We start from the raw sequence: 57671 nt of genomic DNA, 5'->3' as shown, positions 1-57671 counted from the left end.
TTGCCGCCGCGCATGCTTTCCGCGTAGTTGACCATCTGGGTCGAGAGCGTGCGTGCCATCTCGAGTTCCATCTGCTGTTTTTCCGTCCATTCGGGCTGCGGCTGTTCGAGCAGTTTCGCGAGAAAGATCTGGAACGACGTATCGGATGAGTTGGGCAGCGCATCCATGAAGAGCCTCATACTTTGCGTGGATCGTTCGGCCGTGTCCGGTGCCGGGCCGCGATCCGGGTTCATGTCCGCGCCGTGCGTCGGCGCGATTGTCATCCGTCGGGAATGCAGATTCCGTACCAGCCCGGCGATCCGAGTGTTGAGCAATGTTGACGCGGCATGCGGCAGCGGCCATTGCGCCCCGCCGATACTGGCTTGCACGGAAAATCGAGAAGGGTGTCGATTCGCCGGGTGCGACCGCGTGCGGCAGCGCGACCGGGGCCGGGCGAATGAAATGCTTCAGCGATGTAACGTAACGCCGGGCTGAAACCGGCCGCGTGTTTCGGCCAACGCGTCGGCGCAATGCCGGGCCCGTGTGTGCCGGTGCCGCTCACGGCGCGTCGCCCAAGTCGGGGCGGTCTCGCGCGGCGAGCCGCGGCCTCATCCGCGTCGCGATGAACGCTCACCAAGCATGCGCCGGATGTTTCATATCCGAGACGTCTCGTGCGCGGCACACCGGATGCGTGCGCAACCGGTGTAACGCACGCCGCCCAACTGGCCCAGCGAATAACCGGAGAACTGTCCATGGGCAGCCGCGCGGTGTTTGCGAACAATCACCACATCATCTCCGCGAGGTTCGACATGAGCGTCCACGCCTTCTTCTCGGCCAATCTGCTGCTGGCCTACACGGCCTATTTCGTCGGGACGGCCAGCCCCGGCCCGAGCAATCTCGCGATCATGTCGGTCGCCGCGAACCACGGCCGCAAGGCAGCGCTCATATTCGCGCTCGGCGTCATCTCGGGCTCGATGTTCTGGGCGACGGTGGCCGCGCTGGGCGTGTCGGCCGCGCTGCTCGCGTGGTCGAAGCTGCTGGTCGCGATCAAGCTGTTCGGCGGCGTGTACCTGCTGTGGCTCGCATTCAAGTCGGGCCGCACCGCGTGGTCGGCCAAGGCGGCCGCCACGCCGAACGCGACCGCCGATCGGAAGCTGTCGCGCTTCTATGCGCGCGGCGCGATGCTGCATCTGACGAATCCGAAAGCCATCCTGGTGTGGGTGTCGATCGTCGCGCTGTCGTCGAACGGCGCGGGCGCGTCGCATGGCGCGGTGGTGCCGGGTTGCATCGCGATCGGATGCCTGGTGTTCGGCGGCTATGCGCTGGTGTTCTCGACGGACGGCGCGCGCCGGCTGTACGTGCGCGGCCGCCGCGCGATGGAAGCATGCCTCGCGGTGGTGTTCGGTGTGGCGGGGATCCGGTTGCTGACGTCGAACACGTGAACGCGCAACGCGCCCGCGTGCAGTGGGACGAACGGTCCGCCGCGCGACCACGCGGCGGACCGCTTCCGCGCTTCAGAAAATGAAGCCCGTGTTGATGAACTTCGAGTAGTGATCCGACACGATCGAATCGAGCAACTGCTTGCTGCCGTCGGTCTGCTTCGCCGCGACCATCGAGCGGATCGAGAACGCGCGCAGCGCGTCGGTCACCGACAGCGTGCCCTCGGCCGAATCCTTGCGCCCCGCGAACGGGAACACGTCCGGCCCGCGCTGGCACTGGCAGTTGATGTTCACGCGGCACACCTGGTTCACGAGCGGATCGACGAGCGCGCCGATCTGCGCCGGATCGGAACCGAAGATGCTGACCTGCTGGCCGTGCTCCGACGTCGTCACGTAGTCGAGCGCGGTTTCCACGTCGTCGAACGGCGCGACCGGGATGATCGGCCCGAACTGTTCCTCGCGATACAGCTTCATCCCCTCGGTGACCGGATACACGACGGCCGGGTAGAACAGCGTCTTGCTGAATTCGCCGCCCGAATGGTTGACGACCTGCGCGCCCCTGGCCTTCGCGTCGTCGATTGCGTCGGTCATGTACGCGGTGCGGTGCATGCCCGGCAGCGGCGTGATGCTGACGCCTTTCTCCCACGGCATGCCGATCTTCAGCTGTTCGAGCGCGGCGGTGAAGCGCTTCAGGAATTCGTCGACGATCGAGCGGTGCACGAGCAGCATCTTCAGCGCGGTGCAGCGCTGGCCATTGAACGACAGCGCGCCGAGCAGGCACTCTTTCACGGTCAGGTCGAGATCGGCGTCGGGCAGCACGATCGCCGCGTTCTTCGCATCGAGGCCGAGAATCGCACGCAGCCGGTGCGACTTCGGATGCTGCTTCTTCAGATGATCGGCGACCTTGCTCGAGCCGATCAGCGCGAGCACGTTGATCTTGCCCGACGCGAGCATGTGCGGCACGACCACCGCGCCCGGCGCATAGATCGTGTTGATCACGCCTTTCGGGAACGCATCGCGGAACGCGTCGAGCAGCGGCTCGAACAGCAGCGTGCCGTACTGCGGCGGCTTGAACACCACGGTGTTGCCCATCAGCAGCGCGGGAATCAGCGTCGCGAACGTTTCGTTCAACGGATAGTTATACGGGCCCATGCACAGCACGACGCCGAGCGGCGTGCGGCGGATCTGGCCGATCGTGCCTTCCGCGATCACGAAGCGCGAGTTCGCGTTGTCGAGCTCCTTCAGCGCGTCGATGGTCTGCGTCATGTACGTGACGGTGCGGTCGAACTCCTTCTGCGAATCGGCGAGGCTCTTGCCGATCTCCCACATGATCAGGTTCACGACGAGCTCGCGCTGCGCGACCATCCGCTTGATGAAGTCCTGCATGCACGCGATGCGCTGCTCGACCTTCATCGTCGGCCATTCGCCGCGGCCGGAATCGTACGCGCGCACCGCGGCGTCGAGCGCCGCATCGCTTTCCGTCTCGCCCATCACCGGATAGCTGCCGATCTCCATCTGCGCGACGCTGCCGTCCGGCTGGCGCACGCACACGGGTGACAGCACGGTCTTGGTCGCGCCGTCCCACGGGCGCAACTCGCCGTCGACCAGCGACACGCGCTGGTGGATCGGCGCGGCGAGCCGGAATTCGGCGGGAATGTCTTGATAGGCGGGAAACAGCTGCTGCAGGGAGGCGGAATCGGGCATGACGGTCTCGTTTGACGGGGTGTCCGGGAAGGACGGGCGATGCGGAATCCTGAGCTGAACGATCCTCGATCCTGAATCGGCATGATGACGCGCGCACGACGCGGCGTCACGCGACGGCATGGCCGAAACGCGGAATGGAACCAGTTCCATTTAAAAGGAACGCCGAACCGAATGCAAGATTTGCCGAATGCTGCCGCGCGTTGCGTAAGGTTTTTGTATGACTGTGTCGGAATCCTGGATATAAGCGGTTTGCTGCATGCGCAAACGTTTCACTTTGGCCGGATTGCGCGGATAATGGCCGAGCGCGGTGAAGTAGAAAAATGCCCCGGAACCTGAGAGATCACACGCAGTGAAGAAAGAGAGAAGGTCCGCCGCGCCGCCGATGCGAGGTCGGCTGCCCGGAGCGCCGGGTCGGGGTTGCCCGGCCCGGCGCGCACCGGACCTTCCGCGAGCAGCGATTCCCGTTTCCGCCATCGCGTCGTTCGCGATCCTCTGTCGTCTTTCCGATGTATCCCCGCAGCAGGCCTTCGATCCACGCGGCCATTTCGCGCCGCGCTCGCCCATATCCTTTCGTTTCAATTACGCCATCTGCGCATTTGCGCGATAAATCGAAGGCAATTTGTCAGGAATCCCCAGTGTCAGCCGGATGTACGTTGCACGAAGGCGACATGTTAAAAATTAACTAATAACGCGAATCATTCTCGTTTAATATTTCGCTCCGTTACGAGCCGTGACGCGTCGTAACGGCGTTTTCCTGACGGGCCTGCCGGCCCGCGCGACGGAGCGATTTCCCGTGCGCCGTCCGTTGTGCGCGCAATGGTGTCCGCACGTCGAATCGCCGGTTCGCGCGGCGGCCGGCGCGTTTGCGCTCACCGTTTTTCCTTCTGTCTTCACTTCCACGATGAAACTCAACAAGAGCGCGTGCCACGCACTTCTGATCGCCTCGACGCTGGCCGGTACACGCGCCGCCTGCGCGCAGGCAAGCGACACCGCGGCGACCCTGCCCGCGATTTCCGTCAACGCGTCCGCCGAGCACGCGTCGTACGACGGCGGTCATTCGCGCGCGGCGACCAAGACCGACATGTCGCTGATGGACGTGCCGCAGACCGTGAACGTCGTGCCGCACGCCGTGATCGAGGATCAGAACGCGACGTCGCTGCAGGATGCGCTGCGCAACGTGCCGGGCGTCGGTTTCTCGGTTGGCGACGGCCAGCGCGACCAGATCACGATCCGCGGCTTCAACAGCATCACGGACCAGTACGTCGACGGCATTCGCGACGATGCGCTTTACTATCGCGACCTGTCGAACGTCGATCGCGTGGAGGTACTGAAGGGGCCGGCCGCCGTGCTGTACGGGCGCGGTTCTGCGGGCGGCATCGTGAATCGCGTGCTGAAGCGGCCGCAGGCGAACCCGGTAAACGAGGTGGGCGTGACGCTCGGCACGCGCGGCGAGCGGCGCGGCGAATTCGATCTGGGCTGGAACGCGAACGACGCCGCACGCTTTCGCGTCACCGGCGCGGCCGAGAACTCGAACAGCTTCCGCGACCAGTTTCAGCTCAACCGGCAGGCGATCGCGCCGTCGGCGCAGTTCAAGCTCGACCGCGACACGGTGCTGAACGTCGAATTCGACTATCTGCACGATCGCCGCACGTCGGACCAGGGCCTGCCCGCTTACCTGGGCCGGCCGGTCGATGTGCCGATCAACACGTATTACGGTTCGGCCGACGGCGTGAACAGTTCGTACAACGACGTTTCGGCGAAAAGCGCGACGGTGTCGCTCGATCACCGCTTCAACGATTCGCTGTCGTTTCATGGCGCGATTCGCGCGTACGACTTCTCGCTCGAGCGGAAGAACTACGTGACCTACGAGCCGATCAAAACCGCCGCGCACCCGGTCGTCACGCTCGACCAGTCGACACGCCAGCGCACCGATCACGGCATCGACGGGCTGTTCGAACTGACGCAGAAGACGTCGCTGTTCGGCATGCGGCACGAGCTGCTGTACGGGCTCGAGCTGTCGCAGCAGCAGAAATTCGATACGGTCTACAGCGTGTCGAAGGTCGCGACCTACGATCTCTTCAACCCGCAGCCGGTCGTGCTGCCCGGCGTGCCGATCGGCGCGCGCGCGAAGACGAACGCGTCCACCGTCGTCGGGCTCGCGGGCGTGTATGCGCAGGACCTGATCTCGCTCACCGAACACTGGAAGGTGCTCGCGGGCCTGCGCTTCGACTACCTGAACCAGATTCGTCACGACTACACGTCGTCGAACGTCAATCTCGACCGCACCGATCATGCGTGGAGCCCGCGCGTCGGCCTGATCTACGAACCGCTCGACTGGCTGACGCTGTACGGTTCGTTCAGCCAGTCGTTCTCGCCGCTGGCCGACACGCTGATCAGTTCCGGCGCGTTCTCGAACGGCGGCGCGCTCGCGCCGCAGAAGACGACCGCATATGAAATCGGCTCGCGCTTCGACATCGGCGGCAAGGCGACGGCCAGCGTCGCGTTGTTCGACATGCGGCAGACGAACCAGCAGATCGGCGACCCCGCGAATCCCGGCTATGCGTTGCCGATCGGCACGCAGCACGTGCGCGGCGCGGAACTCGGCTTCACCGGCCAGATCGCGCCGAAATGGTCGGTGTATGCGGGTTACGCGTACCTGAACGGCACGGTCGACGGCTCGCCGCAATCGACGGCGGCCGGCCTCACGCTATCGAGCAATACGCCCGGGCTGATGCCGCGGCACAGTGCCAGCCTGTGGCTCAAGCGCGAGCTGCCGTACGGTTTCTATGCGGCAGCCGGGATGCAGTTCCAGTCGGCCCGCTACACGTCGGCCAGCGATCTGGTCACGCTGCCGTCGTTCACGGTGTTCAATCTCGGCGCCGGTTATCGCAGCAAGAAGGTCGACGTGACGCTCACGCTCGACAATCTGTTCAATCGCCGGTACTTCATTGCCGCGCACGGCAATGCCGATCTGTACAACATGCCCGGCGACCCGCGCACGCTGACCGCCACGGTGAAATGGCACATGTAAGCCCTTCACCCGCGCCGGCGGCCGCGATCGCGCGGCCGCTCGGTCACTCGACGTCCTCGTCGTCGTCCAGGTCGTCGCCGTGCGCATCGGGGGCCGGCGCCGCATACGCGCTCGCCTGCTCAAGCAGCCAGCCGCGAAACAGCTCCAGCGGCTTGCTGTGGCTCAGCTCCGTCGGATACACGAGGTAGTACGCGGAATCGCCGACCGTTGCCGCGTCGCACGGCACGACGAGGCCGAGCTGCTGCAGCTGCTCCTCGACGAAGAACTTCGGCACCAGCGCGATGCCGAGCCCGGCCGCGGCCGCGCTGATCAGCATCGTGTGCAGTTCGTAGCGCACACCCTGCATCGTGCGGATGTCCTCGACGCCGTGCGTCTCGAACCATTGCGCCCACGCGCCGGGACGCGTGGTCGAGTGCAGCAGCGGATACGCGAGCAGATCCTCCACGCGTTCGACCGGCCCGTCGAGCAGCGCGGGCGAGCAGATCGGCACGACTTCCTCGCCGAACAGGTAATCGGACGACGTGCCGGGCCAGGTCGGCTTGCCGTAATGGATCGCGGCCTCGAAGTGCGTGTCCTCGAACGAGAACAGGTCGGTGCGGCTGCCCATGTTCACGCGCACGTCCGGCGTGCGGTCATAGAAGCTCTTGATGCGCGGGATCAGCCAGTGCGACGCGAAGGTCGGCAGCACCGCGAGCTCCAGATAGCCGCCGCCGCTGCCGTGCGCGATGATCGACAGCGTGTCGCGATCGAGCGCCTCCAGCGCGCGCCGCACCTGCGTGCCGTACAGCTTGCCGGCGCGCGTCAGCACGACGCGCTGCTTCACGCGCGCGAACAGCCGCACGCCGAGGCTCGCCTCGAGCGTCGCGATCTGCCGCGATACCGCGCTTTCGGTCAGGAACAGCTCCTTGGCCGCGTGCGTGAAGCTCTCGTGGCGCGCCGCGGCTTCGAAAGCCACGAGCGCACCCATGTTGGGGATCTTGAATTTGCGCATGATGCTCGTTTCGTCTGACGAACGGACCCGCCCGCGGCGGAGCGGCGGACGGGTGCGGAGATGGCCGATGATTCCAAAAACTCATTACATCTCAATTTAATCTCGCTTTACGCGCCGCTGCAACCCTTTGAATAATGCTTCCCACGCAAGGCCAGGCGCCCGCTGGGCGGCCGGCATGCGAATGGCCGGCACGCTTGCCGGCGGTCCCCTGAACACGAGAATCCTGATGCGCAATCCGAATATCGAGAGCCTGCTGACGAAGCTGCTGGGACAGGCGAAGACCGACGCCCTGTTCGCGACCCTGAACATGCCGGCCATTCTCGACGAATGGGAACCCGACGTCGTCACGCGCGCGGAAATCGCGCAGGCGATGAACATGGCGCTGTTCGAAGGGTTGCTCGAGCGTTCGGCCAACGGCCGCGCGTACACCGCCGACGCGATCGAAAACGGCGGCTCGGTCTACTTCGACCACGGCGCGCTGCGCACGGTGCGCTGGCCGCACACGGGCGCGCTGCCGCCGGGCGAAGCCGCGTTCACGCGCATCCTGCGTCCGCTCGGCTTTCGCCTGAACGGCCGCTATCCGCTCGACAAGCTGGGCATGACCGGCCGCGCGTATGCGCATGAAGACGCGCCGGACGAGATCGCGCAGTTCTTCGTCAGCGAACTGCACCCGGAGCGTTTCTCGAAGGAATTCCAGCAGGCGGTGACGAACGTCGTGAGCTCGTCGCGCGATCCGCTGTCGCCGGCGGCCGTCGCGCTGCTGTGGGAGATCGAGCGCGAAGGCTGGCTGCCGCTCGAGGCCGCGCATGCGCTGTTGCCGGAGATCGTCGGTGCATTCGCGCGTCAGCACGACGTGCCGAACGAACTCGATTACGAGACGCTGCTGCTCGAATCGGCCGAAATGGCGTGGATCGCGACCGAAGGCAACGCGTTCAATCATGCGACCGACCGCGTGGCCGACGTGTTCAAGCTGTCCGACGACGAGAAGGCGAAGGGCCGGCCGATGAAGCCGGAGGTCGAACGCTCGCGTTCGGGCCGCGTGTTCCAGACCGCCTATCGCGCGGATATCGTCGAACGCGAATTCCGCACGCGCGACGGCGGCATCGTGAAACGCAACGTGCCGGGCTCGTTCTACGAATTCATCACGCGCCGTCGCACGTTCGACCAGGCGACGCGCCGCTGGGTGACGGACCTGCGTTTCGACGCGGGCAACGCGCAGGGCATCTTCAAGATGACGGCGAACGCGGGGAAGTAAGCGCGACGCGGGCAGACAAACGGGCCGGCGGCTGATGACAGCCGCCGGCCCGTTTGCGCTGGATGGGCGCCGCGCTCGTCAGAACAGGTGCGTGACCAGATAGAACAGCACCAGCACGCCGAGCGGGACGCCCAGCAGCCATGCGATCAGATACTTGCCCATGTCGTGTTCCTCCACGTGGCCGCGATGCGGGACGCATCGCGGCGGGGTGAGACGACCGGCGCGTCAAAGCTCGCGATCGAATTCCCTCAACTGCTTCTCGGCCTCGTCACGCGCGATGCCGTAACGCTCCTGGATCCGGCCGACCAGATAGTCGCGATTGCCTTCCGCGACGGTCAGATCGTCGTCGGTCAGCTTGCCCCACTTGGCCTTCAGCTTGCCGGTCAATTGCTTCCATTGACCCTTGATCTTGTCTTCGTTCATGGTGTGCTCCTGGAGTAAGGGGAAAAAAGGGCGGCGCTCGGCCGCGGGATATCTCAGGCCTTCGGCTTCAGCCCGGATGCGTCGACGTGCTTCACGCCCTTCACGGAGCGCGTCACGGCGACGGCCTTCTTCACGGCGGTCTTCGACGGCAGCACGCCCGTCAGCGTGACGGCGCCGTCCACCGTCTTCACGCTGATGTCGGTGCTCTTCACGCCCTTGGTGGTCGCGAGTTCGGTCTTCACCTTGGTCGTGATCCACGTGTCGGTCACCGGCTGGTCGGAATTCGACGTCATCGTGGTGTCGGTGGACGACGATGCCTGGGTCTGCGCCTGTGCGTTCGTGAGCGGTGCGGCGGCGAGCAGGAAGGCCGCGCTCGCGGCGAGTAGCGTCGAAAGGTGCGAGGTCTTGTTCATTGATGTTCTCCTTCGATTGGCGTGGTGGATGGATGAATCGACGGATGCGGAGCGCGTCGCGCGCTACCGCGCGATCGGCGTGTCGTAGCCCGGCTCGCGCGGCGGCATGTCGGGGCGCGGCACGTCGGGCGGCAGCGGTACCGGCGGATCGGTGCCTGGCGACGGTTCGGGCGGATTGTCCGGGGCCGGCTCCGGTCGCGTCGGATCGGGTGTCTGATGCAGTTTCATCAGGTGATCCTCCTCTGCGGTATGAAAAGGCGGCGCGCGAGCGCCGATGCAGTACCAGCGTACCGGCGCGAATGCACGCGGACATCGCGCAAATTCACTGGATCGGCTAGTGCGTTTGCACGGGAACGCAAGCACGGGCGGGAACGGAAAATGCGCGATGATGCGCGCGATGCGGCTCGGCCGGCACGCGGGGCGCGGCGCGCGCGCTCGGCGGGATGACGCACGCAGAAGGGCGGCGTGCGAATGTACTATTGCGCATGGTGCATCCGCGCCTGTCGATTGCATCGGCCGCACGCGATCATCGCGTGCACGCGCCAGCCGGCGCAGGTCGCCGCGTATCGGCGCGGAGGCGGCCGGCCGGACAACGATGTCGACCAAGTGGACCACCGATCAATGGACGAACGAGTCAACGAACAGGCGCTCAAGTCGCATACCGACCGGCGCCAGCTGCACCAGATCATCGCGGGGCTCACCGAGGGCGTGATCCTCATCGAACCCGACCAGCGCATCGTGTGGGCGAACGAAGCCGCCCTCGCGATGCACGGCGTCACCGAGCTTGCCGAACTCGGCGCGGACGTCACCGAGTATCGCGAGCGTTTCAGGCTGCGCTACCGGAACAACCACCCGGTGCGCGACGGCCACTATCCGATGGATCGCGTGATTGCCGGCGAGGAGTTCAGCGACGTGACGGTCGAAGTCGAATCGGCCGCCGACGAGAACGTGAGCTGGGTTCACCGGATCCGCAGCCTCGTGCTGACGAACGCGGCCGGCGAGCCCGACTGCCTCGCGCTCGTGCTGCACGATGCGACCGAATGGGCGAGCGCGGAGGACCGCTTCGAGCGCACGTTCAATGCGAACCCGGCGCCGGCCGTGATCTGCCGGCTCGACGACCTGCGCTACGTGAAGGTCAATCAAGGCTTCCTCGAGATGACGGGCCATGCGCGCGACGACGTGCTCGGCCGCTCCGTGTACGAAGTCGACGTGCTCGAGCAGGCCGAGCGGCGCGAGCTTGCGATCGAACGGCTGGCCGAGGGCGCGACGATCCCGCAGATGGAGGCCGTGCTCAAGCGCGCGGACGGCGGCACGAAGGCGGTGGTGGTCGCCGGGCAGCCGATCGACATGAACGGCGAGGCGTGCATGCTGTTCACGTTCATGGATCTCGAGCCGCGCAAGCAGGCCGAACTCGCGCTGCGGCAGAGCGAGGAGCGTTTCGCGAAGGCGTTCCGGATGACGCCGGTCGCGACCGCGATCGTCACGGTCGATCGCTTCGAGCTGCTCGACGTGAACGATGCGTTCGTCGCGATGGCCGGCCATGCGCGCGACGATCTGCTCGGCAGGTCCGCGGACGAGATCGGGCTATGGGCCGAACGCGGCGCCCGGCAGCACATCGACAGCGAGCTCGCGCGCGACGGCAACGTGCGCAACGCGGACGTGCAGATCCGCACGCGCGACGGCGACGTGCGCGATTGCGTGATGTCGGCCGAACCGGTCGCGATTCACGGCCAGGATTGCCTGCTGATCGCGCTGCTCGACATCAGCGATCGCAAGCGCACCGAGATGGAACTGGTTTATGCGATCGAGACGGCGATGCAGGACGCATCGTGGTTCAGCCGCACGCTGATCGAGAAACTGGCGAACGTGCGGCGCGCGAATGCGCCGGACGCGGGCGCGCAGCTGTCGGATCTCACCGCGCGCGAGCGCGACGTGTTCGACCTGCTGTGTCACGGCCTCGCCGACAAGGAGATTGCCGCTCGCCTCGGGCTCGCGCCGAACACGGTGCGCAATCACGTCGCGACGATCTACGCGAAGCTCGACGTGCATAGTCGCGGCGAGGCGATCGTGTGGGCGCGCGAACGCGGGATCGTCGGCGCGCCTGATGCGAACGGTGCGCGCGGCGATAAAGGTGCCGATAAAGGCGGCGCCAACGGCACGGACTGACGCCCGGCATCCGGCCATCGGTGCGAATGCACCATGCGGGCTGGTGCATCCGCATCTGCCGCGTGCGCCGCGCGGCTGCGATCCTGTCCACTCGGCGGGGCGGCGCGGGCCGCCGCGCCGCCGGCTCTCCCCAACTCATCGCAGGAGACGACCATGGACAGGAATCGCATCGAAGGCAAGCTCAAACAAGTGAGAGGTTCGGTCAAGGAAGCGCTCGGCAAGGTGACGGGCGATCGCGAGACGGAAGCGGAAGGCGTGGCGGAACAACAGGCCGGCAAGGTCCAGGAGAAGGCCGGCGAGGCGGCCGACGCGGTGCGCGAGCACACCGGCACCGACCGGCATTGACCGGCGCCCCGGCGCGACCGACCTGAGCGCGCGATATGCCGGGCGTTGCCGCTGCCCGATATGGCGATGATTCTCCATCGGCATGACCGGCGCGACCGCGGCCAACGCGCGAGGCGCGCGTCCCGCCGGTGTTTCCTCTTCCCGGCCCGCCATCGCGCGGGCCGCGTGCCGGCCCCAGCGCCGGCACTTGATGACAATTCCTCACAACATAGTTCCGATATTTCGTTTGCTGCACGCGTATTGGCTATCCACAATCGGTTCACCTCTTTCGCGCTGACAGGTTCCCCGGAGACGGAACCGCGGTGATCGACGGGCAAGCGATGCGCGTTCGGCAATGCCCCCGTCGACAGAAAACATCACCGGCACGCAGGAGGTCGCCGGCGCGCGATGGTCGCGCGTCGCATCCCGACCCATAGAAGAAGGATTGGCCGATGATGTTCCGCATTCGTTCGCTTTCCGGCATTGCACTGACCGCCGCGATCCTCGCGTTCCAGACGGGCGCGGCTCACGCGCAGGAAACGGTCGTCAAGGTTGGCGTGGCCGTGCCGCTGACCGGCGGCGGCGCCGCATACGGCAAGGACATCGAGAACGGCGTGCGCATGGCCGTCGACGAGGCGAACGCCGCGCACACGACGATCGGCGGCAAGCCGGTGAAGTTCGTCGTCGCGTCGCAAGACGACCAGAGCGATCCGCGCATCGGCGTGCAGGCTGCGCAGCAGCTGACCGACGCGCAGGTGGCCGTCGTGATCGGCCACTTCAATTCCGGCACGACGTTGCCCGCATCGAAGATCTACGCGAAGGCCGGCATTCCGATGATCACGCCGTCGGCGACCAATCCCGACATCACGCGCGCCGGCCTCGGCACCGTGTATCGCGTGATCGCGACCGACGCGCAAAACGCCGGCAATGCCGGTGCGTATGCGGCGAGCGTGACCAAGGCGAAGCGCATCGCGATCATCGACGATCGCACCGCGTTCGGCCAGGGCGAAGCCGACGAATTCGAGAAAGCCGCGAAGGCGAACGGCGGCACGATCGTCGCGCGCGAATTCACGAACGACAAGGCCGTCGACTTCAGCGCGCAGCTCACCAAGATCAAGAGCACGAATGCCGACCTCGTGTTCTTCGGCGGCCTCGACGCGCAATCGGCGATGCTGGTCAAGCGCATGCGCCAGCTCGGCATTCGTGCGCAGTTCCTGGCCGGCGGCGGCGTGATGAACGCGAACTTCATCAAGCTCGCCGGCAACGCGGCCGAAGGCGCGGCCGTGTGGGAATACGGGCAGCCGCTCGCGCGTCTCGCGAAGGGCAAGCAGTTCGAAACGAAATTCAGGCAGAAATACGGCGTCGACATGCTCGCGTATGCGCCGTTCGCGTACGACGCGACGTGGATCGCGATCAACGCGATGCAGAAGGCGAACTCGACGAAGCCGGCCGATTTCAACGGCGCGCTGAAGGGCACGCGCTATGACGGCATCACCGGCACGATCGCGTTCACGAACACGGGCGACCTGAAGAACCCGAGCTCGACGCTGTATGAAGTGAAGAACGCCGCGTGGCAGCCCGTCACCACGCAAACGGCGGACTGAATACCCGAACGCGCGCGGACTTTCGCGGCGATGCAGGACGTGCTGAAATAGCCGAAGCGACCCGATGCGGTCGCGGCGCACGTCGGGCGCTTCGCCGGATGGTTCGCACGCACGGCGCCGCGCGCGACGCGGCACGAACAACCTTCGGGCGCGGCCGGCCGGTCGCGCCTTTCACGTGCAACTGGAGTCAGTCGTGAGTTCTCAAGTCGTCATCGTCGGCGGTGGTGTGATCGGCAGCTCGATCGCCTATTTCCTGCGTGCTACCGATCCGACGGTGTCCGTGACCGTCATCGAACGCGATCCCACCTATGCGAAATCGTCATCGGCGCTGTCGGCCGCGTCGATTCGTCAGCAGTTCTCGACGCCGCTGTCGATCGAGATGTCGCTGTTCGGGATCGATTTCCTGCGCACGATCGGCGAGCGGCTCGAGGTCGACGGCACGCGGCCGTCGATCGATCTGCATGAAGGCGGTTACCTGTTCCTCGCGACGCCGGCGGGCGATGCGACGCTGCGCGAGAACCATGCGTTGCAGACGAAGCTCGGCGCCGATATCCGGCTGATGGACCGCGACGCGCTGCGCGCGAAGTTTCCGTGGCTGAACGTCGACGATCTCGTGTCGGGCGCCTACGGCGTGAGCGGCGAAGGCTGGTTCGACGGATACGGGCTCGTGCAGGCCCTGCGCAAGAAGGCGCAGGCGCTGGGCGCCCGGTATGTGCCGGCCGATGTGACCGGCGTCGTTCGCGACGGCCGCAAGGTCACGCACGTGGTGACCCACGATGGCGAGCGCTACGCATGCGACACGCTCGTCAACGCGGCCGGTGCGTGGACGCGCACGCTGTCGTCGATGATGGGCATCGACATTCCGGTGTATGCGCGACGTCGCAGCATCTTCAACGTGTCGTCGCCGGCGAAGCTCACCGATTGCCCGCTGCTGATCGATCCGACGGGTGTGTATTTCCGGCCGGAAGGGCGCACGTACATCTGCGGGACGTCGCCGAGCCCGGATCGCGATCCCGACGACCTGCCGCTCGACGAAGTCGATCACGACCTGTTCGACGAGGTGATCTGGCCGACGCTCGCGAATCGCGTGCCGGAATTCGAAGCGCTGCGTGTGGAGAACTGCTGGTCGGGGTACTACGAGTACAACGTGTTCGATCACAACGCGATCATCGGGTATCACCCCGAGCTCGACAACGTCGTGTTCGCGAACGGGTACAGCGGGCACGGGCTGCAGCAGGGGCCCGCGACGGGGCGTGGCGTCAGTGAACTGATCCTGGGCGGGCGATATGAATCGCTCGACCTGTCGTCGCTCGGCTGGGAGCGTGTGCTCGAAAACCGGCCGATCGTCGAAAAGAACGTCGTGTAGCGCGGCGTGACCGCCCGGTGTGCGATGGGCGGGATTCTCCTTGTGTCTCAATCTGATTGGCCCGGCTTTGCCGGGCTTTTTTTCGGAACGCGGAGGCGATGCGGGATACGCCGTTCTCGCGCGCGCCGCTCACGCCAGCAGGCACGCGATCAGTTCGTGGGTCGTGCGTACCTCGTATTTCCTCAACAGGCTCGCGCGATGAATGTCGACCGTGCGCGGGCTGATGCTCAGTTCCTTGCCGATTTCCTTGCTGGTGAGCCCGTGGACCAGGAATGCCGCGACGTCGCGTTCGCGATCGGTCAGGGTGCTGGTGACGTCGGGATGCTTTGCGTTCTCCGACATGTCGGTGAAGGTCCAGATGGCCAGCTCGAACGGCCGCTTCGGGTTGTAGCCGAAGCCGCACACGGTGACCCAGAAATGGCTGCCGTCGACGCGGCGCATGATGCGGTCGTCGCTGAACCCCGCATGTTTCGCGAGCAGCGGCGCGAGGCGGCGGCCGGTCGTCGCGAAGTCCTTCTGCTGCGGATACAGCTTCGCGAACGACTGGTCGATGATGTCGTCGCGGGTTGCCCGGAACAGTTGCAACGCCTTCTCGTTGCAGTCGACCATGATGCGTTCTCGCGCGACGATGGCCGCGACGGGCAGGTGCCTGAAGAGATCTTCGTAGTCGAGGCGCGGCGTCGTGTCGGTCATGGTCGGCATCTTGTCGACGGTCCGAACCGTGTTCGGACAAGGCTATCGGGCGGGTTCGCTCCCGTCGGATTGTAGCGCTTGCGCGGGCCGAGGCCCGACATGAAAGACACAGCAGTCGTGCCCTTCGCCCGCGCACCGGACTTCCGCGGAATGCGCGCGCGGGCCCTTGATCGCAGTGTCGGCGGCGGTGTCGTTGACCCAGTCCATCGCGCCGGCGAACCAGCCCGCGAACATGTAGCAGAGCTTGCCGTGCTTGCCGGGCTGCGCCAGCACGAACGACGAATGGTGCAGATGGATGCACGCGTGCGCCGTCGCCGGATCGGCTTCGGCGATGCTGAACATGCCCCAGCCGCGCTGCGACAGCCGCTTCAGATAATGCTCGAACACGGCCATGCCTTCGATGCCGTGCAGCTTCGCTTCCTTGTCGCACCAGTGGTAGGCCGACTTGTAGCCGGCCTTGTAGAGGATCTCGGCGTATGCCTCGACGCCGAGTGCTTCCTCGACGGCGACGTGATTGTTCGTGAAGAAGTGGCGCGGCACGTACAGCATCGGCAGCGCGTCGGTGGTCCAGACGCCGGTGTCCGGATCGACGTCGATGGGCAATTGAGGTTGCATGGCGGATGCGGATGCGTCGTGCGATTCAAGCATTCCAGACTTCGCCGAACACGCGCAGCCAGTTCTCGCCCATTACTTTCCGGATGCGCGATTCGCTCCAGCCGGCGCGTTGCATCGCGGCCGTCAGGTTCGGAAATTCGCCGATCGTACGGATTCCTTCCGGATTGACGACCTTGCCGAAGTCCGTCAGACGACGATAGCGGCCCTTGTCGTGCGTGATCCAGTCGAAGAACTCGGTGCTGTAGCCCTGGGTGAAGTCCGTGCCGATCCCGACCTTGTCTTCGCCGATCACGTCGATCACGTATTCAATCGCTTCCAGATAATCGTCGATGGTTGCATCGGCACCGCGTCGCAGGAACGGCATGAACATCGTGACGCCCACGAAGCCGTTCGCTTCCGCGATCTCGCGCAGTTGATCGTCCGTCTTGTTGCGCGGATGCGCTTTCAACGCGGCCGGGCAGCAGTGCGAGTAGGTGACCGGCCGCTTCGAACAGGCGATCGCGTCGGACGACGTCTTCGCGCCCACGTGCGAGAGATCCACCATGATGCCGACCCGGTTCATCTCCTGGATCACTTCGCGGCCGTATCCGGACAGCCCGCCGTCCGGTTCGTAGGAGCCCGTGCCGACGAGATTCTGCGTGTTGTAGCAGAGCTGCACCACGTTCACGCCGAGTTCCTTGAACACCTCGATGTAGCCGAGATTGTCCTCGAACGCATGCGCGTTCTGGAAGCCGAGAATGATGCCCGTCTTGTTCTCCCGCTTCGCGCGCAGGATGTCGTCCGTCGTGCGCACGAGCATGAGGATTTCGCCGTGCTCGCGGATCTGCTGCTTCATCTCCACGATGTTGTCGATCGTCTTCTGGAAGTCTTCCCACACGGAGACCGTGCAGTTGACGGCCGTGACGCCGCCCTTGCGCATGTCTTCGAACACCGAACGCTCGAACCGGGAAATGTTCAGGCCATCGATGATGATGCTGGAGTCGTGAAGGCGGGTCATGGTGTTTGCCTGTGCGTCGAGCGCTTGCGGACGGGGAGCGGCCGCGCGCGCTCAAACGGCGCGTTCGACGCCGCGCTTGGCGGCGCGAGCGGCGCTCGCGGTCGCCGGGCCGGCTTCCTCGAGTGCCGTCTTCGACGTCTCCGGCAGGGCCAGGCCGCCGATCATCGCGAAGATCGACACGGCGATCAGGTAGTACGCCGGCGACAGGTTGGTGCCGGTCGCGGCGATCAGCCACGTGGCGACGAGCGGCGCGGTACCGCCGAAGATCGTGTACGCGAGGTTGTACGTGATCGCCGATGCCGTGTAGCGCGTCTTCGTCGCGAAGACTTCCGACATCAGCGGTGCCGTCACCACGCCCGAGAACACCGCGCCGATCGCCAGCAGCGCGACGCCGATCAGCGATTGCGACAGCACGCCCGAGCCGCCGAGCGAGAACGCCGGATAGACCGACACGATGATGAAGATGCCGGTGGTGGCGATTGTCGCGCGCCGGCCGACGAGGTCGGAGAAGAAGCCGGCGACCGGGCACAGCGCCGCGGCGAAGAAGAGTGCGAGCACCGTCACGAGAAGCGACGTGCCGCGCGACAGGTGCCCGGCCACTTGAAGGTAGGTCGCGAAATACGTCGTGAACGTGTAGAACGACAGCGCCGTCACGGACACGAACGCGCCGAGCTTCAGGATGTTCCACGACTGCGAATGCAGCGTTTCCATCAGCGGCGCATGCGCGATGTCGTGCTTGCCTTCGAGCGCCTGGAACGCGGGCGTTTCGTTCAGGTTGACACGCAGGTAGACGCCGATGAGGCCGACCGGTGCGGCGATCAGGAACGGCACGCGCCAGCCCCAGTCGACCATTGCCTGCGACGACAGCGACGATTCGAGCAGGTAGGCAACGACCGCCGCGCACGCGAACGACGAAAATGTCGATACCGGCACGAAGCTGCCGAAGAACGCGCGGCGGCGGCGCGGCGCGTGCTCCATCACGTACGCGCACGCGCCGGCGTATTCGCCGCCGGCCGAGAATCCCTGCACGCAGCGAATGATCGTGAGCAGCAACGGTGCCCAGTAGCCGATGCTCGCGTAGGTCGGCAGCAGACCGATCAACGTCGTCGAGCCGGCCATCATCAGGATCGTCAGCGCCAGGGTGCGCTTGCGTCCGATCCGGTCGCCGATCACGCCGAAAACGAGCCCGCCGAGCGGGCGGAATGCGAAGGCGACCGCGAAGACGGCGAATGTCTTCAGGAGCCCGATCGTCGGATCGCCGCTGGGGAAGAATTCGCGCGTCAGGATGGTGGCGAGAAAGCCGTATGCGGCGAAATCGAACCATTCGACGAAATTGCCGATCGATGCTGCGGCGATCACGCGTCGCAGCGTGCCGGTATCGACGTCCTGGGTGGTCATGGTCGTGTCCTCTTCGTGTGGGCGCTTGGATTCGCGTCGCAAACCATGGTAGGGATGCCAATTACCTAGGTCCATACGTGTCAATTACCTAGGTAATCGGGGGAGTGGACCTGGCTTTGCCGGCTTTTGGAGGAGGGAGCGGGCTGATCCGTCATCTCCTCCTCCCCATAAGGTGCCGGGAGTTGGCCGACGGTCCGTCTCCGGATCCGGCTTCAGTTCCATCCGCTCGCGCTCAACGAACCGTTGCCTCGACACAAGCGTCTGCGGCAACTTTCCGGCGCCCGGTTGCCGGAAGGGCGGCTAGCGGGCGTGCTGCCCGTATCCTGAATACGGCGATACTGCGTACCAGGTAAAGCGTGATGAAACTGACTGTTACCGCGAGCCATTTCGATGCAATATTGCCGAGCAGTCCCGCGGCCAAATGCACGATGCCCGCGGTCAACAGCGAGCCGAACCCGCAACTCGCCGCGAACAACAGCGCTTCGCGGACCCGCTCGCGGCCAGCCGTAGTCGAGCGGAACACGAAGCGACGCGAAAGCACGTAATTCACGCCGCCGCCAGCCAGGTATGCGGCCGATGCCGATATCCCGGCGTCGATCTGCGTGGCCGAGGTGAGCGCGAGGAACAGCGCCCAGTCGACGATCAGCGACACGGCGCTCACGATGAAATAGCCGGAAAACATCATGTCCGCCCCCACTGAACGGTGCGGGCGGGGACCGCGCGCAACCCCGATGCGCCGGCTTGCGGTTCGCTGCCGCTCTCGTGATACTCCGCGTCTTCGTTGACTGCCCAGACGTCACGAAGCTTATGCCCTGCGACGATGTTCTCGACGGTCAGCATTGCGGTCATCATCGCGTGATCCTGATTGTTGTACTTGTGCATTCCATTGCGACCCACGAGATGTAGGTTCGGATAGTGCTCGGCCAAGTCCGAACGGATCTCGTCGACGATGTCGCGATATTTGTCGTCGTACACGGGGTACGCCTTCGGTTGACGAACGACGCGTGAGCCGCGAATCTGGTCGCGCGTCGCCAGGCCGATCTTCTCGAGTTCACCGATCGCTAGTTCGGTGATGTCGGCATCGCTGCTTTCCCACATCGAATCGCCATCAAAGCAAAAGTATTCGAGCCCGAGACAGCCGCCTGTCGCCGCGTCGGGTACCATTTCGGGCGACCACGATGCGAAGTTCTGGATTCGCCCGACCTTGACGGACGGATCGTGGATGTAGATCCAGTTGTCCGTGAAGGTAGCGGGCCGGTCGAGTATCACTGCGACCGTGATGAAGTCTCGATACTGCAGCCTCGCCGCGGCGGCCGCGGATGACGGACGGGGCGAAATTGCGCGAAGTGTTTCGCGCAGCGGTGCGGTGCACACCACATCACGAGCGCTGATGCGATTCATCCGTCCGTCTTGGCCGATGGTTTCGACGAGCCAGCGCCGCGTGCGACTGTCATATTGCATTGCGCTGGCCGCTTGCCCCATCATCAGCTGTCCGCCCTGGTCCTGGAATTTGCGGGCGGCAGCTTCCCACAACATGCCGGGGCCGCGGCGCGGGTAATGGAAGGACTCGATCAGTGTCTTGACGTTGGACTTGCCCGTGTGGATGCCAAGCGAGCGCTTCACTGCGCTCACGATGGCAGTGGACAGGCTCAAGCCCTTGATGCGCTGAGCGGCCCAATCGGCCGAAATCTCGTCGCACGACATGCCCCAGACCTTCTCGGTGTACGTCTTGAAGAAGATCGAAAAAAGTCGCTCTCCGAATTGATTGGCGACCCATTGATGAAAGGACTTCGGGTCTGGACAGGGCCTGACGCGGGCTGAGAGGTACGAAAGCACGCAGCGAGTGCTTTCGACGATGCCGAGATTCAGCAAGGCCTCGATCCCATCAAGAGGGTATCGGTAGAACTTATTTCGGTAGAAGATGCGCGAGCTGCGCGGTCGCTCGATGAAGTCGTCCGGGAGCAGTTCGTGCCACAGTGCGACAACATCCGCGGACTTGGAGAAGAATCGGTGTCCTCCGATGTCGAAGCAGTGGCCGTCGAACTGTTCGGTGCGACTGATGCCGCCGACATATCGTGGATCTTTCTCCACGACTGCTACCGACAGGTCGGTCTGCCTTGTCAGCAAATACGCAGCGGTGAGGCCGCCGGGCCCGGCACCGATGATGAGTACGTCAACCGATTGATCCATGTTGTCACCCCGAGTTTCAAGTCGCTGGTTCATTGACTGTCGTATCGGCCGCTCCAGCAGACGGCAAACTGCCATGTCGAATCGATGATCCGGATGTCCCCTTCAGACGTCGCGCACTTGCGTGTTGCGAGGCGGGGAAGCGTCGCCTCGGACGGAGGGGCGTGCGAGTATCGCGTTCGTGCTGCCGTGTGGTGGCATGCGTGCGGACGATGTGCCCTGAGTTGCGACAGTCGTCCTGATGCTTCGGCAGTCGTACAGCCAGACGGTGTTTTCGGGTTCGGGCGACCAGGCGTCGCCGGTTGCCAATTCGGGGTAGTGCCGATGCGACACGACGAAATCCAACACCGGGTCTGCACAGATATGCTGGATACCCACTCTGTCGAGTGGCACGTATTCGTACCGGGACACGAATACGGTCGACTTCCTGTTTGCGTCGAACCTGCCGGGCGGTCGTGCGGCATGCGGGTCTTGTTTGATCAGTTCGACCCGTCGCACCGCCTCGAAAGTAGTCTGGCGATGGAAGATGAGGCCGGCGGCTTGCGTCGACGAGTAATAGCTCGACGTCTTCATCATCAGCCATGGATAGACGACTTCGTCGGCCGGGCCGTCCCAATAGACGATGTTGCCGCGCGCGACCGTACCCTTGAACGGGGCGAAGTCAGCGCGGTCGGCATCCGCTTCCATAATTCTGGCTGCTTCCGACCGCTGGTCGATGTTGACGATTCCGTATGCTGCAAACGCGGCCAATATCACCGGCAGGCCGACGGCTGCGATTCGCTTGCGCGACAGATTGAGCATCGCAAGCACCGCGACCAGTGAGACGGCCAAGTGCGTGTGAATCAGCGTTTCGAGCCACGGGATGTCGAACATCACGCTGCCAGTTGGATACGCGACGCGACCGACTTGATACGCGCACTGGTAAATGACCCAGATTGGCGCGGCGGCAAGGGTTGTCCCAATCCACATATGGCGAAGCGTCGGGGCAAGGTCGGCAAGCCGCGCGCCGGGGGCGGCGGGCGCCTGCCGACGGGCTGTCGCGTGGAGTGTCGCGGCAACTGCGAGCGCAATGAATCCTCCGCCGACGTCGAGCAGCAGCCAGCAAATCACAAGCAGCCAGATCAGGGTCGGCCGTGCGTAACGTTCGCGTCGCACGAGCAAAATGGCTGCTGGCCATTGCATCAACGTCAGTAGCCACAGCGTCCGCCAGGGCTGTATCTGTATCCAGAGCGCGTCCTGCCCGGCCAAGTCCGCGATTGTGGTCAGTGCGATACCGGCGACGCCGGTCAGTGTGAGATTCGACCACAGCGAACGGTGATCCTGCGCTGGGTGCGCACATAGTGCCGCGGGGAGTGCGATCGCCCAACAGACCTTGCTCCATTCTGTAAGTGACCACAAGGTCGGGAACAGGAATGGCACGTTGTATCGCACGATCGACCGCCATTCCGGATCGAACGGATACAGGTGGAGCACCTTGAACGGCGGCATCTCGACGATGGCGAAAATCAAGAGCGCAGGCGGCAATAGCCGCCACCACTTCGCGCTTGGCATCCGGCCGAGCACGACGAAGACGAGCGAAGCACCGCCGATCAGCGGGTGAATGGCGGTTGCGACGACCGTCAGCGCAATGGCAACGCGATGACGGCCTCCGAGCATCGACCCGATCGCCCACAGGCCGAGGGCTTCGGCCGGAAGGCGGGCGGTGAGAAATCCTTCGTCATACGAGAAGACTAGGCCAGCGCCGTAATCAGACGGCATGCAGGCGACGAAGAACAATGCGAGCCAGTGCCACGGAGCGGGCAGCAGTTTCTTCGTCAGGCGCCACATGCCGGTCCACCAGAGTGTCTGGATCGTGATCAAACACGCCAGATTGCTGGTGCGGAGTCCGAAAGCCGAGATCAGCTTCGCGAAGATCCGACCGTAAATCGTCCAGTGATCCTGAGAGCCGAATTCAAAGAACAGGTCGTGCGAAAAATGCTCCGGATGTGCGTTGTAGAGTGCCTGTGCGGTGTACAGGATCGCGTCGTGGCGAATGCCTGTGTAAGGATGCGCTATCAGGAACAGAACGGCCAACGTAAGTGCGAATGCGATGACCGAACAAGTGCTTTTCTCAGTCCGATTCATGATCGAATGGAAGACTTTTATCGACGATATTTCGTGAGCCGGCAGACCATGAGGTCCCGGCTTCGCGGGCGGCGGTGTGGTGCACGCCTGACGGCCAGAGGGCCTTCAGGCGAGATGCCGGGGGCAACTCAGGGCGCGCGTTTCGCCGTGCTGTCCGTCGTATGCAGGAGGCAGACGGGCATGCCTGTGAAGTGACAGGCGGTATCGAGCGCTCGTGCGTGTGCTGGTTGTTTCCGAGCGGGCGCGGCTGCGTGCCGGAATGTGCGGCGGAGCGGCCACGGTGCCATCGTTACCGCGCAGCTGTTCATCCCCGACGACGCCGCGATCGAAATCGTAGTGCTAGTTTTCATTGCATCCCCCGATGCGTCCTGCACCGAAAATGCGCCTTACCGGTGTGCCGGACACGTACTTTGTCGAAATATTTGATTGGGCGGCCGGGACGGCTGGTCCGGCGCCTTTGACGTAAACGCACGGAGCGTGCCACGTCTTCCAGGCCGCGCGTTTGGGGCTGATGAGGCAACCTCGATGGAAGCGGGGATACTGATCATCGCGGGAAATGTGTCGATCTTGAAACGATCGGAATCGCCTGATTGTGTCGACCGTCTGCGCGCTGTGCTACTGACTGCCGGACGCAGGAGCGGGATGATCGATTTCAGCCCGGAAGCAGTGGCAGGCGAATGGATCACGGAACCGTTGCTGCGCAAGGGGCGCATGCGCGCCGGACGACTCGCAGAGCGTCGACGGCACTGCACATGACCGGAACCGGCAGTCTTGTCGTGCCGCTTGCGCATCGGGAGCGACAGTGCCAGCCGGAACGCGCATCAGGTTGCAGATTTGAAACGTCGCGGTAGCTCGGCGGCCCCGTCAGGGACGCGGTCCGCGTGTCGCGTGCGCGATGCGTCGACGAAGGCACCATTTGAGACACGGCGATAGTTTGTCGACGGTGGCCAGTTATGCAGAGCTGGCGATTCCGCTGGGCCAAAAGTCCGGAACGGATGGAGAACAGTCCGGACATCGATCGGACGGGCCATGCGGACGCATGCATTTGTCCCGTCAGCCAGCGTGCCTCTCCCATTTGATGACCAAACCGCAAGACCTAGTGCATAGATATCGTTTGCCGCAGCGTTAATGACTATCGACAATCGTGGCTCGAATTCCCGCCGTTGCGCCTGAAGCGCCTCGGCGGGCGGCACCTGTCGGCTATCCCGGCCGTCGCCGCCATCCAGCTCACGACGACATGTACGCGTTCACGCCCTCATTCCAGAATCCCGCCGGTTCGCCGATCCGCGAGCTCTTCAGGTATCTCTCCGAACCGGGGATGATTTCGTTCGCGGGCGGCTACCCGGCCAGCGACCTGTTCGACATCGACGGCTTGAACACAGCCGCCGAACGCGCGTACGCGCAGCCGGTCCGCTGCCTGCAATACGGCCCGACCGACGGCCTCGCCGAATTGAAGCAGCAACTGATCGCACTGATGGCGCGCCGCAACGTGACGTGCACGCCGGCCGAACTGCTCGTCACGACCGGCTCGCAACAGGGCCTCGATCTGCTGTTGCGCGTGATGGTCGCGCCGGGCGACGTCGTGCTGACCGAGCAACCGGCGTATCCGGCCACGCTGTCGGCGATGCGTCTGCAGCAGGCGCGCATCGTGACGATCCCCGTCGACGGCGATGGCCTCGACGTCGATCGCCTCGCATCGCAACTCGCATCCGGCGCGATCGTGCAGCCGAAGCTGCTCTATACGGTGCCGACCTTCGCGAATCCGACCGGCGCGACGCTCGCGCGCGAACGCCGGCTGAAGCTGCTGCGTCTCGCGGTGCAATACCGTTTCCTGATCGTCGAGGACGATCCGTACGGCGACCTGCGTTTCGCGGGCGAACCCGTGCCGTCGATGCTCGCGCTGTCGAACGAAGTCGAAGGCGCACGCGACTGGATCGTGCACTTCGCAAGCCTGTCGAAAATCGTCGCGCCGGGGCTGCGCGTGGGCTGGACGATCGCACCAGCCGAAATCGCGCGCCGCTGCGTGATCGCGAAGCAGACCGTCGACCTGTGCAGCACGCCGTGGACGCAGGCCACCGCCGCCGAGTATCTCGCCGATGGTGCGCTCGAACGTCATCTGCCGCGCATCACGGCGGCGTACAAGCGCAAGTGCGATGCGATGTGCGACGCGCTGCGCGACGGCTTCGGCGATGCGATCGCATTCCACCGTCCCGAAGGCGGGATGTTCGTGTGGGCGCGGATCGGCGCGGTGTCGTCCGACGTGCTGCTGCAACAGGCGATCGCGAACAAGGTCGTCTTCGTGCCGGGCAAGGCATTCTTCGCGGACAACGTCGATGCCGCTTCGCTGCGGCTGTCATTCGCGGCGCCCGACGTCGACGCGATCCGGGAAGGCGTGGCGCGCCTCGTGCGCGCGTATGGCGCGGCACTGGCCGCGTGAGGAGGAGAGAGATATGAACATCAACGACACCGCCTGGATCAACGAAGCGCCGGGCATCGCCGCTATCCGCCCCGTCGAACACAGGTCGTCGCAGATCAGCGCGGGGCCGCAATACGTCGCCGACGTGCTCGGCCGTTTCGGCGCCGATTCGACCGACACGCGCGACGCCGCGGCGGTCGTCCTCGGCTACAACTGACCCACGCGGCGGCGGACGCGCACCGACGGCCGCGCGTGTCGCCGCCGAAACGGTTAAGCTGGCGCGATCGAACCACGCACGCGCGCCGGCTCATCATGTCCGACATCCGCATCGAATCGCTCACGCAAACGTACGACCGCGTCTGGTCGTGCCTCGCGTCCGGCGTGGGCGCGCAGCGCTCGCCGTTCACCATGCTGCAGGCCGCGACGCTCGGCCTCGACGGCGCGCCGAAGGTGCGCACGGTCGTGCTGCGGGAAGTGAGCCGCGCCGATCGTCGTCTGTCGTTCCACACCGATGCGCGCTCGGAGAAGGTCGCGGAGCTGCGCCGCGATCCACGCATCGCGATCGTCGCGAGCGATCTCGAGTCACTCGTACAGATTCGCGCGGAAGGCGTTGCGACGATATGCGACGACGAAGCGCAACGTCGCGCGGTCTGGCGATCGAACCGTCCGCACACGCTGCTGCTCTATCGCGTGCCGCTGCGCCCGGGCATGCCGATCGAGTCGCCGGAAGAGGCGCATGTGCCCGCAAGCCAGGGCACGACGCCTGTCGACGACGGTTATCAGAACTTCTGCCTGCTCCACGTCACGGTCACGCGCATCGACTGGCTCGAACTCGCGCGCAACGGCCATCGCCGCGCGGTATTCGACGTGAGCGACGACGGCTTCGAAGGCCGCTGGGTCGCGCCCTGACGGCATCGACCGCGTCTTTGCCACGAGCGCGTACAAACCGCGCACCTCCGGGATACGTCAGGCCGCTCGAATGGGCAACGTCGCACGGCCGACGCACGCCCGAACGATAGCGCAGGCATCGTCCGCCGCGCGGCATGTTCACTTTCCACTTCACGAAAGGAAATGCCGAACGCTGTGTTCGACACCGTTTTCCCCGCTGCGTCGCCGCTTGCTTGCCACCTCTGTGGCCGCGCTGCTGCCCACCATGCATATCCGCTCGCCAGCCGCGCGCCGGGTTCCCGCCGTTGCGTAGCCTGCACGCGCGATTCGATCGGGCCAGCGACGGCATCGTGGGCCCGCAGGCGGCGCCGCCGCGGCCCGCGCCGGGCGTCAGCCGGCCCGCAGCCGCCCGTTTCGCACGCGATTTTGAATCGTCATGTGTCGCACCGAAACGCAGATACGTTGCGATACAAAGCGTCCGGATCGTTCGGATATAAAAGCGGTGAAGCGATTCGCGTCGGTGGCGCGGTGCCATGCACCGGCGGCGCGAACGGCGATACCGGAGCGCCCGCGCGTGCAGCAGGCGTCCTTTCTTAGCGATTCGACAATGGAGAACGAGTCATGCCTGATACCGTGAACACCCGCCGCCGCCTGATCCTGGGCACGACGCTCGCCGGCCTGAGCCTTGCCGACCTCGGGTTCGGCTCGCTCGCGCACGCGCAGTCGGCCCCTGATGCGCAGACGCCGAAGCGCGCGGCCGGTGCGGCCTCGCTCGGCAAGATCCACCAGATCGACGCGGGCGTGCTGAACGTCGGGTATGCGGATCTCGGGCCGCAGGACGGCCCCGTCGTGTTCCTGCTGCACGGCTGGCCGTACGACATCTACAGCTACGCGGAAGTCGCGCCGTTGCTGACGGCGGCCGGCTATCGCGTGATCGTGCCGTATCTGCGCGGTTACGGATCGACGACGTTCCGCTCCGCCGACACCGTGCGCAATGGCCAGCAGGCGGTGACGGCCGTCGACATCGTCGCGCTGATGGACGCGCTGAAGATCGATCGCGCGGTATTCGGCGGTTACGACTGGGGCGCGCGCACGGCCGACGTCATCGCGGCATTGTGGCCGCAACGGGTGAAGGCGCTGGTGTCGGTGAGCGGTTACCTGATCGGCAGTCAGGAGGCGAACCGAAATCCGCTGCCGCCGCAGGCGGAACTCCAGTGGTGGTATCAGTTCTACTTCGCGACCGAGCGCGGCGCGCTGGGCTACGCGGCGAACCGCGATGCGTTCAACAAGCTGATCTGGCAACTCGCGTCGCCGAAGTGGCAGTTCTCCGACGAGACCTACGCGCGCAGCGCCGCATCGTTCCAGAATCCCGACCACGTGGCCGTCGTGATCCACAACTACCGCTGGCGCCTCGGGCTCGCGAAGGGCGAGGCGCAATACGACGACATCGAGCGACGTCTCGCGGCCGGCCCGACGATCGGCGTGCCGACGATCACGATGGAAGGCGACGCGAACGGCGCGCCGCATCCGCAGCCGGCCGCGTATGCGAAGAAGTTCACGGGCAAGTACCAGCACCGCACGATTACCGGCGGCATCGGTCACAACCTGCCGCAGGAAGCGCCGCAGGCATTCGCCGACGCGATCCTGCAAGTGGAGCACCTGTGATGCGGGCCGCCTTTCGCACGATGCGTCGCGGCGCGCGGCGCGCATCGGTCGCCGGCGTGCTGCTGGCCGGTGCGTTGGCGGCCGGCGGACCGGCCGCGCTGGCGGAGCAGCCGACGCCGGCCGCATCGCCGATCTACGGCGTGACGATCCCGCCCGGCTACCGCAAGTGGGAAATGGTCGCGCCGGCGGAGGAAGCGGCACCGCTCGACGAACTGCGCGTGGTCCTCGGCAATCCCGTCGCGATTCGCGCGCTCGAGCAGTCGACGCTGCCGTTTCCCGACGGCACGATCCTCGTGAAGCTCGCGTACAAGCGCAAGCAATCGGACGAGTTCGCGCCGGCGACGGTGCCCGGGCAGGCCACGACCGTGCAGGTGATGGTGAAGGATTCGCGCCGCTATGCATCGACGGGCGGCTGGGGCTTCGGGCGCTTCATCAACGGCGTGCCGGCCGATATCGGTCAGCATCAGACCTGCTTCGCGTGCCATCAGGCGCGCGTGAAGAATCACGATTTCGTGTTCACGCGGCTCGCGCCCTGAAGTGGCCGGGTGTGACCCGGGCGGAGCGGTTCGATGCAAAGGCGTGCCTCTCGCGGCACGCCTTTTTTCATGGTGGCGGAACGAGCATGCCGCGTAACGGTTGCCGGCTTTGTATCGCACTGTATCGGCAACCGTTGCGGAAACATCGGATTGCACAACCGGCCCGTTTCGGAAACATGCCGGATACGTGAGCGGGTTCTACTGTCGACATGCAGCAAACGTTCGGTGCGACACGTTCGCACCGGATGCCGACTGATCGATACCCCAACTTCCGCCAAGGAGAAACCTCATGAAAGCCGCTCGAATCCTCGCAGTTGCCGTGCTCGCTTCGATCCCCGCGTTGTCGTTCGCCGATACCGGCCACGGCCTCACGCGCGCCGACGTGCGCGCCGATCTTGTCCGGCTCGAGAAGGCCGGCTACAACCCGGCCGGCAGCGACGCGCGTTATCCGGACGACATCGCCGCCGCGCAGAACGCCGTCGCCGCCGCGCAGCAGGTCGCGCGCTCCGACCAGAACGGGCCGTCGAAGTCGCAGGGCGACAACGTGGCGGCCGCATCGGCGCCTGCCGCGCGCTACGCCGCCGTTGACCAGCGCGCCGCACGGAACGCGCGCACGGATGCGGACGACCTGTACGCCCATTCGTGATGCAGTGCCGCGCCTGCCGCACGCGCGCGCGGCCGAATCGAAAACACTTCGGATGAACGAGACGACAAAAGGAGCATGACGATGATCGGTTTCACGAAACGGGTTCTGGTGTCCGCGGCGGTACTCGGCGGACTGTTCGGTGCGGTCTCGGCGCAGGCCGCGCCGAAGGACGACCTGAAAGGCACGAACGTCGTGCTGGTGCACGGCGCATTCGCCGACGGGTCGAGCTGGAACCGCGTGATTCCGCTGCTCGAGGCGCGCGGCCTGCACGTCGTGTCGGTGCAGAACCCGCTGAGCTCGCTTGCCGATGACGCGGCCGCGACGAAGCGCGCGATCGACGAGCAGAAGGGCCCGGTCGTGCTGGTCGGCCATTCGTGGGCCGGTGTCGTGATCAGCGACGCCGGCAACGACGACAAGGTGAAGTCGCTCGTCTACGTCGCCGCATTCGCGCCGGACAACGGCCAGTCGATCGCCGACGTCACGCAGGGGTTGCCGGCACCGTCTTGGGCCGGCGAGTTGCGCAAGGACAGCGGCGGTTTCGCGAAGCTGTCGGACAAGGCGATCGCGCAGGATTTCGCGCCGGACCTGCCGCCCGTGCAACAGCGCGTCGTCGCGGCGACGCAAGGACCGTGGTACGGTGGCTGCATTTCGGAGAAGGTCGCGCAGGCGGCCTGGCATGCAAAGCCGTCGTCGTTCGTCGTCGCGACGCAGGACCGGATGATCGATCCGGAACTGCAGGAGGCGATGGCCAAGCGGATCGGCGCGACGGTCACGCGCGTAAACGGCAGTCACGTCGCGATGCTGAGCCAGCCGAAGGCCGTGGCCGACGCGATCATCGCGGCCGCGCAGCGTGTGAAGCAGAATGCGCAGTGAGTGAGTGCGGTGCCGCATTGCGGACGATGCGGCGCCGCCGGTGATTGTGATGTCCTTTCACGAGGAGAAGTCATGACGCAGCAACTCTGGCAACTGTCGGCGACTGAAATTGCAACACGCGTGCGGCAGCGTGAAGTGTCGGCGCGGGAAGTGGCGGATGCCGCGCTGGCCCGCCTCGAAGCGATGAATCCCGCGATCAACGCGGTGGTCGAGCATCGCCCCGACGACGTGCGGCGGCAGGCCGACGACGTCGATCGCGCGATCGCCCGCGGCGACGACCCGGGCCCGCTCGCCGGCGTGCCCGTGACGGTCAAGATCAACGTCGACGTCGCGGCATTCGCGACGACCAACGGCACGCGGTTGCAGGAAAACCTGATCGCGAGCGCCGACAGCCCGTCGGTGTCGAACCTCAGAAAGGCGGGCGCCGTGCTGCTCGGCCGCACCAATTCGCCGACGTTCGCGCTGCGCTGGTTCACGTCGAACCTCGTGCACGGCCATACATACAATCCACGCAATCGTTCGCTGACGCCCGGCGGTTCGAGCGGCGGCGCGGCGGCTGCCGTGGCTGCCGGGATCGGCGCGATCGCGCTCGGCACCGACATCGGCGGCTCGGTGCGTTATCCGGCCTATGCGTGCGGCGTGCACGGCATCCGCCCGTCGCTCGGGCGCGTGCCGGCATTCAACGCGTCGTCGCCGGAGCGTGCGATCGGCGCGCAATTGATGTCGACGACCGGGCCGATCGCGCGTACGATCGACGATCTCGCGCTGGCGCTGCGTGCGTTGGCCGCGCCGGACCTGCGCGACCCGTGGTACGTGCCGGTGCCGATCGACGGCCCCGCGGTGCCGAAGCGCGCGGCGCTGTGCGTGCGCCCGCGCGGCCTGGAGGTCGTTCCCGAGGTCGAGGCCGCGTTGCGCGATGCCGCGCGACGGCTCGTCGACGCGGGGTGGACCGTCGACGAAATCGACGATACGCCGCCGATGCGCGAGGCCGCGCTGCTGCAGGAGCAGCTTTGGCTCGGCGATGGATTCGACGCGTTGGCGAACGCCGTCGAGAGCGACGGCGATCCTGGCGCGGCCGCGGTGATCGCCGCCGTGCGCGGCAAGGTGCGCGATCTGCCGGCCGACGTGATCAGCCGCGCGCTCGTGCGACGGACGACGCTCACGCGGCAATGGCGGCTCTTTCTCGACGACTATCCGGTGTTGTTGTTGCCGGTGTCGTCCGAGCTTCCGTTTCCCGACGATCTCGACCGGCAAGGGCCGGAAGGGTTCGAGCGCGTATGGGAGGCGCAGCTCACGCTGCGGGCGCTGCCGGCGATGGGGCTACCGGGGCTCGCGGTGACCACCGCGATCGTGAACGACGTGCCGGTGGGCGTGCAAGTGGTTGCCGCGCATCATCGCGAGGATCTGTGCCTGCTCGCGGGGCGCGACATCGAGGCGCGCGGCGTGCCGATCGTGGCCATCGATTCGGCACGCTGATGCGGTGACGGGCCGGCGCGCATCGACGATGCGCGATGCCCGTCGGCCGTCGTTCATCGAATCATCGTTTCATCGACGCGCGCCATTCTGCCCGGCGCGCGATTTCGTTTCGGATTCCGTTGCAACGCAGCGCAACGCACGTCGCGTGAAGCGTGTCGCAAGCGGTCCTTTCCCGTGCCGATGCGGGCATGTGACGGCGCTCAGCGCCCTGCCAGCATCCGCCCGCCAACTCCCATCAGCAGCAGCCCGGCCGTCGTGTCGAGCACCGCCTTGCGCCGGATCAGCAGCCGGCGCACCGACGGGTGCGACGCGAGCAGCGCCATCGTGCAGTACCACACGCCCGAGATTCCGATCGACAGTGCGACGACGGCCAGATCGAGCCACGCCGGCGCATGGGCCGGCACCATCAACGCGAAGATACTGCCGTAGAACGCGACGGCTTTCGGATTCGTCATGCTGACCACGTAGCCCTTCCGTGCGGCATGCCAGCCGGAGGACGCGCGCGGCGCGGAAACGGCGACCGGCTTGCGCGCGGTCAGGACCATTTTCAGTCCGAGCCAGATCAGGTAGCTGGCGCCGCCCAGGCGCAGCGCGGTGTGCACCCAGGCGACGTGGGTCACGAGCAGGCTGAGGCCGGCAATCGCGATCGCGGCCCAGGTGCCCGATGCGGCCGCGAGGCCGAGCCCGGTCATCACGCCGGCGCGGCGTTGCGCGACCGCGGTCGACGTGACGATCACGAAGTTCGGGCCCGGGCTGGCTACGCTGAGCAGCAGGACGCCGGCGAGCGGCAGCAGGGTGGCGATGGCGGTCGACATGGCTTGGGCGGTGAAGCGATGGACGGGGTGTTCATCTTACCTTGGCGTGCCGCGTGCCGCGTGCCGCGTGCCGCCTGTCCCGAGTGCGACGTTTCGCGACGTGCGTGCGCCGTTCACGGTCGGGATTCGACGGCGAGCAGTGCGAGCAGTCCGTTCAGATCGGTGCGAGCATCGAGCGCCCACAATGCGTCAAGTGCGTGTCGCGCGCGCGTCTCCGAAAGATGCGACGCGGCGTTGTGCTGGAACTTGCGCTCGGTGTCGGGGCGCGATGTCGGCTGTCCGGGAAAGCCGGGCAAAGTGTCGACCTGCCGTTCGAGCTTGCGGCCGTCGTCGAGCGTCACCGTCAGCCGATTCGGAATCGCGTGCGGCTGCATTGCGGTGAGGCGCGCGTCCTCCGCGACCGTCGTGACGGCCATCAGCGCGCGCGTGGCCGCGTCGCGCAGCGCGGCCGGCCCGTAGCTGTCGCGCGTGACGTCGCGTTCGATCATCGCTCGCGCGACAATGTATGGCAGGCTGTGATCGGCCGTCTCGCGCGTTTCGGGCCGCCATTTCTCCGGATCGCGGCCGGCCGTCACGTAGCCCATGTGCGTCGTGTCGATATGGATCGCACGAATGCGCGCGAGATCGCCAATCCGCGTCGCGAGGTCGATCGCGGCCGGGATCGCCGTCAGCGTGTATCCCTGGGCCGGATACGGTTTGATGGCGCATGCGTCGATCCGGAACGCGCGTTCCGGGCCGCCGAATGATTCGACGTCGAGCGCGAACGGGCCGGATATTTGCTGAAACAGCCCGGCACGCCCCTCGAAGATCGGCGCCGGCCCGGTGACGCCTTCGCGAGCCAATTGTGCGGCGAACACGCCGTCGCGCGATGCCGACGCATCCGCGAGACCTTTCCAGTCGGACAGTTGCTGCACGCGTGTCTGGTTCATCGCAAGATGACCGCTGAGCGATAGATTGACCGCCTGCTCCATCCGGTCGCGATCGAGCCGCATCAGCTTGCCGGCCGCCAGCGCGACGGCAGGCAGGCTGTAGACCGGATGGTCCCAGCCACGGCTCGTGATGTTCGCGGCGTCCAGGAGCCGGCAGTCGATCTCGTAGGCGAGCACGATCGCGAGCAGCAGGTCGCGCCCGCTTGCGCACGCAGCTTCGGCGACGGCCAGGCATGGCGCGATGTTGTCGCTTGGATGGCCGGGCTCGGCGCCCACGTACAGATCGTTGAGATCTTCGTAGCGGATGGCCGCGCCATTGGCGAAGGCAGCGAGTTCCGGCGTCGAGCGGTGTAGCGTGCCGATGAGCGTCGCGGGCCCAGCGACCGTGGTCGCGATGCGCCGGCACATCGCGACGGGTGGTGCATCATGGGCGACGAGTGCGCATCCGAGTGCGTCGATGAGGTGTGCCTTCGCCGTTTCGATTGTCGTTGCCGCGAGTGCATCCCAGCTCAGCGCGACGGCATAGTCGGCCAGCTGGCGCGCGAGAGTGGGCGTCGCGCGCGCGACTTGCGCGACGGCGGGGCAGGCGGCGGCCGTGCCGAGCGCGGCGAGAAACGTTCTACGCTTCATCGTGCCTCCGTGCGCGTCAGACGAGCCACAACAGCGCGCAGCCGTAGACGATCGCGCCGAGCACGAACGTCAGCGCGGTGTAGCCGAGCACACGCTGCACGCCAATGCCGGCCATTGCGACCACCGGTGCCACCCAGAACGGCTGCATCATGTTCGACACCTGTTCGCCCATCGCGACGGCCATGGTCGTCGCGGGCAGCGATGCGTGCAACGCGACGGCGGCCGGTATCACGAAAGGGCCCTGCACGGCCCAGTGGCCGCCACCGCTCGGGATCAGGAACGTGATCGCCAGCGAGCAGACGTAGCTCCAGAACGGTAGCGTGTCGGCCGTCGCGATCGCGATGAAGCCGTGCGATATGACGCCGGGCAAGCCGGTCGCATCCATCAGGCCCATGATGCCACCGTACAGCGGATATTGAATCAGCAGCGAACCCGTCTGCGCGGTCGCCTGCTTGATCGCGCGCGCGTAGGCGAGCGGATGTCCATGAAGCAGCACGCCCGCCGTGAGCATTGCGAGGATCACGACATTCACGCCCGCCAGCGGAATGTGGCCTCCGTATGCCAGCCCGAGTACAGACAGGCCGAACAGTCCGGCCAGAACGCTGAGCACGCACGAGCGCTCGAGCCACTGCGCCGGCGAGCGGTGTCCGGCGGCGCCGGGCGCGGTCGAAGCGGATGCGGCCTGCGAGGCCGGCTGTGTGTCGGGCGGCAGCGCTTCGGCGCGAGCAGGATCGGGCATGAACCAGACGAGCAGCGCCGGCGTCAGCACGAGCATCGCGAGCGTCGGAACCAGGTTGAAGCGGGTCAGCACGGTTTCGCTGAACGGCAGCACGTGGCCGGTCAGCTTCTCGACGACGTTCATCGCGCTGCCTGGCGTCGATTGCGCGAGCGCGATCGAACTGGACATTCCACTCGCCCACACGACCCACCCCGAGAAGCCGACCGCCACGATCCACGCGAAATCGACGCGCAGGCGTTTAGCGACTTCGCGCGCCAGCAGTGCACTGATCACGAGGCCAAATGCCCAGTTGACGAACGACGTGACGGCCACCGACAGGAAGACCAGCGTCGCCGCCTGTGCCGGCGTGCGCGCGAACGATACGATCGCGCGGAATGCTCGCTGCACGAGCGGCGCATGGGCCAGCGCGTGCCCGGTCGCGAACACGAGCGCCATTTGCGCCGTGAACGTGAGGATATCGAAGAATCCCTTGGTCCATCCAGCGATCATCGCGGCCGGCGTCGTGCGCGGTGCGATCGCGACGGCCAGTGCGGCGACGAACGCGGTGATCAGCAGCGCAAGGACGAACGGATCGGGAATCGTTCGCTCGAACACGCGAATCGTCGCGTCCGTCAGGCGGATGCGAGCCGCACGAGGTGGGGAATCGGCGAGGCGCATGCATGTCTCCTGTTGGTGTTTGTCGTGTCGGCAATACGTGTCGACGGTGCGCCGCCGCGTCAGGGCGGCGGTCAGTCGTGGAAGTCGTACAGCCGGTCTGGATTGTCGACGAGAATCCGCTCGCGCAGACGTTCGTCGGGCACCCAGTCCGCGAGTTGATCGAACAGCCGCGCGTCGTCGGGCGCGGCGGACTCCGTTGCATGCGGCCAGTCGCTGCCCCATACGAGGCGCTCGGGTGCCGCGACGGCCCATGCACGGGCGACCGTGTCGACGTCGGCGAACCGACCGGTCACGCCGACGCGCGAATCGAGGTATGGCCCTGACAGCTTGATCCACGTCTTGCCCTGATCGACGAGACGGCGCACGATCGCGTATGCGGGATGCGACGTGCCCGCCGGTTGTGGCAGGCGTGCCATGTGGTCGAACACGATGGTCGACGGCAGGCGCGTGAGCAGTGCCTCGTGTGCGACGATCTGGTCGGCGGTCCAGTGAAGCTGCACGTGCCAGCCGAGCGCATGCACGCGCGCGGACAGCGCTTCGACCATGTCGAAGCGCGTGGGGGCATGCTCGGGGCGATACAGTGTGAACCGGATGCCACGAATGCCCCCGGCGTGCAGCGCGTGCAATTCGGTGTCCGACACATCTGCGCGCACGACGCCGACACCGCGCGTGCGGTCCGCGCCTAGCCGTCGGATCGCGTCGAGCGTCACGCTATTGTCGGTCGCATACGCGCGCGGCGTGACGACGACGGCGCGTGTCGTGCCGAGCCGGGCCTGAATCGCGCGGCGGTAGTCGTCCGCTGTCGCGTGCGCGAAGATCTGCGCGCCAGGCTCGGACCGGAAGCGGGCATCGAAGACGTGAAGGTGCGCGTCGCATGCGTGCAAGGGCGCGGCGCGCGCCGATTGCATCGTCGCTTTGGCCGCCGCAGGGCCGAATGCATGCGCGCGTGATGCGCTCGCGGCGGCGAGCGAGGCGAGGAACGGACGTCTTCTCATGATGTCTCCGGGCCAATCTTGTCGTTCGGCCGGCGTGATGCCGGCGGTTTGCAGTTTCAGCGAATGGCGCCGCGACGCCGCAACTCGGCGCGCCGTTCGTCATCGTAGCCGTGCTCGGCGAGCACGTTGTCCGAATGCTCGCCTAGCGCCGGCGCGCCGACTGGATCCGGGGGCGGTGTGCGCTCGAACGCGATCGGGCGGCAGAAGCCGCGATAGCGGCCCGTCGACGGATGGTCGAAATCGGCAATGAGCTGCTCTGCGGCGACTTGTGGATCGTCGAACATGTCCTCGATTTCGCGCAATGCGGCGCAGGGCACCTCGTCGCCGAACATGGCTTCCCAGTCGCGCGCGGAGCGGGTCAACAGTGCGGCGCGCAGCAGCGGGACGAGTTCGTCGTGTGCGCGCGCACGCTTGCTCACCGTGTCGTAGCGCGGATCGTCGGCGAGCGCGGGCAACCCGACCTTCACGCACAACGCGCGCCAGAAATGCGGCGTGTTCGCGGACAGGTAAAGATAGCCGTCGCGGGTCGGATGCAGGCCCGTGACGCCACCCGATCGCATGTCGCGTCCGACCTCGCGTGCCTCGCCTTCGGCCCACACGAGTCGCGCCGACTGCATCGCGAGCGCAGCGCGCAGCAGCGAGATGCCCACGTATTGCCCGATCCCACTGCGGGTCCGCTCGTACAGCGCTGACGCGACGCCGGCGGCGACGAGGGAGGCCGCGTAGTAGTCGACGACCGAACCGTACACGATCGACGGCGGCGCGCCGGGTTCGCCTTGCAGCGCGCACATGCCGGTCATCGCCTGCAGCACCTGGTCGTAGCCGGCCTTGTCCTTCAGCGGGCCAGAGTCGCCGTAGCCGGTGACAGCGCAATAAACGAGGCGCGGGTTCTGTTCGCGAAGCCGTGCGTAATCGATGCCGAGCCGTGCCGGGACCGACGGCCGGAAATTGTGGACCAGCACGTCTGCGCCGCGCACGAGTTCGAGCAGCACCTCGCGCCCGGCCGGCTGCTTGAGATCGAGCACGATCCCGCGCTTGCCGCGATTGACACCGAGGAACGCGCGGCTTTGCGCGTCCAGCGTCGACGGATAGTTGCGCAGGTTGTCGCCGGCGGGCGGCTCGATCTTGATCACGTCGGCGCCCTGGTCGGCCAGCAACGTGCACCCGTACGGGCCGGCGATATAGGCGCTCAGGTCGAGCACGCGGATGCCGGCGAGCGGGCCTGCGCCGGAGTGGCCGCGACCGGCCGCGTGCGGTGTGGCGGGAACGTCGATGGAAGATCGGGTCATGGTGCGAGGCATGCGGGTGGCTGGGCGATGCCCTCTGGCGGGATCAGGCCGAATGCGATCGCCTCGGAGACGATCGTGCGGGCGCGGGCGATGAACGGTGCGTCGATCATCCGGCCGTCCACGACGTACGCGCCGCGGCCGTCGGCAACGGCCCGCCGCTCCGCGTCGAGCACGCGCAACGCAGCGCGGATTTCGTCGAGCGTCGGTCGGAACACGTCGTTCGCGATGTCGACCTGCGTTGGATGGATGCAACTCTTGCCGGCGAAGCCGAGCCGCCGTGCGAGCGAGGCTTCGCTGCGGAAGCCGTCGGCGTCGCCGATGTCGGCGAACGCGGCATCGTAGGCTGCGATGCCGGCCTCGCCCGCGGCGATGCGCACGGCGAGCATCACGGGCACGAGCGCTGCAGTTTCGCGGCGATCGATGCCGAGCGGTTCGAACAGATCGCCGAGGCCGAGCTGCAAGCCGATCACGCGTGGATCGGCCGCCGCGAGTTCGGATGCGAGCCGCAGCGCGCGCGGCGTTTCGATGTTGACGAGCAGCCTGATCGGCGTCGTGACGCCGTTGCGGCGCTCGGCCCGTTCAAGCGCGGCCGCAGCCGCGCGCACATCGTCCGGGTCGCGAGGCTTCGGCAGGTTGACGATCGCGACGCCGGGACGGGCGACGGCGTCGAGATCGGCGTCGAAGCCACGCGTGCCGAGCGCATTCACGCGCACCACGATCGTTTTCGTCGGTGGCAGCGGCTGGTCGAGCCGCGCACGCAGCGCAGCGCGCGCGGCATCCTTGCGGTCTTCGGCGACCGCGTCCTCGAGATCGAACGACACGGCATCGGCGGGACCATTCAACGCCTTGTCGAAAAGGTCGGGACGGGAGCCCGGAACGAACAGTTTGCTTTTCATGTGGCCAGTATAGAAATCCCGCTACACTGGATGAATACAGGTTTGATTCATTCAAACGATAGAAAAACTATCTTTATGGATATCGTGTTCCTCAAGAGCTTCGTGCTCGTCGCGGACACGGGCTCGATGGCGCAGGCCGCTCGCCGACTCGATCTCACGCCCGCCGCGGTTGCGTTGCAGATGCGGGTGCTGGAGCGGGAGCTGGGCGTGGCGCTGCTCGCACGCGCGGGCCGCGCAGTGCGCCCCACCCAGGCCGGCTATCGCGTGCTCGAGCGTGCGCGCGGGCTTATCCGCGAGTTCGACGACCTTAGATCGGTCGCGGCCGACGATGCGCAGCTGTCCGGGGAATTGCGCCTCGGCGCGATCAACACCGCATTGCACAGCATCCTGCCGGACGTGCTTGCCGAGTTCGCAACCCGGCATCCGCGGTTGAAGGTGCTGATCCAGTCCGGTACGTCGGCGGAGCTTTACGAGTCCGTGCGGCGAGGCGATCACGATGCGGCCGTCTGCCTGCATCCGAGTTTTGCGCTGCCGAAAAGCATGGTGTGGGAACTGCTGCGCATCGAGCCGCTCGTCGTGCTGGCACCGCAAGATCTCGCCGCACGCGACGCGCACGACCTGCTGCGCCACGAGCCGCTGATCCGCTACGACCGAAGTCTCGGCGGCGGCAAGCAGGCGGACCGATATCTGCGCGATCACGGGATCGATCCGCACGAGCGCTTCGAGATCAATTCGCTGCTGGCGATCGCGATGATGGTCGAGCGCGGGCTGGGCGTATCGCTGGTCCCGGACATCGCGTCGCCGCTCGCGGAGCGGCTGCGGATCGTCCGGCTGGCGCTGCCCAAGCCGACCGAGCCGCGGCGCTTCGGCATACTCTGGCGCCGGGGCTCGGCGCGCGAGAGCGCGATTCGCGAGTGGCTCGCGATCAGCCGCCGGATGGTGCAGCTTCGCTGAACCGCCGACGGCGCGAGGCGGTCGTTGCGGCACGAGCCGACGATTGCCTCGGCGCGCTGCCGTCATTGTTGACGGTACTGGAAAGGTCCAATCCAGAAGCGGCAATAGGTGCCGCGAATGTGACCGATTATTCTCCCGAGCGCTATACCGGCGGTCAGACGCGAATGCTGTCGGACTGCTTACAAAATCAATCGCTCAGGGAGGCCTTTCATGAAACGCATCGTCGTATCCGGTGGTGTCGGCGCGGTAATCGTCTTGACAGCGGCGTCGTCCGCATTTGCGCAAAGTTCCGTCACGTTGTATGGCCTCGTCGACACGGCGATCCGTTATCAGACGAACGCCGGCCCCGACGGCCGCGACCTGATCGGCATGACGGTCGGCCCCGAAACGCACAGCCGCTGGGGCTTGCGCGGCAGCGAGGATCTCGGCGGCGGCCTGTCGGCGATCTTTCGTCTGGAAAACGGCTTCGAGCTCGGCGACGGCAAGCTGCACGTCGCGAGCACGCTGTTCAGCCGGCAGGCATACGTCGGCCTGTCGAGCGACCGGTACGGTTCGCTGACCTTCGGCAGCCAGTACGCCCCGCTGTACGACACGATGGGCGACGTGTTCGACCCGATGACCGTCGGCGACTACTGGCAGGACAGCTGGGCGTACAACGGCATCGGCAATTACCTGACCGTGCCGAACGCCGTGAAGTACAAGTTCTCGTACGACGGCTTCAGCGTCGATGCGATCTACGGGTTCGGCAACCATGCGGGCGCGATGGGCCTCGACAGCACGTACGGTGTCGAACTGACCTATGCGCAAGGGCCCGCATCGATCAACGCCGGCTTCCAGCAAACCTCGGTGTCGTCCGTGAACGGCAGCGCGGTCAACGGCGCGAAGGTGAACTTCCTGCACGTGAGCGGCGCGTACCAGGTCACGCCGTCGGTGCGCCTGCTGGCCGGCTGGCTGCACGGTCAGGACAAGACGGGCACGACGGACTTCAACATGCAGCAGGCCGGCGCGCCGTCGCTGGGCGGCGGCAGCCCGAATCGCATCGACGATACGCTCTACGTCGGCGCGAACTGGCAGGCCACCGCGCCGCTGCTGATCACGGTGGCCGGCTATTACGGCCACGCGCGCAATGCGGAGCGGCTCGACGGCACGCTCGGCTCCGGGATCAACTACTCGGCGACCGTGCTGGCCGAATATGCGCTGTCGAAGCACACCGAGGTGTACGGCACGGTCGATTTCGCACGCGGCAACGGCGCGTTCGCGGCCGACTATCCGGGAGCCACCAACCGGCTCACCGGCAAGGTCGACCAGATCGGCAGGACCAACAACGTCGGGGCGGCGATCGGTCTGCGCCAGACGTTCTGACGCCGCCGCGCGCACCGCTTGCATACGAAAGCCGCGTGGCGGCCGGCGCAGCACCTTCGACGCTCCGAACACGGTCGCAGCGGTGGCCGGCAGCGGCTCGGCGATCGGTGCGCGGCGCGGAGAAGGCGGCGCGCGCGGCCTTCATCCGTCACGACGCGACGCGAATCACGACCTTGCCGAAATGCTGTCCCGACTGCAGGTGCGCATAGGCCTGCGGCGCTTCGTCGAAGTCGAACACGCGATCGACCACCGGCTTGATCCGCTTCGCGTCGACGAGCCGCACGACGTCGTCGAGCATCGCACGGCTGCCGACCATCAAGCCGTGCAGTCGCCGGATGCCGCCGATCAGCGACAGCAGCCCGAGTTCCGGGCCGCCGAAGCTGCTGAGGCCGCCGATGACCGAGACGATGCCGCCCAGTTTCGTCGCGGCGACCGAGCGCGCGAGCGTATCGCGTCCGCCGACTTCGACGACGAGATCCGCGCCCGCACCGCCGGTGAGCCGCAGCACTTCATGTTGCCATTCGGGTGTCGTGCGGTAGTTGATCGTTGCGTCCGCACCGAGTGCGCGAGCGCGTTCGAGCTTCGTATCGCTCGACGAGGTCACGATCGTGCGCAGTCCGGCCGCATGAGCGAGCTGCAGCGCGATGATCGATACGCCGCCCGTGCCCAGCAGCACGACGGTCGCGCCCGGCCCGAGCCCGCCGTCGACGAACAGCGCATTCCACGCGGTGATGCCCGCGCACGACAGCGTTGCGGCTTCGTCGTAGTCGAGATGCGCGGGAATCGCGACTAGTGCGGTTTCGTCGGATACGAAGCGTTCCGCGAGCACGCCGTCGAAATGCGAGCCGGGCGACGCCGACACTTTCCACGGCGTGGGCGGCCCGTCGATCCAGTGCGGGAAATACGTGTTGATCACGCGATCGCCCGGCTTGAACCGCGTGACGTCGCGACCGGTTTCGACGACTTCGCCCGCACCGTCGGCGACGGGTATCAGTGCGTCGGTGCCGATGCCGAGATAGTCGCCGCGCGCGAACATCAGGTCGCGATAGTTCAGTGCTGCCGAGTGGATCCTCACGACGACGTCGGTCGGCCCGACCGCGCGCGGGGTCACGTCGATGCGCCGGAGCCCGGCAATGCCGTCCCCGGGTTTGATTTGCCATGCGTGCATGGCTGCTCCTTTTTCGAGATAGACGGGACTATCATAGTGTCGCGCAACGGGACGCATTGGCGAGAATTCGGCCAACGATTGTCGCCGGAGCGGACACAAACCAGTCATCCCACGGGAGCGCAATTGCATGGACGAGCGGCTCAGAGGCATCGCCGAATTTGTCGACGTCGTGGAGGCGGGTAGCTTCGCGGCGGCCGCGCTGCGGCTCGGCATGACGCGCTCGGCGGTTGCGAAGATCGTCGCGCGGCTCGAACAACGCCTCGGCGCGCGGCTGTTGCGGCGCACGACGCGCCAGCTCGGCTTGACCGACGAAGGGCTCGTCTATTACGAGCAGTGTCGGCGCTTGCTGGCCGAACTCGGCGAGACGGAAGCCGCGCTCGACGCGAACCGACGCGAGCCGTCCGGGCGCGTGCGGGTCAGCGTGCCCGTGCTGTTCGGCCGCCAATGCGTGGCGCCCGTGGTGCGGCGCCTCGTCGAGCGTCATCCGCGGCTCGAAATCGACGTGTCGTTCAGCGATCGCGTCGCCGATCTCGTCAACGACGGTTTCGACATCGCGGTGCGTATCGGCCCGCTTGCCGACACGAATGCGCTGGTCGGCCGCAAGCTCGGCGTGCAGCGCATGGGCATCTGCGCATCGCCCGCCTATCTCGCCCGCCACGGCCGGCCGTCGGGGCCGGACGAACTCGCGTCGCACGACGGCATCGCTTATTCGCGCGGCGGGCAGCCGACGCCGTGGCGAATCATCGGCGCGGACGGCGCCGTGCACGACCATCGCCCGGCGGGCCGCCTGCGATTCGACGACCTGCAGGCGATCGCCGATGCGGCGGCAGCCGGCGCGGGGCTTGCGTGGCTGCCGTGCTGGCTGATGGCGCCATATGTGCGCGACGGCCGTCTCGCGCTCGTGATGGACAGCGACAGCGTTTCGGGTGCCGAAGTATTCGTAGTGCGGCCGGCGTCGCGCAATGTGCCGATGAAGGTGCGCGTCGTCATCGATGCGCTCATTGACGAGATTCCGCGCATGCTGGCGTCGGCCGATGCGGACGGCGAGCGCGTGCCGCGACGCACCGCCCGGGCTTCGTAGCCGCGCGCGCGATGGATCGGTCGACGCGAACGGAGGCGACCAGGCGGGTTCTCGCGCAGCGCACGCATCGTCGCGCGCGTCGTGAAACGGGCGCCGGCGTGCATATTCCCCGTTCCCGTTAGCATGTGACGAATCCGACTTTGGGCGCCGCGCGCGCGACGCTAAGATCGCCGATCCGTAGATCGAGCGTTCGACAAAATGAAAAACTCCGCGTCGCCGTTGCATGCTTTCCGTTTCCGTGTCGTCTGCGCCGCGGCTGCCGGCGCGCTGTCGCTCGCATCGTGCGGCGGCATCGACGGCGATCCGCCGCCGCAGGCCAATGCGACGCCCGCGGCCAAGCGCCCGAACATCCTGTACATCATGGCCGACGATCTCGGCTATTCCGACATCCATGCATTCGGCGGCGAGATCAACACGCCGAACCTCGACGCGCTCGTCGCATCGGGCCGCATCCTGTCGAATCACCACACGGGCACCGTATGCGCGATTACGCGCGCGATGCTGATTTCCGGCACCGATCATCACCTCGTCGGCGAAGGCACGATGGGCGTGCCGACCGACGAACGGCGCGGGCTGCCCGGTTACGAAGGCTACCTGAACGATCGCGCGCTTTCGTTCGCACAACTGTTGAAGGACGCCGGCTATCACACTTACATCGCGGGCAAGTGGCATATCGGCTCGGGGATCGTCGGCAGTGCGACGGGCAGCGGCCAGACGCCGGACCAGTGGGGCTTCGAGCGCAGCTACGTGCTGCTCGCCGGCGCGGCGACGAACCATTTTGCGCATGAGCCGGCCGGCTCGTCGAACTACACGGAAGACGGCCGCTACGTGCAGCCTGGCCAGCCGGGGCAGCCGGGCGGCGCGGGGGGCAGTCCGGCCGTGTTCTATTCGACCGACTTCTATACGCAGAAGCTGATCTCGTACATCGATTCGAACAAGCAGGACGGCAAGCCGTTCTTCGCGTATGCGGCGTACACGTCGCCGCACTGGCCGCTGCAGGTGCCGGACCCGTGGCTGCACAAATATGCGGGCGTGTACGACGCCGGCTACGACGCGATCCGCAACGCGCGGATCGCGCGACAGAAGGCGCTCGGCCTGATCCCCGCCGACTTCAAGCCGTTCGACGGCTTGCCGGAAACGACGTCGGCATCGCCGGCCACCGCGAACAACGGCACCGCGAACGCGAAGTACATCAGTGCCGTGCACTCGGCCGCCGACGGCTACAGCGACTACGGCACCGGCAAGGTCGACAAGTCGTGGGCGAGCCTGAGCGCGGCCGAGCGCCGCGCGCAGGCGCGCTACATGGAGATCTATGCGGGGATGGTCGAGAACCTCGACTACAACATCGGCCTCCTGATCCAGCACCTGAAGGACATCGGCGAATACGACAACACGTTCATCATGTTCCAGTCGGACAACGGCGCCGAAGGCTGGCCGATCGACTCCGGCGCGGACCCGACGGCGACCGACACCGCGAATGGGCAGGAGCCGATCTATTCGACGCTCGGCACCGACAACGGCAAGCAGAACGCGCAACGGCTGCAATACGGGCTGCGTTGGGCAGAAGTGAGCGCGACGCCGTTCCGGCTCACCAAAGGCTATTCGGCCGAAGGCGGCGTGTCGACACCGACGATCGTGCGCCTGCCGGGGCAGACGCGGCAGTTGCCGACGCTGCGTGCGTTCACGCACGTGACCGACAACACGGCGACGTTCCTCGCGGTCGCGGGCGTCACGCCGCCGTCGCAGCCGGCGCCGCCGCTCGTGAACACGTTGACGGGCGTCGACCAGAACAAGGGCAAGGTCGTCTACAACAACCGCTACGTGTATCCGGTGACGGGCCAGTCGCTGCTGCCGGTGCTCACCGGGGCGGCGACGGGCGAAGTGCATACGACGCCGTTCGGCGACGAAGCGTATGGCCGCGCGTACCTGCGCAGCGCCGACGGCCGCTGGAAGGCGTTGTGGACCGAGCCGCCGCTCGGCCCGCTCGATGGCCACTGGCAGCTGTACGACCTCGCGGCGGACCGCGGCGAGACGACCGACGTGTCCGCGCAGAATCCGTCGGTGATCGGCACGCTGGTCGACCAGTGGAAGACCTACATGAGCAACGTCGGCGGCGTGGAGCCGCTGCGTCCGCGCGGCTACTACTGAGGACGACACGATGCGGTTGCGCTTCTGGACGCTCGGCACGGCGCTCGCGGGCACGCTGTTCGTCGCCGCGTTCGCCGCCGGCTATGCGAGCCCGCCGGCGTCGCCCGGCAGCGCCTTCGACGATGCGAATCGCGGCCGCACGCTCGCGCCGCTCGGCTCGGAGCGGCAGTGCGCACGCTACTCGGGGCTGCCGGCGAAGTGGCGCGACGACCCGAAGGCCGGGATGGTGCACCTGAGCGGCGGCGCGTTCGTGTTCGGCAGCACGCGCGGCTATGAGGACGAGCGCCCGGCCGGCGACGGGAAGACGCGTGTCGGCGGTTTCTGGATCGACCAGACCGACGTGACGATTGCGCAGTTCGCCGCGTTCGTGCAGGCGACCGGCTACGTGACCGAGGCCGAACGGCAGGGCGGCGCGGCGGTGTTTCATGTGCCGACGCGCGAGGAGTTGAATGCGCGTGACCTCGCGTGGTGGACCTGGGTGAAAGGCGCGTCGTGGCGGCAGCCGCGCGGGCCGGGCAGCAGCGTCGACGGGCTCGGCAACCTGCCCGTCACGCTCGTCACGCAGCGCGATGCGCTTGCGTATGCGCGCTGGCTCGGGCGCGACCTGCCGACCGAAGCCGAATGGGAATACGCGGGCAAGGCCGGTCGCGACGATGCGTCGCTCGACGCGGCGCCGCGTGATGCGCAGGGCAAGCCGGCAGCCAACTACTGGCAGGGCGTGTTTCCGGTGCTCGACACGGCGGAGGACGGTCATGCGGGGCTGGCGCCCGTCGGCTGCTATGCGGCGAACGGCTTCCGCCTGTACGACATGATCGGCAACGCATGGGAATGGACGAAGGATGCATACACGGGCCCGCATCAGTCGCATACGAACGGCGACACGGCGGCCGTCGCGCCGCCGACGCGCCGGCACGACACGCCGATGGTGATCAAGGGCGGCTCGTTCCTGTGCTCGCGCGATTACTGCGTGCGCTACCGCGCATCGTCGCGCGAACAGCAGGAAGCCGATCTGGGTGCATCGCATATCGGGTTTCGCACGATCCTGCGGGATGCGTCATGAAACAGATGCTGCGTTTGATTGCCGCATGGCTGACCGTCGCCTGCGGCCTTGCCCACCCGGTCGTCGCCGCTGCCGCCGAATCGGCCGCGCCGGCGGTACGCGTCGGCGTGACGCGCGGCGTGCATGCGGAGATCCTCGACGAGGTGAAGCGCGTTGCGGCCAGGCGCGGGCTAGGCGTCGACGTCGTCGAATTCGCCGATGCGTCGCGCATCGATACCGCGCTCGCCGAAGGCAGGATCGATGTCGCGAGTTTCGAGGACGCGCAGTCCCTTGCCGCGACGCGCAAGGCGAAAGGTTATGCACTGACGGCGGTCGCGCCGACCGTCACGCTGCCGATGGCGCTGTACTCGCGCAAGCTGAGGAGTCTGAACGATCTGCAGCCCGGCGACACGGTGGCGATCCCGACCGATCCGCGCGGGCTGGCACGTGCGCTCGTGCTGCTGCAGAACGACACGCTGGTGACGCTGCGGGACAAGGCCGGCCTGCATGCGACGCTGCGCGACGTGACGGGCAACCGGCTCGCGCTGAAGTTCGTCGCAGTGCGCCGCGAGCGGTTGTACGAGGCGCTCGATTCGGCAGCATTCGTCGCGATCGACAGCGAGGATGCCGCGCGCGCGGGTTTGCAGCCGGCGCGCGACAGCATCAATCTCGAGGATGCACGCTCGCCGTACGCAAACGTGCTGACCGTGCGCGACGCCGACCGCACGAAGCCGTGGGTCGCGCAACTCGTCGCCGCATATCACTCGGACGACGTCGCGCATTTCATTCTGACGCGCTATCAGGACTCCGTGCGCCGGCCGTGGTAGACGGCTGCCGCCGCGCGTGCCTTACACTTGCCGCTCTTTCAACCGTCTCCGATGGAGTGCGCATGTACGCGTCGACCTTCATTTTCCGCGCCGGGCAATACGACGACGAGTTTCACCGGCTCGACAGCCGGATCGCCGAGATGGCGCGCGCGACGCCCGGCTACCTCGGCGAGGAGACGTGGGAGAACGCCGAGGCCGGGCTGATCCAGAACGTCTACTACTGGGAATCGGAGGCGGCGCTGCAGCAGTTGATGCGGCATCCCGCGCATCTGGAAGCGAAGGCGAAGCAGGCGCGCTGGCTGGACGGCTATCGCGTGGTGATCTCGCAGGTGCTGCGTGAGTACGGCGACGGCAAGCTCGCGCAGCCGCATACGGGACACGCGTGATGCGGCGTGGCCGGTTCGCGTCGCCGATCGCGCTCGTGGGCGATTCGCGCGCTGATGTCGCACCGTATCAAAGCGCTTCCACCAGCAGCCGATTGCTCTTCTCGCAATACTCGTGACAAGCGGTGCGCGCCGCGATCGACGCGCCATGCACGAACTTCGGCGCGTCCGCCCGCCGCGACATCGACACGACGATCGACGGCGGCGACGGCTGCAGCGGCAACTCGACGACCTCGCCGCTCTCGATCAGCGCATCGACGAACAGCACCGGAATCGCGGCGACACCGAACCCGTCCCTCACGAGCTGCACGATCACCGAGATCGACGGCGAGCCCGTGATGCGCGTCTCAGACAGCGGCACGCCATGCGCGTGCGCCAGCGTGCGCACGATGTCCTCGAGCGCACGGTGCGGCGCGGTGCCGCGCCCGTAGGTCAGGATCGGCTGGCGCAGCACCTGCCGCGCGAGGCCCGTGCGCGCGGTCGGCAACAGTCCCGCACGCGCGATCCAGCGCACCGGATAGTTCGCGAGCGCGTCGCAGACGACCGACGGCTCGTCGCTGCCTTCCACGCGAATGATCAGGTCGAGCTCGCCGGCCATCAGCCGGCGCTGTAGCACGACGCTCACGTCGACGGTCAGGTCGATCTCCAGCTGCGGATAGTCGGCGGCGAGGCGGCGCAGGTAATTCGGCAACCAGCTGTGCACGACCGTTTCGATCACGCCGAGCCGCAGCTTGCCGCGCAGCGCGCTTTCGCCGGCAGCGGCGGCCTGCAGCTCGTGGGTGGCCTCGACGACGGCCTTCGCATAGCCGAGCAGGTATTCGCCGTTTGGCGTGAGCCGGAACTCGCGGCTGTCGCGATCGACGAGCACGGTCTGCAATTCGTCCTCGAGCGCCTTCAGGCGCTGCGAGATCGCGGCCGGCGTCGCGTGCAGCGTGGCGGCCGTCGTGCGGAAGTTGCGCAGTTTCGCGAGCGTGACGAAGGTTTCGAGGAAACGCGTGTTCATGGCGGTCTGACGGACGAGGGACGCGCAGCTTGCCGGTGAAGAAAAGTGAACGGGATCGGGGGAAACCCCGAGATCCGTTAAGGAATTCTATACACGCGACGCAGAAAAACTCGTTGGCGACAAAATTTTTTCTTTTCTATTCTTCGCCGTATCCGCTGACGCAACCGTCATCCCGACGACATACCGATCCGCCAACGACCATCATGACGCCTTCCGAATTCCGCCAGTCCGTCCGCAGCGGCGCGTTCCGCAGCCCGACCGCCGGCCAGTGCGGGCCGTTCGCGCAAGCGAATCTCGCGATCCTGCCGAACGCGTATGCGCACGATTTCCTGCGCTTCTGCCAGGCGAATCCGAAAGCGTGCCCGCTGCTGGGCGTCGGCGAACCCGGTGCGTTCCGGCTCGACGTGCTCGGCGACGATCTCGACATCCGCACCGACGTACCGAGCTACAACGTGTATCGCGACGGCCGCCTGACGGAGCGGGTCGAATCGCTCGAGGCGCTGTGGCGCGACGATTTCGTCGTGTTCGCGATCGGCTGCTCGTTCTCGTTCGAGGACATGCTGGCGCGCGAAGGCATCGGGCTGCGCCACATCGAGGAAGGACGCAACGTGCCGATGTACCGCACGACGATTGCGAACCGCCGCGCGGGGATCTTCGGCGGCCAGCTGGTCGTGTCGATGCGGCCGCTGCGCGGTGCCGACGCGATTCGCGCGGTGCAGATCACGAGCCGGTTCCCGGGTGTGCACGGCGCGCCGATCCATATCGGCCATCCGCGCGCGCTCGGTATCGCCGATCTCGCCGCGCCCGATTTCGGCGACGCAGTGACCGTGCGCGACGACGAACTGCCGGTGTTCTGGGCGTGCGGCGTGACGCCGCAAACCGCGCTGATGGAAGCGAAGCTGCCGCTCGCGATCGCGCATACGCCCGGCTACATGCTGATGACCGATATCACGAACGCATCGCTGGCCGTGTTCTGATCCCGGCCGGCACCGGCCCGCACGATCGCCGGTGCGACCACGACACGGCGGCGCACCGCCGCGGACGATCCGCCCGACCGGAGGGCGGCGCGCATCCGCAGCCGGGCGACCACGACACGCACGACACGCACGGTTTCCGACCGCACACTTCGACAGGAGCTTCACCATGGAAAGCAAGATCCTCGCGGCGCCCGTCGCCGACCCTTCGGGCCCCGCGCGCAACGGCCTGTTCGGATGGTATGCGCACGCGCAGACTCGCGAACGCCGCGCGTTCTGGAGCTGCAAGGTCGGCTACATGCTCGACGGAATGGACACGCAGATGCTGTCGTTCGTGATCCCGACGCTCGTCGCGACCTGGGGCATCTCGCTCGCGGACGCCGGTTTCATCGGCACGATGACGCTGCTCGCATCGGCGCTCGGCGGCTGGATCGCCGGGATCCTGTCCGACCGGATCGGCCGCGTGCGCACGCTGCAGCTGACCGTGCTCTGGTTCGCGGTATTCACCGCGCTGTGCGGGCTCGCGCAGAACTACCATCAGCTGCTCGCGGCGCGCGCGCTGATGGGCTTCGGCTTCGGCGGCGAATGGACGGCAGGCGCGGTGCTGATCGGCGAGGTGATCCGCGCGCGCGATCGCGGCAAGGCGGTCGGCCTCGTGCAGTCGGGCTGGGCGATCGGCTGGGGGCTGTCGGCGTTGCTGTATGCGCTGCTGTTCTCGGTGCTGCCGGCCGAGCAGGCCTGGCGCGCGCTGTTCCTCGTCGGTCTCGCGCCCGCGCTGCTGGTGGTCGCGATCCGCCGCTACGTGAAGGAACCCGACGTCTACGAGAAGGAGAAGGCCACGCAGGCGAAGGTCGCGGACGCGCCGCGCCTCACCGAGATCTTCGCGCCGAAGCTGCTGTCGACGACGCTGCGCGCGGCACTGCTGACGACCGGCGCGCAGGGCGGCTACTATGCGATCACGACCTGGCTGCCGACGTTCCTGAAGACCGAGCGGCACCTGACCGTGATGGGCACCGGCGGCTATCTCGCGATGATCATCTTCGGCTCGTGGGTCGGCTACCTGACGAGCGCATACCTGACCGATCGCCTCGGCCGCAAACCGAACTTCATCCTGTTCGCGCTCGGCTCGATGGTGATCGCGTTCTCGTACACGTCGCTGAACCTCACCAATGCGTCGATGCTGTGGCTCGGCTTCCCGCTCGGCTTCTTCGCGTCGGGAATCTTCTCCGGGATGGGTGCGTTCCTCACCGAACTGTTCCCGACCCGCGTGCGCGGCTCCGGGCAAGGCTTCTGCTACAACGTCGGCCGCGCGATCGGTGCGCTGTTTCCGTTCCTGATCGGCGCGCTGTCGAAGCAGTACGGGCTCGGCATGAGCATCGGCATCTTCGCGGTCGCCGCGTACGGCGTGGTGATCGTCGCCGCGCTGACGCTGCCCGAAACGCGCGGCCGCGAACTCGACGCCGCCTGAGCGGGCTCGCGCCCGCCGCCTTTTCACCACTCCCGTTTCATCGAAGCCCTCACGCGGCGCGCGACGCGCGCCGTGCGGCGGCGCTCGTCCCTCGCTTCAACGACGCATCGAGTTCATCGCCATGACTGACCGACACACTTTCCCCGTTTCCTCCGACACCGCGCGCTGGCAATTCTGGATCGACCGCGGCGGCACCTTCACCGACATCGTCGCGCGCCGGCCCGACGGCTCGCTCGTCACGCACAAGCTGCTGTCGGAGAATCCCGAGCAGTATCGCGATGCGGCCGTGGCCGGCATCCGCCACTTGCTCGGTCTCGCCGACGGCGAGCCGATCACGCCCGAACGCGTCGACATGGTGAAGATGGGCACGACGGTCGCGACCAACGCGCTGCTCGAACGCAAGGGCGAACGCACCGCGCTCGCGACGACGCGCGGCTTTCGCGACGTGCTGCGCATCGCGTACCAGAACCGCCCGCGCCTGTTCGATCTCGACATCGTGCTGCCTGATGCGCTGTACGAGACGGTCGTCGAAATCGACGAGCGGATCGGCGCGCACGGCGACGTCGTCGTGCCGCTCGACCTGCAAGGTGCGCAGGCAGCGTTGCGCCGCGTGTTCGACTCGGGCGTGCGGGCGCTGGCCATCGTGCTGATCCACGGCTATCGCTACACGGCGCACGAACGCGCGCTGGCGGACCTCGCGCGCCGGATCGGCTTCACGCAGGTGTCGGTGTCGCACGAGGTGTCGCCGCTGATGAAGATGGTGTCGCGCGGCGATACGACCGTGGTGGACGCGTATCTTTCTCCGATCCTGCGCCGCTACGTCGAGCAGGTCGCGCACGAGATGCCCGGCGTGAACCTGCAGTTCATGCAGAGCAGCGGCGGCCTGACGCGCGCCGATGCATTCCAGGGCAAGGACGCGATCCTGTCCGGGCCGGCCGGCGGCATCGTCGGCATGGTGCGCGCCGCGCGCGCGGCCGGCTTCGACCGCGTGATCGGTTTCGACATGGGCGGCACGTCCACCGACGTGTCGCACTACAACGGCGAATTCGAGCGCGTGTTCGAGACGCAGGTGGCCGGCGTGCGGATGCGCGCGCCGATGATGAGCATTCACACGGTGGCGGCCGGCGGCGGCTCGGTGCTCGGTTTCGACGGCGCGCGGCTGCGCGTCGGGCCCGAATCGGCCGGCGCGAATCCGGGGCCGGCCGCCTATCGGCGCGGCGGCCCGCTGACGGTGACCGATTGCAACGTGATGCTCGGCAAGATCCAGCCCGATCATTTTCCGCGCGTGTTCGGCCCGCGCGCGGACGAACCGCTCGACCGCGACGGCGTGGCCGCGAAGTTCGCCGCGCTCGCCGACGCAATCCACGCGGCAACCGGGCGGCGCGACACGCCGGAGGCGCTGGCCGAAGGCTTCCTGGAAATCGCGATCGGCAGCATGGCGAACGCGATCAAGAAGATCTCGGTGCAGCGCGGCCACGACGTGTCGCGCTACGTGCTGACGACGTTCGGCGGCGCGGGCGGCCAGCACGCGTGCGGCGTGGCCGACGCGCTGGGAATGACGCAGGTGTTCGCGCATCCGCTCGCCGGCGTGCTGTCCGCGTACGGGATGGGTCTTGCCGACCAGACCGCGATGCGCGAGCGCGCGATCGAGGCCGTGCTGTCCGATGAAACGTTGCCGGCGCTGAATGCCGCGCTCGACCGGCTGGCCGACGACGCGGTCGGCGCGCTGCTCGAACAGGGCGTGCCGCCGGAACGCATCGCAACCGAGCGGCGCGTGCACCTGCGCTACCAGGGCACCGATTCCGCGCTCGACGTGCCGGCCGGCAGCGTCGCCGCGATGCAGCACGCGTTCGAAGCCGCATACCGGCAGCGTTACGCATTCCTGATGCCCGGCACGCCGCTTGTCGTCGAACTGGCGTCGGTCGAGGCGATCGGCCGCTCCGATGCGCCGGTCGAGATCGCGCCGCTCGCGCCGCGCGACGCGGGCGCTGCACCGCGTGCGCACAGCGCCGTGCGCTTCTATTCCGGCGGCCAATGGCATGACGCGGCGCTGTACGTGCGCGACACGCTGCTCGCCGGCGACGCGATCGACGGCCCCGCGATCGTCGCCGAGAAGAACGGCACGACGGTTGTCGAGCCCGGCTGGCGCGCGCGAATGACCGCACAGGGCAACCTCGTGCTGACGCGCACGACGCCGCTGCCGACACGCCGCTCGCTCGGCACCGACGCCGACCCGGTGCGGCTCGAGATCTTCAACAACCTGTTCATGTCCATCGCCGAGCAGATGGGGCTGCGGCTGCAGAACACCGCGTATTCGGTGAACATCAAGGAGCGGCTCGACTTCTCGTGCGCGATCTTCGACGGCGACGGCAATCTGATCGCGAACGCGCCGCACATGCCCGTGCACCTCGGCTCGATGGGCGAGAGCATCCGCACGGTGATCGAGCGCAACCGCGGCCGCATGCGCGACGGCGACGTGTTCATGCTGAACGACCCGTATCACGGCGGCACGCACCTGCCGGACGTGACCGTCATCACGCCGGTGTTCGCGGACGGTTCGGACACCCCGCTGTTCTACGTCGGCTCGCGCGGCCACCACGCGGACATCGGCGGCACGACGCCGGGCTCGATGCCGCCCGATTCGACGCACATCGACGAGGAGGGCGTGTTGATCGACAACTGGCAGCTGGTGTCGGCGGGCGTGCTGCGCGATGCCGACACGCGCGCGCTGCTCGCATCGGGCCGCTATCCGGCGCGCAACGTCGAGCAGAACATGGCCGATCTGCGCGCGCAGATCGCGGCGAACCAGAAGGGCGTCGACGAGCTTCGGCGGATGGTCGGGCAGTTCGGCCGCGATGTCGTGCTCGCGTTCATGCAACACGTGCAGGACAACGCGGAAGAGGCGGTGCGGCGCGTGATCGGCGCGCTGCAGGACGGTGCATACCGCTATCCGCTCGACAACGGCGCGCAGATTCACGTCGCGATTCGCGTCGACCGCGCGGCGCGCCGCGCGGAGATCGACTTCACCGGCACGTCCGCGCAGCTCGACAACAACTTCAACGCGCCGAAGGCCGTCTGCATGGCCGCCGTGTTGTATGTGTTCCGTACGCTGGTCGGCGACGACATCCCGCTGAACGCCGGCTGCCTGAAGCCGCTGACGGTGATCGTGCCCGCGCGTTCGATGCTGAACCCCGAGTATCCGGCGGCGGTCGTGTCGGGCAACGTCGAGACGTCGTCGGCGATCACCAACGCGCTGTACGGCGCGCTGGGCTGTGTGGCATCGAGCCAGGGAACGATGAATAACTTCACATTCGGCAACGATCGCTACCAGTACTACGAGACCATCGCGGGCGGCAGCGGCGCGGGCGACGGCTTCGCCGGCGTCGGCGCGGTGCAGACGCACATGACGAACTCGCGGCTGACCGACCCGGAAGTGCTCGAATGGCGCTATCCGGTGCGGCTCGACTCGCATCGGCTGCGGGCGGGCTCCGGCGGCGGCGGTCGCTGGCGCGGCGGCGACGGCGCGGTGCGGCGGATCCGCTTCCTCGAGCCGATGACCGCGTCGATCCTGTCGAACAACCGGATCCATGCGCCGTTCGGCGCGGCGGGCGGCGAGGCCGCCGCGCTCGGCTGCAACACGATCGAGCGGGCGGACGGCACGGTCGAGACGCTCGGGCACGTCGGTCGCGCGCAGATGGCGCCGGGCGACGTGTTCGTCGTCGAAACGCCGGGCGGCGGCGGTTACGGCGCGGCGAGCTGAGCCGCACGACGCCACGCGATGCAACGCGCGGAACCGATGCGGCGGCGGGTGCGCCGGACGTTTTTCGCGCGTTGCGGCGGGTGCGGCGGGACAATTGCACCGGTTCCATCACGTGCCGCCGCCAGCCCGCGCGGCGCGGCGATATATTCGCTTGTGCTGAGTTGGGCCGGCATTCCACTGGATATGGGAATAAAGACGAATATTCCCGCATGAACGGAAATGGAAATTCTCCATTTCACGTGTCGCCCGATACGATCCGACCCTCCAATGAACCGGCGCGGGCGCATTGTCGCGATGCGATTGCAATCCCGCGAAACGCCCGCCTGGCAATGCACAGCGGCAATTTCGCCGATTCGGTTGCGGGTGGCCGCGCGCGCCCGCGCGCGGCCTGCCGATCACGAAAAATCCGCCGTGCCAATCGAACGCCGATTCCTTGACACCCCGTTCAAAATGTGAGTGCCAATCTTCTTCGTCATTTGATAAGATGGCTTGCATCATTCGCTTGGAAACCTGCGCGCGACATGCGCGAACGCCGGTTCGCATTGGTTGGAAACAAGTACGGAACGAGGGCCGTTGGCAGGGTCATCGCGTCCGCCCCGCCGGGTACGCGCACAGCGCGTCCGGGCATCGGTGGCGGCCGGCTCGCCTCCGTCTACACTGTGCGTTTTTTTTGGATCGGGGCGTGTCCATGGATGACGAAAACGATAGCGCCGTGCTCGAAGCGCATCTCGGTACGCGTAGCCCATGCTGGCGTCTCGGCAGCGACAGCAATGCACTCGAACTGGCCGCCGTTCGCGGCCTGACCAATGTCGCGGTGGCACTGACCGGCGAGCAGGCCGCGCGCATCCGCGCGCTCACCGGTGTCACGTCGCACCTCGTGCTCGACCTCGCGCTGTTCGGCGATTCCGTGAGCCTCCATCTGGTCGGCCGGAAGGTCGATACCGCCAATTGGGCCGGCACGGCCTCCGCCTATTCCGATACCGCATCCGTCGCGAGCGACCTCGCGCACGGGCTCGCGTTCGCCGAGCAGGTCGTGTCCGAAGTGAATTCGCTCGTCGTGATCCTCGACCGCAACGGCATGGTGCAGCGCTTCAACCGTCTGTGCGAGGAAGTGACGGGCAAGCGCGAGGTCGACGTGATCGGCCGCAGCGCGTTCGAGCTGTTCATGAGCCCCGAGCAGGGCGCGCAGTCGCGCAGCAACATCACCGGCTTTTTCCAGAACAACCGTTCGTTCGCGGTCGAGCGCTACATCAACACGGTCAACGGCCCGCGCTTGTTCCAGTTCCGCAACAAGTTCGTGCAGAGCGGCAGCGGCGTCGACGAGCAGTTCCTGATCTGCTCGGGCATCGACGTCACCGAGGAGCGCAACGCGCAGCAGCGGCTCACCGAGCTCGCGAACACCGACGTGTTGACCGGCCTGCCGAACCGTCACGCCATCAGCGAGCGCATCCGTATCGCGCTGGCGGCGGACCGCACCGACGCGCGCGGCCAGGTCGGCATCCTGTTCCTCGATCTCGACAACTTCAAGCGCGTCAACGATCACTACGGTCACATCACCGGCGACCGCCTGCTGCAGGACGTGTCCTCGGTCATCGGCGGCTGCCTGCCGTCCGGCGCGACGCTCGCGCGGCTCGGCGGCGACGAATTCCTGGTGCTGTTCGAGCACGGCACGCGGCCGCTGCTCGAGGCGACCGCGCAGATCATCCTCGAGCGGCTGCGCACGCCGATCCATCTCGGGTTGGTGGAGGTCTACACGAGCTGTTCGATCGGCATCGCGATGTATCCGCAACATGGCGATTCGCTCGAGACGCTGATCCGCAGCGCCGACACCGCGATGTACGTCGCGAAGGAAGAGGGCAAGCACACGTACCGCGTGTTCTCGCTGGAGATGAACCAGAAGGTCGCGAAGTACATGTGGCTCGACACGAACCTGCGCAAGGCGCTCGAGGAAGAACAGTTCGTGCTGCACTATCAGCCGGTAGTCGATATCGCGACGGGCGACGTGCATGGCGTCGAGGCGCTGATCCGCTGGCAGTCGCCGGATCGCGGGATCGTCGCGCCGATCGAGTTCATTCGTTTCGCGGAGGAGTCGGGATTGATCGCGCCGCTCGGCCGCTGGGTGATGCGCACCGCCGCCGCGCAGGCCGCCGCATGGAAGGCGAAGGGGCTCGGCGTGCGGATCGCGGTGAACGTGTCGGCGCGGCAGTTGCAGGACATGAACATCGTCGACCAGTTCGCGGCGATCCTCGACGGCGCGGGGCTGAAGCCGAGCCTCGTCGACATCGAGCTCACCGAAAGCAGCTTCATCGAGGACGAGGAAGCGGCGCACGAGCTGATGAAGCAATTCCGCCAGCTCGGCGCCGAGATTCACCTCGACGATTTCGGCACCGGCTATTCGTCGCTGTCGCAACTGTCGCGGCTGCCGCTCGATTCGATCAAGCTCGATCGCACCTTCATCACGGGCATCGACCGCAACCCGCGCTCGCAGGCGCTGGTGCGCTCGGTCGTGTCGCTCGCCAAAGCGCTGAATTTCTCGGTGGTCGCCGAAGGTGTCGAGACGCACGCGGAAGCGGAATTCCTGAAGCAGATCAACGTCGATCACGCACAGGGTTTCTACTTCGCGCGGCCGATGCCGGCCCAGGCGTTCGAGGCCTGGCTCGCGGAAACGAGAAAGCTCAGGCTGATCGCCTGAGTCCGGCCGCATGACGTGGCGCCGCCGGTTTCGCGGCGGCGCCCCACTCACGTCACACCGTGCGCAGCTTCGACACGCGCCGGTTCTGCAGCATCACGAGGCGTTCCATATACGCGAGATCCTTCGGCTCGATCGTGAACGCCGCATGCACCCACTGCTCGGTGATGTCCATCAGCTCGGAACGCGTGAGATTGAACACGCGCTCGCGTGCGCGCAGCATCGCGCGGATGCCGTTCAGCTTCGGCTTCATCACGTCGATGAAGGTGCGCGTCGCGAGATAGGCGTCGCCCGCGTCGAACGTCTGGTCGACCAACCCGCGATCCTCGTACCACTCGGCCGCATGCGCCTCGCCGGACGAGATCAGCGATTCGGCGAGCCCCCGGTCCGCCTTGCGCGCGACCAGCGAATAGCCGCCCATGCCCGGAAACAGGTTGAACGCGATCTCGGGAAAGCCGAGCTTCACGCCCTTCTGCGCGAGCATGTAGTGGTGCGCGAGGGCGGCCTCGAAGCCGCCGCCCAGCGCGCTGCCTTCAACCATCGCGATCGAGATCGCGCCGGTGCCGAAGCCCGTGTAGATTTCGTAGACGCCATCGATGCACGAGCGCGCGTAGGCCATCAGCTGGTCGCGGCGGCCGCTGCGGATCGCGTCGACG

49 protein-coding genes and 1 pseudogene (2 of these 50 only partly in view) are annotated in these 57671 nt (G+C 66.6%); 26 read left to right on the top strand and 24 right to left on the bottom strand.

What is annotated here, in order from left to right; translation table 11 throughout:
• Nucleotides 1-167, bottom strand: partial view of a hypothetical protein gene (locus HW466_RS18915; RefSeq protein WP_059452215.1) — the 5' portion only. Its footprint begins 157 nt before the window's first position; the window shows 167 of its 324 coding nt (coding positions 1-167); the start codon lies at nucleotides 165-167; its stop codon lies beyond the left edge, outside the window.
• A gap of 621 nt (nucleotides 168-788) precedes the next feature.
• Here HW466_RS18915 and HW466_RS18910 point away from each other — a divergent pair.
• Complete coding sequence (locus HW466_RS18910) at nucleotides 789-1421, top strand: LysE family translocator (protein WP_151003006.1); 633 nt, start codon at nucleotides 789-791, stop codon at nucleotides 1419-1421.
• Nucleotides 1422-1493: 72 nt separating this feature from the next.
• Here the strand turns inward: HW466_RS18910 and HW466_RS18905 are convergent, their stop codons facing one another.
• Entirely contained in the window at nucleotides 1494-3122 is a 1629-nt protein-coding gene (locus HW466_RS18905) for an NADP-dependent glyceraldehyde-3-phosphate dehydrogenase (protein WP_059503977.1), read from the bottom strand.
• 150 nt (nucleotides 3123-3272) lie between these two features.
• Entirely contained in the window at nucleotides 3273-3701 is a 429-nt protein-coding gene (locus HW466_RS18900) for a hypothetical protein (RefSeq protein WP_151003008.1), read from the bottom strand.
• A 322-nt stretch (nucleotides 3702-4023) separates the two neighbouring features.
• Between HW466_RS18900 and HW466_RS18895 the strand changes: the two genes are divergently transcribed.
• A complete protein-coding gene (locus HW466_RS18895; RefSeq protein WP_151003009.1) occupies nucleotides 4024-6153 on the top strand; it encodes a TonB-dependent receptor in 2130 nt (709 codons plus the stop codon).
• Nucleotides 6154-6196: 43 nt separating this feature from the next.
• On the opposite strand, the gene HW466_RS18890 is transcribed toward HW466_RS18895, so the two are convergent.
• Nucleotides 6197-7144, bottom strand: a complete 948-nt coding sequence (locus tag HW466_RS18890; protein WP_059452208.1) for a LysR family transcriptional regulator — start codon at nucleotides 7142-7144, stop codon at nucleotides 6197-6199.
• 226 nt (nucleotides 7145-7370) lie between these two features.
• Here HW466_RS18890 and HW466_RS18885 point away from each other — a divergent pair, with 226 nt between their 5' ends.
• On the top strand, nucleotides 7371-8399 hold the full coding sequence (locus HW466_RS18885; RefSeq protein ID WP_151003012.1) for a DUF1338 domain-containing protein: 1029 nt from the start codon (nucleotides 7371-7373) through the stop codon (nucleotides 8397-8399).
• Nucleotides 8400-8624: 225 nt separating this feature from the next.
• On the opposite strand, the gene HW466_RS18880 is transcribed toward HW466_RS18885, so the two are convergent.
• From HW466_RS18880 to HW466_RS18870, 3 genes are all read right to left on the bottom strand, one after another.
• On the bottom strand, nucleotides 8625-8822 hold the full coding sequence (locus HW466_RS18880; RefSeq protein ID WP_059452209.1) for a CsbD family protein: 198 nt from the start codon (nucleotides 8820-8822) through the stop codon (nucleotides 8625-8627).
• A gap of 53 nt (nucleotides 8823-8875) precedes the next feature.
• Entirely contained in the window at nucleotides 8876-9235 is a 360-nt protein-coding gene (locus tag HW466_RS18875) for a BON domain-containing protein (RefSeq protein ID WP_059452210.1), read from the bottom strand.
• Nucleotides 9236-9298: 63 nt separating this feature from the next.
• A complete protein-coding gene (locus HW466_RS18870) occupies nucleotides 9299-9463 on the bottom strand; it encodes a hypothetical protein (protein ID WP_167357956.1) in 165 nt (54 codons plus the stop codon).
• Nucleotides 9464-9856: 393 nt separating this feature from the next.
• Here HW466_RS18870 and HW466_RS18865 point away from each other — a divergent pair, with 393 nt between their 5' ends.
• From HW466_RS18865 to HW466_RS18850, 4 genes are all read left to right on the top strand, one after another.
• Nucleotides 9857-11401, top strand: coding sequence for a helix-turn-helix transcriptional regulator (locus tag HW466_RS18865; protein ID WP_059542966.1), 1545 nt, complete (start codon nucleotides 9857-9859; stop codon nucleotides 11399-11401).
• A 153-nt stretch (nucleotides 11402-11554) separates the two neighbouring features.
• Complete coding sequence (locus HW466_RS18860; protein WP_059452211.1) at nucleotides 11555-11746, top strand: CsbD family protein; 192 nt, start codon at nucleotides 11555-11557, stop codon at nucleotides 11744-11746.
• A 431-nt stretch (nucleotides 11747-12177) separates the two neighbouring features.
• A complete protein-coding gene (locus tag HW466_RS18855) occupies nucleotides 12178-13329 on the top strand; it encodes a branched-chain amino acid ABC transporter substrate-binding protein (RefSeq protein ID WP_059503969.1) in 1152 nt (383 codons plus the stop codon).
• Nucleotides 13330-13522: 193 nt separating this feature from the next.
• Complete coding sequence (locus HW466_RS18850) at nucleotides 13523-14695, top strand: NAD(P)/FAD-dependent oxidoreductase (RefSeq protein ID WP_059543031.1); 1173 nt, start codon at nucleotides 13523-13525, stop codon at nucleotides 14693-14695.
• A gap of 129 nt (nucleotides 14696-14824) precedes the next feature.
• On the opposite strand, the gene HW466_RS18845 is transcribed toward HW466_RS18850, so the two are convergent.
• The 7 genes and pseudogenes from HW466_RS18845 to HW466_RS18815 all read right to left on the bottom strand — a co-directional run bounded on the left by HW466_RS18845 (nucleotide 14825) and on the right by HW466_RS18815 (nucleotide 22658).
• A complete protein-coding gene (locus HW466_RS18845) occupies nucleotides 14825-15397 on the bottom strand; it encodes a PAS and helix-turn-helix domain-containing protein (RefSeq protein WP_059542964.1) in 573 nt (190 codons plus the stop codon).
• A gap of 33 nt (nucleotides 15398-15430) precedes the next feature.
• Nucleotides 15431-16003 (bottom strand): DUF5943 domain-containing protein, encoded by a 573-nt coding sequence (locus tag HW466_RS18840; protein WP_060258913.1) that lies wholly within the window; start codon nucleotides 16001-16003, stop codon nucleotides 15431-15433.
• 25 nt (nucleotides 16004-16028) lie between these two features.
• Nucleotides 16029-17006 (bottom strand): annotated as a pseudogene (locus HW466_RS18835) (dipeptidase); the annotation flags it as partial.
• Between the two features lie 45 nt (nucleotides 17007-17051).
• Nucleotides 17052-18398, bottom strand: coding sequence for an MFS transporter (locus HW466_RS18830; RefSeq protein WP_059449214.1), 1347 nt, complete (start codon nucleotides 18396-18398; stop codon nucleotides 17052-17054).
• 232 nt (nucleotides 18399-18630) lie between these two features.
• Nucleotides 18631-19083 (bottom strand): GtrA family protein, encoded by a 453-nt coding sequence (locus HW466_RS18825; RefSeq protein WP_151005045.1) that lies wholly within the window; start codon nucleotides 19081-19083, stop codon nucleotides 18631-18633.
• Nucleotides 19080-20621, bottom strand: a complete 1542-nt coding sequence (locus HW466_RS18820) for an NAD(P)/FAD-dependent oxidoreductase (RefSeq protein ID WP_239006053.1) — start codon at nucleotides 20619-20621, stop codon at nucleotides 19080-19082. The genes HW466_RS18825 and HW466_RS18820 overlap by 4 nt, the downstream gene beginning before the upstream one ends.
• A 69-nt stretch (nucleotides 20622-20690) precedes the next feature.
• The gene (locus HW466_RS18815; RefSeq protein ID WP_239006055.1) at nucleotides 20691-22658 is read right to left on the bottom strand and encodes a hypothetical protein; all 1968 of its coding nucleotides are present in this window, start codon (nucleotides 22656-22658) and stop codon (nucleotides 20691-20693) included.
• Nucleotides 22659-23946: 1288 nt separating this feature from the next.
• Between HW466_RS18815 and HW466_RS18810 the strand changes: the two genes are divergently transcribed.
• The 8 genes from HW466_RS18810 to HW466_RS18775 all read left to right on the top strand — a co-directional run bounded on the left by HW466_RS18810 (nucleotide 23947) and on the right by HW466_RS18775 (nucleotide 31209).
• Complete coding sequence (locus tag HW466_RS18810; RefSeq protein WP_151005041.1) at nucleotides 23947-25146, top strand: aminotransferase-like domain-containing protein; 1200 nt, start codon at nucleotides 23947-23949, stop codon at nucleotides 25144-25146.
• Nucleotides 25147-25159: 13 nt separating this feature from the next.
• Nucleotides 25160-25342 (top strand): hypothetical protein, encoded by a 183-nt coding sequence (locus tag HW466_RS18805; protein ID WP_059449212.1) that lies wholly within the window; start codon nucleotides 25160-25162, stop codon nucleotides 25340-25342.
• A 95-nt stretch (nucleotides 25343-25437) separates the two neighbouring features.
• Nucleotides 25438-26034, top strand: a complete 597-nt coding sequence (locus tag HW466_RS18800; protein WP_151005039.1) for a pyridoxamine 5'-phosphate oxidase family protein — start codon at nucleotides 25438-25440, stop codon at nucleotides 26032-26034.
• Between the two features lie 600 nt (nucleotides 26035-26634).
• The gene (locus HW466_RS18795; protein WP_059770608.1) at nucleotides 26635-27678 is read left to right on the top strand and encodes an alpha/beta fold hydrolase; all 1044 of its coding nucleotides are present in this window, start codon (nucleotides 26635-26637) and stop codon (nucleotides 27676-27678) included.
• Nucleotides 27678-28214, top strand: coding sequence for a cytochrome P460 family protein (locus HW466_RS18790; RefSeq protein ID WP_059542956.1), 537 nt, complete (start codon nucleotides 27678-27680; stop codon nucleotides 28212-28214). Before HW466_RS18795 ends, HW466_RS18790 begins: the two co-directional genes overlap by 1 nt.
• A 289-nt stretch (nucleotides 28215-28503) precedes the next feature.
• Nucleotides 28504-28860 carry a DUF4148 domain-containing protein gene (locus tag HW466_RS18785; RefSeq protein WP_059449208.1) on the top strand — a complete coding sequence of 119 codons (357 nt, stop codon included), beginning with the start codon at nucleotides 28504-28506 and terminating at the stop codon, nucleotides 28858-28860.
• Nucleotides 28861-28941: 81 nt separating this feature from the next.
• A complete protein-coding gene (locus tag HW466_RS18780; protein ID WP_059543029.1) occupies nucleotides 28942-29733 on the top strand; it encodes an alpha/beta fold hydrolase in 792 nt (263 codons plus the stop codon).
• Between the two features lie 72 nt (nucleotides 29734-29805).
• Nucleotides 29806-31209, top strand: coding sequence for an amidase family protein (locus HW466_RS18775; protein ID WP_174905502.1), 1404 nt, complete (start codon nucleotides 29806-29808; stop codon nucleotides 31207-31209).
• A 200-nt stretch (nucleotides 31210-31409) separates the two neighbouring features.
• On the opposite strand, the gene HW466_RS18770 is transcribed toward HW466_RS18775, so the two are convergent.
• The 6 genes from HW466_RS18770 to HW466_RS18745 form a co-directional block, all read right to left on the bottom strand.
• Nucleotides 31410-32024, bottom strand: coding sequence for a LysE family translocator (locus HW466_RS18770; RefSeq protein WP_060347840.1), 615 nt, complete (start codon nucleotides 32022-32024; stop codon nucleotides 31410-31412).
• A gap of 113 nt (nucleotides 32025-32137) precedes the next feature.
• On the bottom strand, nucleotides 32138-33583 hold the full coding sequence (locus HW466_RS18765) for an MmgE/PrpD family protein (RefSeq protein ID WP_151004069.1): 1446 nt from the start codon (nucleotides 33581-33583) through the stop codon (nucleotides 32138-32140).
• A 16-nt stretch (nucleotides 33584-33599) separates the two neighbouring features.
• Entirely contained in the window at nucleotides 33600-34979 is a 1380-nt protein-coding gene (locus HW466_RS18760) for a TIGR00366 family protein (protein ID WP_059848179.1), read from the bottom strand.
• Nucleotides 34980-35050: 71 nt separating this feature from the next.
• Nucleotides 35051-35887, bottom strand: coding sequence for an amidohydrolase family protein (locus tag HW466_RS18755; protein ID WP_151004084.1), 837 nt, complete (start codon nucleotides 35885-35887; stop codon nucleotides 35051-35053).
• Nucleotides 35888-36030: 143 nt separating this feature from the next.
• On the bottom strand, nucleotides 36031-37263 hold the full coding sequence (locus HW466_RS18750) for a CaiB/BaiF CoA transferase family protein (protein WP_151004071.1): 1233 nt from the start codon (nucleotides 37261-37263) through the stop codon (nucleotides 36031-36033).
• Nucleotides 37260-38159, bottom strand: coding sequence for an HpcH/HpaI aldolase/citrate lyase family protein (locus tag HW466_RS18745; RefSeq protein ID WP_060273652.1), 900 nt, complete (start codon nucleotides 38157-38159; stop codon nucleotides 37260-37262). Before HW466_RS18745 ends, HW466_RS18750 begins: the two co-directional genes overlap by 4 nt.
• 75 nt (nucleotides 38160-38234) lie before the next feature.
• Here HW466_RS18745 and HW466_RS18740 point away from each other — a divergent pair, with 75 nt between their 5' ends.
• Both HW466_RS18740 and HW466_RS18735 read left to right on the top strand, forming a co-directional pair.
• The gene (locus HW466_RS18740; protein WP_059848174.1) at nucleotides 38235-39113 is read left to right on the top strand and encodes a LysR substrate-binding domain-containing protein; all 879 of its coding nucleotides are present in this window, start codon (nucleotides 38235-38237) and stop codon (nucleotides 39111-39113) included.
• 210 nt (nucleotides 39114-39323) lie between these two features.
• Nucleotides 39324-40475: a porin gene (locus HW466_RS18735; protein WP_151004073.1), complete on the top strand. Its 1152-nt coding sequence runs from the start codon at nucleotides 39324-39326 to the stop codon at nucleotides 40473-40475.
• Between the two features lie 148 nt (nucleotides 40476-40623).
• Here the strand turns inward: HW466_RS18735 and HW466_RS18730 are convergent, their stop codons facing one another.
• Complete coding sequence (locus tag HW466_RS18730; RefSeq protein ID WP_151004075.1) at nucleotides 40624-41643, bottom strand: zinc-dependent alcohol dehydrogenase family protein; 1020 nt, start codon at nucleotides 41641-41643, stop codon at nucleotides 40624-40626.
• A 127-nt stretch (nucleotides 41644-41770) separates the two neighbouring features.
• On the opposite strand from HW466_RS18730, the gene HW466_RS18725 reads away from it, so the two are divergent.
• From HW466_RS18725 to HW466_RS18705, 5 genes are all read left to right on the top strand, one after another.
• The gene (locus tag HW466_RS18725; protein ID WP_151004076.1) at nucleotides 41771-42724 is read left to right on the top strand and encodes a LysR family transcriptional regulator; all 954 of its coding nucleotides are present in this window, start codon (nucleotides 41771-41773) and stop codon (nucleotides 42722-42724) included.
• A 198-nt stretch (nucleotides 42725-42922) separates the two neighbouring features.
• A complete protein-coding gene (locus HW466_RS18720) occupies nucleotides 42923-44872 on the top strand; it encodes an arylsulfatase (protein ID WP_059542942.1) in 1950 nt (649 codons plus the stop codon).
• A gap of 10 nt (nucleotides 44873-44882) precedes the next feature.
• Nucleotides 44883-45932, top strand: a complete 1050-nt coding sequence (locus HW466_RS18715) for a formylglycine-generating enzyme family protein (protein ID WP_151004078.1) — start codon at nucleotides 44883-44885, stop codon at nucleotides 45930-45932.
• Complete coding sequence (locus HW466_RS18710; protein ID WP_151004080.1) at nucleotides 45929-46738, top strand: MetQ/NlpA family lipoprotein; 810 nt, start codon at nucleotides 45929-45931, stop codon at nucleotides 46736-46738. Before HW466_RS18715 ends, HW466_RS18710 begins: the two co-directional genes overlap by 4 nt.
• 62 nt (nucleotides 46739-46800) lie before the next feature.
• On the top strand, nucleotides 46801-47124 hold the full coding sequence (locus tag HW466_RS18705; RefSeq protein WP_059503929.1) for an antibiotic biosynthesis monooxygenase family protein: 324 nt from the start codon (nucleotides 46801-46803) through the stop codon (nucleotides 47122-47124).
• Between the two features lie 67 nt (nucleotides 47125-47191).
• On the opposite strand, the gene HW466_RS18700 is transcribed toward HW466_RS18705, so the two are convergent.
• On the bottom strand, nucleotides 47192-48124 hold the full coding sequence (locus HW466_RS18700; protein WP_059945284.1) for a LysR family transcriptional regulator: 933 nt from the start codon (nucleotides 48122-48124) through the stop codon (nucleotides 47192-47194).
• Nucleotides 48125-48327: 203 nt separating this feature from the next.
• Between HW466_RS18700 and HW466_RS18695 the strand changes: the two genes are divergently transcribed.
• From HW466_RS18695 to HW466_RS18685, 3 genes are all read left to right on the top strand, one after another.
• Complete coding sequence (locus HW466_RS18695; protein ID WP_059503925.1) at nucleotides 48328-49101, top strand: putative hydro-lyase; 774 nt, start codon at nucleotides 48328-48330, stop codon at nucleotides 49099-49101.
• Between the two features lie 166 nt (nucleotides 49102-49267).
• The gene (locus HW466_RS18690) at nucleotides 49268-50566 is read left to right on the top strand and encodes an MFS transporter (protein WP_151004082.1); all 1299 of its coding nucleotides are present in this window, start codon (nucleotides 49268-49270) and stop codon (nucleotides 50564-50566) included.
• A gap of 121 nt (nucleotides 50567-50687) precedes the next feature.
• A complete protein-coding gene (locus tag HW466_RS18685) occupies nucleotides 50688-54326 on the top strand; it encodes a hydantoinase B/oxoprolinase family protein (protein ID WP_174905503.1) in 3639 nt (1212 codons plus the stop codon).
• Nucleotides 54327-54434: 108 nt separating this feature from the next.
• Here HW466_RS18685 and HW466_RS18680 read toward each other — a convergent pair whose 3' ends face one another.
• A complete protein-coding gene (locus tag HW466_RS18680) occupies nucleotides 54435-54824 on the bottom strand; it encodes a hypothetical protein (RefSeq protein WP_151005958.1) in 390 nt (129 codons plus the stop codon).
• A 190-nt stretch (nucleotides 54825-55014) separates the two neighbouring features.
• On the opposite strand from HW466_RS18680, the gene pdeR reads away from it, so the two are divergent.
• Nucleotides 55015-57018, top strand: a complete 2004-nt coding sequence (gene pdeR / locus HW466_RS18675; RefSeq protein WP_060347850.1) for a cyclic di-GMP phosphodiesterase — start codon at nucleotides 55015-55017, stop codon at nucleotides 57016-57018.
• A gap of 52 nt (nucleotides 57019-57070) precedes the next feature.
• On the opposite strand, the gene HW466_RS18670 is transcribed toward pdeR, so the two are convergent.
• Nucleotides 57071-57671: the 3' portion of a crotonase/enoyl-CoA hydratase family protein gene (locus HW466_RS18670; protein WP_059449169.1), read on the bottom strand. It continues 263 nt past the right edge of the window; only the last 601 of its 864 coding nucleotides appear in the window; the start codon falls outside the window, past its right edge; its stop codon occupies nucleotides 57071-57073.

Source organism: Burkholderia territorii, from assembly GCF_902833055.1.
GTDB classification, from domain to species: Bacteria; Pseudomonadota; Gammaproteobacteria; order Burkholderiales; family Burkholderiaceae; genus Burkholderia; species Burkholderia territorii.
This window is presented reverse-complemented; position numbering and strand designations above follow the sequence as displayed.

Excerpts from the sequence above, each read along its gene's own strand:
- HW466_RS18750 (WP_151004071.1), bottom strand. The coding sequence starts at position 37,263 with ATGACCCGATCTTCCATCGACGTTCCCGCCACACCGCACGCGGCCGGT.
- HW466_RS18715 (WP_151004078.1), top strand. The coding sequence starts at position 44,883 with ATGCGGTTGCGCTTCTGGACGCTCGGCACGGCGCTCGCGGGCACGCTG.
- HW466_RS18680 (WP_151005958.1), bottom strand. The coding sequence starts at position 54,824 with ATGATGCAAGCCATCTTATCAAATGACGAAGAAGATTGGCACTCACAT.
- HW466_RS18890 (WP_059452208.1), bottom strand. The coding sequence starts at position 7,144 with ATGCGCAAATTCAAGATCCCCAACATGGGTGCGCTCGTGGCTTTCGAA.
- HW466_RS18800 (WP_151005039.1), top strand. The coding sequence starts at position 25,438 with ATGTCCGACATCCGCATCGAATCGCTCACGCAAACGTACGACCGCGTC.
- HW466_RS18720 (WP_059542942.1), top strand. The coding sequence starts at position 42,923 with ATGAAAAACTCCGCGTCGCCGTTGCATGCTTTCCGTTTCCGTGTCGTC.
- HW466_RS18795 (WP_059770608.1), top strand. The coding sequence starts at position 26,635 with ATGCCTGATACCGTGAACACCCGCCGCCGCCTGATCCTGGGCACGACG.
- HW466_RS18725 (WP_151004076.1), top strand. The coding sequence starts at position 41,771 with ATGGACGAGCGGCTCAGAGGCATCGCCGAATTTGTCGACGTCGTGGAG.
- HW466_RS18910 (WP_151003006.1), top strand. The coding sequence starts at position 789 with ATGAGCGTCCACGCCTTCTTCTCGGCCAATCTGCTGCTGGCCTACACG.
- HW466_RS18905 (WP_059503977.1), bottom strand. The coding sequence starts at position 3,122 with ATGCCCGATTCCGCCTCCCTGCAGCAGCTGTTTCCCGCCTATCAAGAC.
- HW466_RS18755 (WP_151004084.1), bottom strand. The coding sequence starts at position 35,887 with ATGCAATCGGCGCGCGCCGCGCCCTTGCACGCATGCGACGCGCACCTT.
- HW466_RS18865 (WP_059542966.1), top strand. The coding sequence starts at position 9,857 with ATGGACGAACGAGTCAACGAACAGGCGCTCAAGTCGCATACCGACCGG.
- HW466_RS18840 (WP_060258913.1), bottom strand. The coding sequence starts at position 16,003 with ATGCAACCTCAATTGCCCATCGACGTCGATCCGGACACCGGCGTCTGG.
- HW466_RS18855 (WP_059503969.1), top strand. The coding sequence starts at position 12,178 with ATGATGTTCCGCATTCGTTCGCTTTCCGGCATTGCACTGACCGCCGCG.
- HW466_RS18805 (WP_059449212.1), top strand. The coding sequence starts at position 25,160 with ATGAACATCAACGACACCGCCTGGATCAACGAAGCGCCGGGCATCGCC.
- HW466_RS18770 (WP_060347840.1), bottom strand. The coding sequence starts at position 32,024 with ATGTCGACCGCCATCGCCACCCTGCTGCCGCTCGCCGGCGTCCTGCTG.
- HW466_RS18695 (WP_059503925.1), top strand. The coding sequence starts at position 48,328 with ATGACGCCTTCCGAATTCCGCCAGTCCGTCCGCAGCGGCGCGTTCCGC.
- HW466_RS18860 (WP_059452211.1), top strand. The coding sequence starts at position 11,555 with ATGGACAGGAATCGCATCGAAGGCAAGCTCAAACAAGTGAGAGGTTCG.
- HW466_RS18820 (WP_239006053.1), bottom strand. The coding sequence starts at position 20,621 with ATGAACCAGCGACTTGAAACTCGGGGTGACAACATGGATCAATCGGTT.
- HW466_RS18730 (WP_151004075.1), bottom strand. The coding sequence starts at position 41,643 with ATGCACGCATGGCAAATCAAACCCGGGGACGGCATTGCCGGGCTCCGG.
- HW466_RS18830 (WP_059449214.1), bottom strand. The coding sequence starts at position 18,398 with ATGACCACCCAGGACGTCGATACCGGCACGCTGCGACGCGTGATCGCC.
- HW466_RS18825 (WP_151005045.1), bottom strand. The coding sequence starts at position 19,083 with ATGATGTTTTCCGGCTATTTCATCGTGAGCGCCGTGTCGCTGATCGTC.
- HW466_RS18870 (WP_167357956.1), bottom strand. The coding sequence starts at position 9,463 with ATGAAACTGCATCAGACACCCGATCCGACGCGACCGGAGCCGGCCCCG.
- HW466_RS18790 (WP_059542956.1), top strand. The coding sequence starts at position 27,678 with ATGCGGGCCGCCTTTCGCACGATGCGTCGCGGCGCGCGGCGCGCATCG.
- HW466_RS18735 (WP_151004073.1), top strand. The coding sequence starts at position 39,324 with ATGAAACGCATCGTCGTATCCGGTGGTGTCGGCGCGGTAATCGTCTTG.
- pdeR (WP_060347850.1), top strand. The coding sequence starts at position 55,015 with ATGGATGACGAAAACGATAGCGCCGTGCTCGAAGCGCATCTCGGTACG.
- HW466_RS18775 (WP_174905502.1), top strand. The coding sequence starts at position 29,806 with ATGACGCAGCAACTCTGGCAACTGTCGGCGACTGAAATTGCAACACGC.
- HW466_RS18760 (WP_059848179.1), bottom strand. The coding sequence starts at position 34,979 with ATGCGCCTCGCCGATTCCCCACCTCGTGCGGCTCGCATCCGCCTGACG.
- HW466_RS18740 (WP_059848174.1), top strand. The coding sequence starts at position 38,235 with ATGGATATCGTGTTCCTCAAGAGCTTCGTGCTCGTCGCGGACACGGGC.
- HW466_RS18765 (WP_151004069.1), bottom strand. The coding sequence starts at position 33,583 with ATGAAGCGTAGAACGTTTCTCGCCGCGCTCGGCACGGCCGCCGCCTGC.
- HW466_RS18700 (WP_059945284.1), bottom strand. The coding sequence starts at position 48,124 with ATGAACACGCGTTTCCTCGAAACCTTCGTCACGCTCGCGAAACTGCGC.
- HW466_RS18895 (WP_151003009.1), top strand. The coding sequence starts at position 4,024 with ATGAAACTCAACAAGAGCGCGTGCCACGCACTTCTGATCGCCTCGACG.
- HW466_RS18845 (WP_059542964.1), bottom strand. The coding sequence starts at position 15,397 with ATGCCGACCATGACCGACACGACGCCGCGCCTCGACTACGAAGATCTC.
- HW466_RS18705 (WP_059503929.1), top strand. The coding sequence starts at position 46,801 with ATGTACGCGTCGACCTTCATTTTCCGCGCCGGGCAATACGACGACGAG.
- HW466_RS18710 (WP_151004080.1), top strand. The coding sequence starts at position 45,929 with ATGAAACAGATGCTGCGTTTGATTGCCGCATGGCTGACCGTCGCCTGC.
- HW466_RS18745 (WP_060273652.1), bottom strand. The coding sequence starts at position 38,159 with ATGAAAAGCAAACTGTTCGTTCCGGGCTCCCGTCCCGACCTTTTCGAC.
- HW466_RS18810 (WP_151005041.1), top strand. The coding sequence starts at position 23,947 with ATGTACGCGTTCACGCCCTCATTCCAGAATCCCGCCGGTTCGCCGATC.
- HW466_RS18780 (WP_059543029.1), top strand. The coding sequence starts at position 28,942 with ATGATCGGTTTCACGAAACGGGTTCTGGTGTCCGCGGCGGTACTCGGC.
- HW466_RS18885 (WP_151003012.1), top strand. The coding sequence starts at position 7,371 with ATGCGCAATCCGAATATCGAGAGCCTGCTGACGAAGCTGCTGGGACAG.
- HW466_RS18690 (WP_151004082.1), top strand. The coding sequence starts at position 49,268 with ATGGAAAGCAAGATCCTCGCGGCGCCCGTCGCCGACCCTTCGGGCCCC.
- HW466_RS18875 (WP_059452210.1), bottom strand. The coding sequence starts at position 9,235 with ATGAACAAGACCTCGCACCTTTCGACGCTACTCGCCGCGAGCGCGGCC.
- HW466_RS18880 (WP_059452209.1), bottom strand. The coding sequence starts at position 8,822 with ATGAACGAAGACAAGATCAAGGGTCAATGGAAGCAATTGACCGGCAAG.
- HW466_RS18785 (WP_059449208.1), top strand. The coding sequence starts at position 28,504 with ATGAAAGCCGCTCGAATCCTCGCAGTTGCCGTGCTCGCTTCGATCCCC.
- HW466_RS18685 (WP_174905503.1), top strand. The coding sequence starts at position 50,688 with ATGACTGACCGACACACTTTCCCCGTTTCCTCCGACACCGCGCGCTGG.